The sequence below is a fragment of the Burkholderia sp. BCC1977 genome (assembly GCF_905339595.1).
Taxonomy (GTDB): Bacteria; Pseudomonadota; Gammaproteobacteria; order Burkholderiales; family Burkholderiaceae; genus Burkholderia.
The window spans coordinates 1-55,023 of sequence record NZ_CAJPGQ010000024.1 but is presented as its reverse complement, the minus strand read 5'-3'; the positions used below and the strand labels follow the sequence as shown (position 1 = coordinate 55,023).

Genomic DNA, 55,023 nt, shown 5'->3' with positions numbered 1-55,023 from the left:
ACCGCGAGCTTGAACACGGCCTGCCCGTCCATGTACAGGAACGCGCTGCCGTCGATCACGCCGCGATTGACGTTACCCGGCGTGCAGAGGATGTGCGAATAGCTGCCGTCCGCGTGCAGCGCGCTGCCGAGCACGCCCGGCTCTTCCGATGCGGACAGGATCACCGCGCCCGCGCCGTCGCCGAACAGCACGCAGGTCGTGCGATCCTTGAAGTCGAGAATGCGCGAGAACGTCTCCGCGCCGACGATGAGCGCCGTGCGGTGCTGGCCGCTGCGGATGAAGCTGTCGGCCGTCGCCATCGCATAGGCGAAGCCCGAGCACACGGCCTGCACGTCGAATGCCGCGCCGCCGTTCTTGATGCCGAGCTTGTTCTGCAGCAGGCAAGCCGTGCTGGGGAACACGAAATCGGGGGTCGAAGTCGCGACGATGATCAGGTCGATCGACTGCGGATCGATGTCGGCCGCCTCGATCGCACGGCGCGCCGCTTCGAGCGCGAGGTCGCTCGTCGTGACGTCCGGTGCGGCGAAATGGCGCGCATGGATGCCCGTGCGCGCAACGATCCACTCATCGCTCGTCTCGATGCCTTCCTTCGCGAGACGATCGGCGAGCTGCTGGTTCGTGACGCGGTCGGGCGGCAGGTAGCTGCCCGTGCCGAGCACGCGGGAATAGAGAGTCGATTGGGCCATTTATGCTTTAGAGGATTGCGCAGCGGAAGGTTCGGCGTGATGGCCTGCGGCCGGGCTCGTCGGGCCCGCGCCGCCCGCGTCGTGTTCGCCGTCGCCGAGCGACACCGAATTATCCGCCATCGCGCGCGTGAGGCGCTCCAGCACGCCGTTTTTGACGGCATCATAACCCCGTTTGATCGCCCACTCAAACGCGTAGGCATCGGCCGAACCGTGGCTTTTGATCACGAGGCTCTTCAGCCCGAGCAGCGCCGCGCCGTTGTACTGGCGGTGGTCGACGCGCTTCTTGAAGCGCATCAGCACCGGCAGCGCGAGCAGCGCCATCAGCTTCGACATCAGCGAACGGCCGAACTCCTCGCGGATGATGTCGGACAGCATCTGCGCAAGCCCTTCGGACGTCTTCAGCGCGACGTTGCCGACGAAGCCGTCGCAGACGATCACGTCGACCGTGCCCTTGTAGATGTCGTTGCCTTCGACGTTGCCGCGGAAATTCAGCGTGCTGGCGCGCAGCAGTTCGCCGGCGCGCTTGATCGTCTCGTTGCCCTTGATCACCTCTTCGCCGATGTTCAGCAGGCCGATCGTCGGACGCTCCTTGCCTTCGAGCGCGGCGACGAGCGCGTGCCCCATTTCCGCGAACTGCAGCAGGTGCTGCGGCTCGCAGTCGACGTTCGCGCCGAGGTCCAGCATCATCGTGTAGCCGGTCGGGTTCGGCAGCGCGAACGCGATCGCGGGCCGCTCGATGCCGGGCAGCGTCTTGAGCACATAACGGGAAACGGCCATCAGCGCGCCGGTGTTGCCGGCGGAGATACAGGCCTGGGCCGCGCCTTCCTTGACGTGGTTGAGCGCGACACGCATCGAAGAATCCTTCTTCTTGCGCAGCGCCACTTCGACAGGGTCGTCCATCGCCACGACTTCGGTGGCGGGCACGATGGTCAGCGCGGGATCGTCGAGGGCTTTCAGCTTTTTCAGCTGAGCGCGGATCGCGCTTTCGATGCCGACGAGCATCAGGTGCGCATCGGGATGCGCGCGGACGAACTTGACTGCCGCGGGAACGGTCACGGACGGGCCGTGGTCGCCTCCCATGCAATCGATTGTGAGCTTTACGGTCATGGAATGCGACGAATTTCAGGCACAAAAAAGCGGCAGTTGAATGCCGCCTTTTTGTTGCGCCAGGAAAGTGTCAAGCGAACCAGTTGTCACGCGAACGGCGAACGTAGCGCGCAACGCGTGACTTGACGCTTAGTCGTTCTTCGTCTTGACGACTTTCTTGCCGCGATAGTAGCCGTTCGGGCTGACGTGGTGACGCAGATGCACTTCACCCGTGCTCGGCTCGACTGCCAGCGGCGCTGCCGTCAGGAAATCGTGCGAACGATGCATGCCGCGCTTCGACGGCGACTTCTTGTTTTGCTGGACTGCCATGACTAACTCCTAAATAATTTTCCGGATTCTAACACAGCCCGATCCGGCGCTTAACTACCCTGGCCCAAAGCCCTTACGCCTTCCCGCGCCACAACTGCTTAGTGTTTGTTGCTGCCGTCCCCGTCCTTCTTCAGCGCTTCCAGCGCCGCGAACGGATTCGGCCGTTTGCCTTCGTCCTCGTCTTCGACGGACTCGTCGTCCGCCTCTTCCGAAGGACCGCTCGCACCCGACACGAGGCTTTCGTGAACTGCCGGGCAAACCTCGTGCTTGGGCACGAGCGGCAACGAAAGCAGCAATTCCTCTTCGATCAAGTCGACGAGATCGAACTGGCGTGAGCCCACGATCACATCGGCTTCATCGTCGTCGAGCGGAAATTCTTCAGCTTCTTCTTCGGTCGCAACGACCCGGTACGTCATGTCGACGTCGAACGTCTGGTCGTACAGGGTCATGCAGCGCTGGCACGTGAGCCACGCATGGCCGTGCACCGCGAGGCGCAGATACGGCTGCTGCCCATCGGCGCCGTCGTCCTGCAACTCCTTCTGGGTGAACCCTTCGGCCTGCCACGTGAAGACCGTGTCGCGATCGGGCGCGTCCGCCGGCACTTCGTTCAACATGCGCGGCAGTTGCGACAGGCGCAGGGCACCCGCTGCCTGCCGCCCGCTGCGGGCGAATTCGAACAGGTCGACCGCGTGCGGATCAAGCGCTGCCGCAGGTTTGCCAGAAGAAGTGTTCATGTTGCGCTCCTGCCTACAGGCTGACTTGCGGGATCCGGCTTGCTGGCGCCGCCCACGTACGCGAGCTACGCCACGTACGCCACACGCAGATTACTTAACTTTACGTCCGAAGACCCGGCAGGCGCCACCACAGCGAAAGCCTGCCGACGAAAAGCGGGAAAGCATACCTGTTTTACCTTTTTCGGTCAATCACTTATGCTTGCGCCCTTGCAACACCGCGCCACACCTGACGACTCACCGACCCACTCGACCATGCCGGATACCGTTTGCCGCCCGCCGCGGCTGATTCTCGCCTCCAGTTCCCGCTACCGCCGCGCGCTCCTCGAGCGCCTCGGCATGCCGTTCGACGTCGCGTCGCCCGACCTCGACGAAACCCCGCTCGCGGACGAAACGCCGGCCGCGACCGCGCTGCGCCTCGCCGGCGCGAAGGCGCGCGCGGTCGCCGCGACGATCGACGCGCCGGACGGCGTGCTCGTGATCGGGTCGGACCAGGTCGCGACGTTCGACGGCCACCAGATCGGCAAGCCGGGCACGCACGAGCGTGCACTGGCGCAGCTCCTGTCGATGCAGGGCCGCGACGTCGAATTCCACAGTGCGCTCAGCCTGTACGACAGCCGCACCGGCGAAACGCAGAGCGAGGATGTCGTCACGCACGTGCGCTTCCGTTCGCTGCCCGAAGCCGAACTCGATGCTTACCTGCGCGCGGAAACGCCGTACGACGTCGCCGGCAGCGCGAAGTCCGAAGGGCTCGGCATCGCGCTGCTCGATGCCATCGACTCCGACGACCCGACGGCGCTCGTCGGCCTGCCGCTGATCGCGCTCACGCGAATGCTGCGCGCCGCCGGCTATCCGCTGTTCGTTACCCAGGGAGACCGCGCATGACGGCCGGCACGCTTTATCTCGTCCCGAACACCCTCGGCGAAGGCGATGCATCGATGCTCGCCGCCGTGCTCCCCGCGGCCGTGCAGGCACGCGCCGGCGCGCTCGGCTATTACATCGGCGAAAACGCGAAAACGACCCGCGCGTTCCTGAAGAAGATCGGCACGACGCGGCCGATCCAGGAAATCGAGATTCGGGAACTGAACGTCAATACGCCGGCCGGCGAGATCGACCGGCTGCTCGCCCCGGTACTCGCGGGCGCGGACGCCGGGCTCGTGTCCGAGGCCGGCTGCCCCGCCGTTGCCGATCCCGGCGCGCTGCTGGTCCGCCGTGCGCACGAGCGCGGCGTGAAGGTCGTGCCGCTCGTCGGGCCGAGTTCGATCCTGCTCGCGCTGATGGCATCGGGCCTGAACGGCCAGAGTTTCGCGTTCAACGGCTACCTGCCGGTCGATGCGGCAGCGCGCGCGAAACGTCTGCGCGAACTCGAGCAGTTGTCGCGCAAGGCGCGCCAGACGCAGATCTTCATCGAGACGCCGTACCGGAACCAGGCGATGCTCGACACGCTCGTCGCGACCTGCGCGCCGTCGACGCAGATCTGCGTCGCGGCCGACCTGACCCTCGAGACCGAGACGATCGCCAGCCGCTCGGTGGCGGACTGGAAAAAGGCGCCGGCGCCGAATCTGCAGAAGCGCCCCGCCATCTTCCTGCTGCTCGCGAACTGAGGCCGGCACCCGCAACCGCCGCGCGGCACGGGGCGCCCGGCCCCGTTCGCCGCGGCGCCGGCCAGCCGCCGCTCAGCGCAGGCTGAACGACGTGCCGCCCGCGGTGAGCGCCTTCATCGCGGCACCGCCGACCGCCGCGCCGAACTTGCGCGCGACGCGATTCGTCAGGCTTTCCTTCACCGTGTAGTCGACGAGATCCGGCGCCTTCAGCACGTCGCGCGCGACCGTGTCGGTCGTGCCGTAGCCGTCGGCGAGCCCGAGTTCGACGCTCTTCTCGCCCGTCCAGAACAGGCCGGAGAACATGTCGGGCGTTTCGTGCAGCCGCTTGCCGCGGCCGTCCTTCACGGCCTTGATGAACTGCGCATGGACCTGGTCGAGCAGCGCCTGCGCATGGGCATCCATCTTCGGCGTCTCGGGCGAGAACGGGTCGTAGAAGCCCTTGTTTTCGCCCGACGTGTGCAGGCGGCGATCGACACCGAGCTTGCCCATCAGGCCCGTGAAGCCGAACCCGTCCATCAGCACGCCGATCGAGCCGACGATGCTCGCCTTGTCGACGAAGATCTTGTCGGCGGCGGATGCAATGTAATAACCGCCCGATGCGCACATGTCGGTCACGACGACGTACAACGGCTTGTTCGGATACTTCGCGCGCAGCCGACGGATCTCGTCGTAGACCATCCCGGCCTGCACCGGGCTGCCGCCCGGGCTGTTGATCCGCAGCACGACGCCGGCCGTGCCGTCGTCGTCGAAAGCGGTATCCAGCGCCGTGTTGATGTCGTCGGCGTTCGCGTTGGTGCCCGCCGCGATCTCGCCGTCGATCGTCACGAGCGCCGTGTGGCGCCCGCTCGACGAGAACTTCGAGTCGCTCGAGAAATCGATCAGCGCGAACGCGAGCAGCACGAATACGCCGAGGAACGCAAAGCGGAAGAAGATCTTCCAGCGCCGCGCCGCGCGCTGTTCCTTGACGGCCGCAAGCGCGATCCGCTCGAGCGCCGCGCGCTCCCAGTTCGGTTCACGGCTGTCGGGACGGGACGAGGAGTCCGGGAGATTCGGTTGGTCGGCCATGCAGTGGTGTCGTCAGTCGGTCGTGGCGGGAGGGGGCGGAGCCGCGGGCCCCAGGTCGGCATCCGGCACCCAGAATACCGCACGCCCGTCCGGCGTGTCGCGCTCGTCGACCTCGACCGGCCGCAAGCGGCCGCCGCGGCACGGGCCGCCGACACACTTGCCGGTATCCGGCGCGTAGATCGCGCCGTGCGTCGCGCACATCAGGTACAGGCCCGACGACTCGAAGAACTGCCCTTCCGCCCAGTCGAGCTCCATCGGTACGTGCGCGCAACGGTTCAGGTAACCATACGCACGGCCGTCGTAGCGCACGAAGAACACGACCGCCTGCTCGCCGCGCAGCGTCGCGTCGACGCGCACGCCGGCACCGCCGTCGGCCAGCGCGTCCGATGCACACACGCGCACGGCTTCCGGCGCCGTGCTCATGCGTGCTCCCGCAGCCACGCCGCCAGCGCGCCGACATCCGGCGCGACAAAGCGCGGCGTCAGCGCGGCCAGCGCATCGGCCGTGTGCGCGCCGTACGAGACGCCGATGCCGGCCGCCCCCGCACTCGCGGCCATCTGCAGGTCATGCGTGGTGTCGCCGATCATCACGGTACGCGCGAGATCCTGCCCCAATTCGCGGGACAGTTCGTGCAGCATCGCCGGGTGCGGCTTCGAGAAGGTTTCGTCCGCGCAGCGCGTCGCATCGAACAGGCTGGTCAGCTTCGACTGGTCGAGCACACGGTTCAGCCCGACCCGGCCCTTGCCGGTCGCGACCGCGAGCAGGTACCCCGTATCGCGCAATTCCGCGAGCAGTTCGCGCACGCCGGCGAACAGCTCGATGCGCTGATCGTCCAGCAGATAGTGATAGCGATAGCGCTCGGCCAGCCGCGGATAATCGGACGGATCGAGGGTCGGCGCCGTAATCTGCAACGCATCGCGCAGGCCGAGGCCGATCACGTAGCGGGACGCCTCGTCGGACGGGGTGGGTACGCCGAGATCGCGGCAAGCGGCCTGGATGCTGTGCGCGATGTGCGCAGTCGAATCCATCAGCGTGCCGTCCCAGTCGAAGACGATCAGGTCAAATTGCTGTCGGGCCATGCGAGTCAGGCGGTATCGCGCAGAGCGCTGAGTTGATCGAGGAAGCGCCGGCATTCGTCCGGCAGCGGCGCGTCGAACTGCAGCGCCTCGCCGGTCAGCGGATGCGCGAGCTTCAGCCGGTACGCATGCAGGAACATCCGTTTGAGCGACGGCTGCGCGTTCGCGCGCGCCAGCGCCTTGTTCAGTGCGAAATCGCCATACTTGGCGTCGCCGGCAATCGGCAGGCCGAGATGCGCGAGGTGCACACGGATCTGATGGGTCCGACCCGTTTTGAGTTCCGCTTCGACCAGCGCGTAATCCGGCCAGCGCTCGATCAGGTTGAACACCGTGTGCGACGGCAGGCCGTCGTCCTGCACGCGCACCCGCCGCTCCCCTTCCGGGGTCGAATACTTGAACAGCGGCGCCTTCACCGCGCGGCGGCGGCCCCAGTCGGGCTGCCATTCACCGTGCCCGCACGCGAAGTAGCGCTTGTCCATCCGGTTTTCGCGGATCTGCTCGTGCAGGCCGACGAGCGCGGTGCGCTTCTTCGCGAGCATCAGGATCCCGGAGGTCTCGCGGTCGAGCCGGTGCACGAGTTCGAGAAATTTTGCGCGCGGGCGCGCCTGGCGCATCTGCTCGATCACGCCGAACGCGACGCCGCTGCCGCCGTGCACGGCGACGCCGGCCGGCTTGTTGATGACGAGCATCGCGTCGTCTTCGTACAGCACCTCGAACTGCGCGGGCGGCACGATCGGCGTGTCGGCGCGCGCGAGGTCGGCCGCCGCCACCCGCACGGGCGGCACGCGGACGATGTCGCCGAACGCGAGACGGTACTGGGCGTCGACCCGACCCTTGTTCACGCGGACTTCGCCGCTGCGCAGGATCCGGTAAATATGGCTTTTGGGCACGCCTTTACAGACGCGCAACAGGAAGTTGTCGATCCGCTGACCGGCCGAGTTTTCGTCGATCTGGATCATCGATACCTGGCCGCTTGCGACTGAATTCTGGGATATTTTGCCTAACTCATTCATACTGAATATAATTTTGCCCAGCCGGACGTTGAGGGTGGCCTGACAGGCCGGCCCCGACCGAGTCGGGCAAGGCGCAAGCGCAAACCGTTATTTTACTTGCGCCGGGGGTTCGCTGCTCACCCCTAATCAAAGAGATGCAGCAAGTTGCACGCACGGCGCCGGCCGTCGGCAAGGATCGCGCCCACAGGCGGATTCGGTCGACCAGGCGCCGCGGTAACGGAAAGTTGGTTGAAAAGAATATGATCGGCAGCCCGACGGCGTGAAGTGCGTCCGCAGGCTGCCGGTTGCGAAAATTACGGCGTTGCGCCCGATTTGGCCCCGCGAAGCGTGCGGGGCTTGGCGACGTCAAACCAGGGAAGTACACCCCAAGCGGGAAAGTCGGGCTGGATTCGATACTCCCCGCTGCGGCCCAAGCCGCAGCATCTGCCGCCCGTCGGCGCGCGCGACGCATTGCGCGCGCCCGTGGCAATGCCCGGACTCAGGCTTAGCGCGCTTTTGCAGCGTGCGGTGTGTGAACGCCGTGCTTTGAAACCGTATTCGCAGGTGCCCTACGGCCGCCGGCCCCGTCTTTCGGGCCCAAGCGCCTCTTCAGGCAATTCTCCCCGCCATCGTTCCCGCTCCAGCGTGCTCGTGACAACACAACAAGGTGCGGCCTGCCGTCGTTCCCGCCCTCGCGACTGACAACCGCGAGGCGCCGGCAGCGGAGCCGCCTGGAGCCGTTCATGAAACGCATGCTGTTCAATGCGACGCAGCAGGAGGAGCTGCGCGTCGCCATCGTCGACGGGCAAAAGCTCATCGACATCGACATCGAGACCGCCGGGCGCGAACAGCGCAAAGGCAATATCTACAAAGGTGTCATCACCCGCATCGAGCCGTCGCTCGAAGCGTGCTTCGTCAACTACGGCGAAGACCGCCACGGCTTCCTGCCGTTCAAGGAAGTCGCCCGCCAGTACTTCAAGGAAGGCATCGACATGCGCTCCGCGCGCATCCAGGATGCCCTGCGCGAAGGCCAGGAGCTGATCGTCCAGGTCGAGAAGGAAGAGCGCGGCAACAAGGGCGCCGCCCTCACGACCTTCATCTCGCTCGCCGGCCGCTACCTCGTGCTGATGCCGAACAACCCGCGCGGCGGCGGCGTGTCGCGCCGGATCGAAGGCGACGAGCGCCAGGAACTGCGCGAGACCATGGCTCAGCTGCAGATTCCGGACGGCATGAGCATGATCGCCCGCACCGCGGGCATCGGCCGCAGCGCCGAGGAACTGCAGTGGGACCTGAACTACCTGCTGCAACTGTGGCGCGCGATCGAAGCGGCGTCGCAAAGCGGCAACGCCGGCCAGCCGATGCTGATCTATCTGGAATCGAGCCTCGTGATCCGCGCGATCCGGGACTATTTCCAGCCCGATATCGGCGAAATCCTGATCGACACGACCGAGATCCACGATCAGGCCCGTGCGTTCATGGACATCGTGATGCCGGACAACGTGTCGAAGGTGAAGCGCTACCACGACGACGTGCCGCTCTTCTCCCGCTTCCAGATCGAGCACCAGATCGAGACTGCGTACTCGCGCACGGTGCCGCTGCCGTCCGGCGGCGCGATCGTGATCGACCACACCGAAGCGCTCGTCGCGATCGACGTGAACTCGGCGCGTGCGACCAAGGGCGCGGACATCGAGGAAACGGCGACCCGCACGAACCTCGAAGCGGCCGACGAAGTGGCCCGCCAGTTGCGCCTGCGCGACCTCGGCGGCCTGATCGTGATCGACTTCATCGACATGGAGTCGGCCAAGAGCCAGCGCGAAGTCGAACAACGCCTGAAGGACGCGCTCAAGCACGACCGTGCGCGCGTGCAGATGGGCAAGATCTCCCGCTTCGGCCTGATGGAACTGTCGCGCCAGCGCCTGCGTCCGGCGCTGTCGGAAGGCAGCCACGTGACCTGCCCGCGCTGTAACGGCACCGGCCACATCCGCGATACCGAATCGTCCGCGCTGCAGGTCCTGCGGATCATTCAGGAAGAAGCGATGAAGGAAAACACCGCGGCGATCCACTGCCAGGTGCCGGTCGAGGTGACCGCCTTCCTGCTCAACGAAAAGCGTCAGGAAATCAACAAGATCGAGTCGCGTTTCAAGGTCGGCATCGTGCTGATCCCGAACAAGCACCTCGATACGCCGCACTACAAGCTCGAACGCCTGCGTCATGACGACGCACGCCTCGACGATCCGCGTGCGTCCTGGAAGATGGCCGAGGAAGCCGCCCGCGAACTGGAGTCGGAAACCGGTTACAGCAAGCGCGCAGCCGAAGTGAAGCCGAAGCAGGAAGCGGCGGTCAAGGGCATCACGCCCGAGCGCCCGGCGCCGAGCCCGGCACCGCAGCGCCAGGCCGAGCCGGTTCCGGCGCCCGCACCGGTCGCCGCGGCGAGCGGCGGCTTCATCGGCTGGCTGAAGGGTCTGTTCGGCATGTCGCCGGCTCCGGCGCCCGCGCCGGTTGCACCGGCACCGGCAAAGGAACAGGCTGCCCGTCCGGCCCGCGAGCGGACCGAAAAGACCGAGCAGCGCGGCGGCGATCGCAATCGCAACCGTCGTGGCGGCGCCCAGCAGGCTCAGGGTGGTCGCGACCAGGCAGCGGCAGGCCGCGGCCAGTCGCAACGCCAGGAACGCGAAGGCAAGGAAGCGCGCGAGCCGCGTGAACCGCGCGAGGGTCGCGAACCGCGTGAAGGCCGCGAGCCGCGCGAAGGTCGTGAGCCGCGCGAAGGTCGTGAGGGCCGCGAAGGTCGCGAGGGCCGTGGCCCGCGCGAAGGCCGCGAACCGCGCGAGCCGCGTGAAAGCCGTGAGCCGCGCGAACCGCGCGAGAACCGCGAACCGCGCGAGCGCACCGAGCAGCCGGAAGCCGTCGAGGCGGCCGGCCGCGGCGAGCGCCAGGAACGCGGCGAACGTCGCGAGCGCGGCGAGCGCCGCAAGCCGACGCAACACGCGGCGACGCTCGAGACCGTCACCCGTGGCGAGAACCATCCGGAAGCGGAAGCCGACCAGGCCGCAGCCGTCGCCCTGCCGGGCGCCGATGTCGCAGCCGACGCGGAAGCCGGCGTACGTGACGGCGAGGAACGTCGCCGCCGCCGCCGCGGCCGCCGTGGCGGTCGTCGCGAGCGCGAGGACGAAGGCGCAGTCGTCGACCACGCCGAGCAAGGCGCGGACGGTGAAGCCGACGTGCAGGCCGTGACGACGGAAGCCCCGAGCGCGGTCGAGCCGGCCCATACGGCCGCACCGGTCGCCGTGGCAGCCGTCGCCGCAGCAGGCGCCGTGGTCGCCGAGGCCGCAGTCGAACCGCGTGCCGAAGCAGTCGCACCGGCCGAGGTCGAGCCGCAACCGGCACCGGTTCGCGTCGAAGCGACGCCGGTCGCACCGCTCGAGCCCGCCCCGGTCGTAACGATCGCACCGGCAGCCGAATCGGCACCGGTCGCGCCGGCCGCCGCTCCGGAAGCCGGCCCGGCCCCGATCGCGGTTTCGCCGACCGATGCGTTCGAAGTGCCGGCCGCGCCTGCTGCCGTCGAGGCGCCGCAGTCCGCGCCCGTCGAGCAGGCCGCACCGGCACCGGTCGTCGCGGTCGAAGCTGCTCCGGCAGCCGTCGAACCGGCTCATGTCGAACCGGCCCACGTCGAAGCCGCACCGGTCGAAGCCGTTGCCGCACCGGCTCCGGCGCCCGTCCAACCGGCCGCTGCGCCCGCTTCGGCGAGCCTCGATGTCGTGCTGGAGCAGGCCGGTCTCGTGTGGGTGAACACCGACGCCGACAAGTTCCGCGCTGCCCAGGAAGCCGCGTCGCGCCTGCCGCGCGCGGTCCGCGAGCCGCGCGAGCGCAAGGCGCTGCCGCCGGTCGACACGACCCCGATGCAGCAGGTCGAAACGTCGCACCATTAAGCGGTGCATCGCCCGACCAGGAAAAGCCCGCCTCCGGCGGGCTTTTTCATTTCCGCGCTGCGGGTTTCCGCCCACCGGACCGGCCGGCCGCTTGCGGCTAAAATAGAGGTCTGGCTCGCACTTCTTTCAACATGTCCCGACGCATCATTCCTCTCGCCGACGTCAGCGGGATGCCGGATATCTCCGGCGTCGCGCACACCCCTGACGGCGCCCTGGCCGACACGTTCGCCAGGCCGCTGCGCGACCTGCGCATCTCGGTAACGGACCGCTGCAATTTCCGTTGCGTGTACTGCATGCCGCGAGACGTGTTCGACAAGGACTACCCGTTCCTGCCGCACAGCGCACTGCTCACGCACGAAGAGATCGAGCGCGTGGCGCGGCTGTTCGTCGCGCACGGCGTCGAAAAGATCCGGATCACCGGCGGCGAGCCGCTGCTGCGCAAGAACCTCGAATTCCTGATCGAGCGCCTCGCGCGCCTGACGACCCACGACGGCCGCCCGCTCGACCTGACGCTGACCACCAACGGCTCGCTGCTCGCGCGCAAGGCGCGCGCGCTGAAGGACGCCGGCCTCACGCGCGTGACGGTCAGCCTCGATGCGCTCGACGACACGCTGTTCAAGCGCATGAACGACGCCGACTTCGCGAGCGCCGACGTGCTCGAAGGCATCTTCGCCGCGCAGGCCGCGGGCCTCGCGCCGGTCAAGGTCAACATGGTCGTGAAGCGTGGCACCAACGACGGCGAGATCCTGCCGATGGCCGCGCGCTTCCGCGGCACCGGCGTGATCCTGCGCTTCATCGAATACATGGACGTCGGCACGTCGAACGGCTGGAACATGACCGAAGTGCTGCCGTCCGCGGACGTCGTCGCGCGGATCGCCGAGCAGTTCCCGCTCGTGCCGCTCGAGCCGCACACGGCGGCGGAAACCGCGCAGCGCTGGGGCTATGCGGACGGCAGCGGCGAGATCGGCGTGATCTCGAGCGTCACGCAGGCATTCTGCGGCGACTGCACGCGCGCGCGGCTGTCGACCGAGGGCAAGCTGTACCTGTGTCTGTTCGCGTCGACCGGCCATGACCTGCGCGCCCTGGTGCGCGGCGGCGCAAGCGACGCCGAGATCGCGACCGCGATCGCCCGGATCTGGCAGGCCCGCACCGACCGCTATTCGCAGCTGCGCGGCAGCGCGGCCGCCGACGCGGCGCCCGACGGCGCCGGCAAGCGCGTCGAAATGTCGTACATCGGCGGCTGACGCGCGCCGCCCGCCCCGATTTCCCGCGATGTCTGCTTCCGCCTCACCTTCCATCACCGGCCTGCTGCTCGCGGGCGGGCGCGCGACGCGCATGGACGGCGCCGACAAGGGCCTGCAGCTGCTGGACGGTACGCCGCTCGCGCTGCACGTGCTGCGCCGGCTCGCGCCGCAGGTCGACGAGACGCTGATCAGCGCGAATCGCAACGCCGATCGCTACGCCGAGCTCGGTGCGCCGTTCGACGCGCGCATCGTGCCGGACGACACACCCGATTTCCCCGGCCCGCTCGCGGGCCTGCTCGCCGGCATGCGGGCGGCGCGCGCACCGCTCGTCGCGTGCTCGCCGTGCGATACGCCCTATTTGCCGGCCGACCTCGTCGCGCGGCTGCACGCGGCCCTCGACGCGCGGCAGGCCGACATCGCGATGGCGGTGACCGTCGACGCGCAACAGGCGCGTTCGCCGCAGCCGACCTTCGCGCTGCTGCGCACGTCGCTCGCCGACGATCTCGCGGCCGGGCTCGCGGCCGGCGAGCGCAAGGTGCGTGCGTGGTACGCACGCCACAAGACGGTCGAAGTCGAGTTTCGCGACGAGCGTGCGTTTTACAATGCCAACTCCTGGCAGGAACTTGCCGCGCTTGCCCGCCGCTGACGGCACCGGCATCCGTTCCCGCCCGCCGCATGCGCCTGCGCGCTCAGGCGCCCTCCGCGCGCCACCGGCCACGAACCCGATACGCCTTGCGGCGCAGCCCGACTGATGATCACGCACTCCTCGCCCGCCTCCCGAACCGCACCCGATTCCGCTGCCCCGCTGTCGCTCGCGGACGCGCAGGCGCTCGCGTGCCGGTTCGCGGTGCCGGTCGACGCGTGTGACACGGTGCCGCTGCATGACGCGCTCGACCGCGTGCTCGCGGCCGACGTGAATGCGCCGTTCGACATTCCCGCGTACGACAACTCGGCGATGGACGGCTATGCATTCGACGGCGGCGCTGGCGCGCTTGCATCGGCCGCCGAAGTCGCGCTGACGGTGGCCGGCACGGCGCTCGCCGGCCATCCGTTCGACGAGGCCGTCGCGCCCGGCGCGTGCATCCGCATCATGACCGGCGCGCCGATGCCGGCCGGATGCGACACGGTCATTCCGCAGGAACGCGTGCGCGTCGACGGCGACGTCATCCGCTTCGCCGCGCACGACGTCGCGCGCGGCGCAAACTGCCGCCGGGCCGGCGAGGATCTCGCGCGCGGCGCCTGCGCGCTTGCCGCCGGCCGCATCCTGCGCCCGTCCGATCTCGGCCTGCTCGCATCGTTCGGGTTGCGCGAAGTCACGGTGCGCCGCCGCGTGCGCGTCGCCGTGTTCTCGACCGGCGACGAACTGCGCGAACCCGGTGAGCCGCTCGGCCGCGGCACGCTGTACGACAGCAATCGCGGGATGCTGGTCGCGATGCTCGAAAGGCTGCACATCGACGCGCTCGATCTCGGGATCGTCCGCGACGATCCGGCGGCGCTCGAACGCGCACTGCGCGATGCCGCGGCCGCACGGGCCGACGCGGTGATCACGTCGGGCGGCGTGTCGGTCGGCGAAGCCGATTTCACGCGCGACGTGATGGCCCGGCTCGGCGACGTGACCTTCGCGAGCCTCGCGCTGCGGCCCGGCCGGCCGCTCGCATGCGGCACGCTCGCGGGCGACGGTGCCGGCCACGTGCTGTTCTTCGGGCTGCCCGGCAATCCGGTCGCATCCGCCGTAACGTTCTACGCGATCGTGCGCCCCGCGCTGCTGACGCTGGCCGGCGCGCATGCGCCGGCACCGGCGATGTACACGGCACGCAGCACGCAGGCACTGAACAAGCGTCCGGGCCGTACCGAATACCTGCGCGCGATCGCGACGCGCGACGCCGACGGCCAGTGGCACGTCGCGCCGGCCGGTTCGCAGAGTTCCGCATCGTTGAGCGGCCTCGCGGCCGCCAACTGTTTCATCGTCCTGGGCCACGATACCGCGGCAGTCGACGCGGGCACCCCGGTCGACATCCTGCCGCTCGACGGCCTGATCTGAATTCCAATCGGTATATCTCTACGGGGGCAATCCGCACATGAAGAAACAAATCTCGTCGATCGCCGCGGGGCAGACCGCGAAGGCACTGATCCTCGTCTACCTGACGTTCAGCGTACCGATCGTGCTGCTCGGCATCCTGGTCGCGTACATCCGCTACGGGATGGTCGAACTGAGCACGATCCTGAGCGCGCTGCTGCTGAACGCGATCCTCGGTTTCGTGCTGCTGTGGATCGCCTGTCACGCGTACAACTGGGTCGCGTCGCGCTTCGGCGGCATCGAGATCGTGCTGTCCGATCCGCCGGAGGAAGCGTGAGCGGCACGCCGCTGATCCGCGCAGCCGAAGCGCGCGACGTCGGCGCGATCCTCGCGCTGATGCGCGAGCTGGCCGAGTTCGAGAAGCTCACGCACCTGTTCGTCGCGAGCGACGCCGACCTGGCCGATGCGCTGTTCGGCGAGCATCCTGCCGCCGAAGCGCTGGTGGCCGAGCGCGATGGCGCGATCGTCGCGTATGCGCTGTTCTTCCACAACTATTCGACGTTCCTCGGCCGTCGCGGCCTGTATCTCGAGGATCTGTACGTGCAGCCGTCGCAGCGCGGCACGGGCCTCGGCACCGCGATGCTGCAGCACCTCGCGGCACTCGCCGTCGAGCGCCGCTGCGCTCGCTTCGAATGGTCGGTGCTCGACTGGAACCAGCCGGCGATCGACTTCTACGAGAAGATGGGCGCGACCGTGCTGCCGGACTGGCGCATCGTGCGCGTCACCGGCGACGCGCTGAACGCGCTCGCCGCGCACTGAACGCGCGCCGGCCACGCCGGTCGCCGTGTCAAAAGAAAACGGGCGCCGCGGCGCCCGTTTTTCGTTCCAGCCTGTTTCTGCCGCACACGTCATGCGTCATGCATCGTCGGCATCGGCGCCGTCCGCGGCTTCCGCACCGAGCAGCCCGGCCGCTGTCTCGCCCGGCAGCGCCTCGACCTGCTTCAGCTTGCGGTTCATCACGCGGGTGCGCTGCTCGGCGGCCTCGATCGAGCGCGTGACCGTTTCGAGCTGCGCCTTCGTGCGCGCCAGCACATCGCCGAACTTGCCGAATTCGGTCTTCACCGCGCCGAGCACCTGCCACACTTCGCTCGAGCGCTGCTCGATCGCGAGCGTGCGGAAGCCCATCTGCAGGCTGTTCAGCAGCGCGGTCAGCGTCGTCGGCCCGGCCACCGTCACGCGATAGTCGCGCTGCAGCAGGTCGGTCAGCCCCGGGCGGCGCAGGATCTCCGCATAGAGCCCTTCGGTCGGCAGAAACAACAGCGCGAAATCGGTCGTATGCGGCGGTGCGACGTACTTCTCGGCGATCGTGCGCGCCTCCATCCGCACGCGCGCCTCGAGCGCACGGGCCGCCTCCTCGACCGCCGCCGAATCGGCACGCTCCTGCGCGTCGATCAACCGCTCGTAGTCTTCGCGCGGAAACTTCGCGTCGATCGGCAACCACACCGGCGGCGCGTCGCGCGTGCCGGCGTCGCGCCCGGGCAGCCGGATCGCGAATTCGACGCGTTCGCTGCTCTTCGGCACCGTCGCGACGTTCTTCGCGTACTGGTCGGGCGTGAGCATCTGCTCGAGCAATGCCTCGAGCTGCACCTCGCCCCAGGTGCCGCGCGTCTTCACGTTGGTCAGAACCTTCTTCAGGTCGCCGACGCCGGCCGCGAGCGTCTGCATCTCGCCGAGCCCGCGGTGCACCTGCTCGAGCCGGTCCGACACGAGCTTGAACGATTCGCCGAGCCGCTGTTCGAGCGTCGCATGCAGCTTCTCGTCGACGGTGCGGCGCATCTCCTCGAGCTTCGCCGCGTTGTTCGTCTCGATTTCCTTCAGCCGCTGCTCGAGCGTCGCTCGCACTTCGCCGATCCGGCGATCGTTGGCCTCGGTCAGTTGCGTGAGCTGCCGGTTCAGCGTGTCGCCGAACAGCCGCAGCGCGACCGTCTGCTCTTCGCGCGCCTGCTGCGCCTGGCGCTGCACGCTCTCGCGCATCGCGTCGAACTGCTGCGCGTTGCCCGCGACGAGCTTGCCGAGCTGTTGCGCGAAACCTTCGATCTGGTTGTTCTGCACGGTGGCGATGCTCGTCAGCTGCGTCGCGAGCGTCTGCTGCAGCTGCGAGAAATTGCCGGCCAGCTCGGTACGCGAGCCGCGCGCGTTCTCGACGATCTCGCCGCGCAGCTCGCGTTCGAGCCGCTCGACCGCGAGCGCCTGCGCGTGCGCGGCGTCCTCGATCTGGTCGCCGAGCACGGCCGCATCGTCATGGCGGCCGCCGCCGCGCACGATCGCGACGATCGCCACCGCCAGCGCGACGGCCAGCACGACGACCGCCGCCAGCAACAACATCGTGGTCATGCGCGCGGCTTCCCGATCACGTCAGGGTTGATCGGATTCGGCGGCTGCCCCGCGCGCGGCCCTTCGCCCAGCGCGGCGATCAGGTTGTCGGCCGCGAGGTTCGCCATCGCGCGGCGCGTCTTTTCGGTCGCGCTCGCGATATGCGGCGTCAGCACGACGTTCGGCACCTCGAGCAGCGCCGGATGGACGCTCGGTTCGCCTTCATACACGTCAAGGCCGGCCGCGGCGATCGTCCCGTCGCGCAGCGCGACGGCCAGCGCCGCGTCGTCGACGATGCCGCCGCGCGCGATGTTGGTCAGCGTCGCGGTGGGCTTCATCTTCGCGAGCTCGGCCGCGCCGATCGTGTGATGGTTCTCCTGCGTGTACGGCAGCACGAGCACGACGTGATCGGCACGTGCCAGCAGCGCGTCCTTCGACACGTATTCGGCGTTCAGCTCGGCCTCGATCTCGGGCGCGACCCGCGACCGGTTGTGATAGATCACCTGCATTCCGAAGCCGCGCGCGCGCCGTGCGAGTGCCTGGCCGATACGCCCCATGCCGACGACGCCGAGCGTCGAGCCGTAAATGTCGCTGCCGAGGAAACCGTCGTACGCCCACTTCTGCCAGTGCCCGGCGCGCAGCCAGTGCTCGGATTCGGCGATCCGCCGCGCGGCGGCCATCATCAGCGCCCAGCCGAAATCCGCAGTCGATTCGTTCAGCACGTCGGGCGTATTGGTGCCGAGCACGTTCGCCGCGTTGAACGCGGCCATGTCGAAGTTGTTGTAGCCGACCGCCATGTTCGACACGACGCGCAGGCGCGGCGCCGCCGCGAGCGCAGCCGCGCCGACCGGGTCGCCCGCCGTCAGCGCACCGTCCTTGTCCGCGAGACGCGCGGCGAGCGCATCGGGGGCGAGCGCGTCGCCGTTGTTCCAGTCCACTTCGAAATACTGCTCGAGCCGTTCGATCACGTCCGGAAAGATCGGACGTGCGACCAGGATCTTCTGCATCGCCATCTCCGCATGCCGCGGCCGGAACGCGGCGCATCGTGCGCCGCCGGAACCGTCCGCGCTTGGTTGAAAATCGTCAGCCTACGCCGTGAAGAAAATCCACGACGTCAGCAGGAATACGGGTACCAGTATGACGAACGCCCAGCCGAGATACGCGAAGAAGCTCGGCATCTTGACGCCGCGCGATTCCGCGATCGCCTTCACCATGAAGTTCGGCGCATTGCCGATGTAGCTGTTCGCGCCCATGAACACCGCCCCCGCGGAGATCGCGGCGAGCGTCGTCGCGCCCGTCGTCATCAGCGCTTGCGCATCGCCGCCCGCGAGGTTGAAGAACACGAGGTAGGTCGGCGCGTTGTCGAGGAACGACGACAGCAGGCCGGTCGCCCAGAAGTACATCGCATCGATCGGCTTGCCGTCGGACCCCGTGACGAGATGGACGATCTGCGCGAACGCACCGTCCGCCCCGGCGCGCAGGATCACGATCACCGGCGCGATCGTCACGAAGATTCCCGCGAACAGCTTCGCGACCTCCTCGATCGGCGCCCAGTTGAACGCGTTGCCTTCGCGCGCCGAGCGCGGCGTCAGCGCGAGCGACGCGAGCGCCACGACGACCAGCGCGACGTCGCGCACGAGATTCTGCAGCGCGACGTGCGTGCCCCATACGTCGAACGTGATGCCCGGCTTCCAGATGCCGCTCATCAGCACGAGGCCGATCACGGCCGCGAGCAGCACGAAGTTGACCTTGCCGTCGATCGACAGCGCGCCACTGTCGGGTGTCGGGTCGAGCGCGGCCGGCCGCTCCTCGCCGCCCTTCCGGTAGAAGTACGTATCGAGCACGAAGAACAGCGTCAGCAGCACCACGCAGATGAACAGCATCGGCAGCGCGAGATGCGTGGTCGTCCAGAAGAAGCTCACGCCGTTCAGGAAGCCGAGGAACAGCGGCGGATCGCCGAGCGGCGACAGCGAGCCACCCGCGTTCGCGACGAGGAAGATGAAGAAGATCACGACGTGCACGACGTGCTTGCGGTTGTCGTTCGCGCGCAGCAGCGGCCGGATCAGCAGCATCGCGGCGCCCGTCGTGCCCATCACACTCGCGAGCAGCGTGCCGAGCGCGAGGATCGCGGTGTTCAGCTTCGGCGTGCCGTGCAGGTTGCCGTTGACGCAAATGCCGCCGGCGACCGTATAGAGCGCGGTCAGCAGCACGATGAACGGGATGTACTCCTCGAGCAGCGCGTGCACCAGCGTACCGAACGCCGTGCCCGCGCCGAACGCGACCGCGAACGGGACCAGGAACGCGATCGCCCACGCCGCGGCGATCTTGCCGAAGTGGTGATGCCAGAACACCGGGGCGACGAGCGGGAACACCGCGATGGACAGCAGGATCCCGGCGAACGGGATGCCCCAGAGTGCGGACAGCGTGGCACCGTCGAGCGTGGCGGCCGATGCGAGCGCGGGAACGGCGCCAAGCGCGGCTCCCGACGCCATGCCCGCCCAGGCGGCATGTCGTTTCATGCAGAACTTCCTTGTGCGAATGAGTGGAGTGAGGATGGATCGGGCGCGCGCGTCATGCGCCGCGCACGACGATCGCATGAACGCGGTACGGGCCGTGCGCGCCCAGCACGATGGTCTGCTCGATATCGCCCGTGCGCGACGGGCCCGATACGAAATTGACCGCGCGCGGCAATTCGCCGCGCTCCGCGCGAATCAGCGCGAAGGCGTCTTCATGGCCCGCGACGATCCGCGACGCCGGCACGATCGCGATGTGGGTTTCCGGCAGCAGCCCGGCCGATGCATAGGTGTCGGGGCCGGACAGCAGCACCAGCGAACCCGTTTCGGCGGTTGCGCAGAAGCAGCCGGTGAGGCCGACGAGATCGCCGTCGCGCGGCTTGCGGCATTCGACCGACAGGCCGGCGCCGGCCCAGTCGAGCTCGGCCAGCGTGCGCCAGGCGACGGCCTGCATCGGCAGGCCGTGAGCGGAAAGATAGCGGGCAGCGGCGGCGGGCGCGTCGGCCAGCGTCGCGACTTCGTCGACCGTCGTCGACAGGCGCGCCGCTTCATCGACGAATGCGGCGACGAGGTCGGCCGGCATCGGCGGGCGCGGCCCTTCGGGATGGCGGACGAGATAGTCGGCGACGCCGTCGCGCTCCGCCGCATCGGGTTCGGGTGCGCGCCCTTGCGCCGCCCGAATGCGTGCGAGGATCTGGCGACGGGCAGCGGAAGTGTCCATGAACGGTCCTCGTGACGTTGGCGTGCGATACCGTCGGATTATACCGGCCGCCCTCGCCGCGACGCACCTGGCCGCATGGCCGACGCTTACTGCGATGCGTCGTCGGCCGGCTGCGCGATGCCGAACACCTGGCGCAGGTACGCGAGATACGCCTTGTCGTCGCACATGCTCTTGCCCGGCGTATCCGACAGCTTCGCGACCGGCTGCCCGTTGCAGCGGACCATCTTGATCACGATCTGCAGCGGCACGTAGCCGAGATCGTTCGTGAGGTTGGTGCCGACGCCGAATGCAAGCTTGCAGCGGCCGCGGAACCGTTCGAACAGTTGCATGACCTTCGGGATGTCGAGCGCGTCCGAAAACACGAGCACCTTGGTACCCGGATCGCAGCGGTTCGCCTCGTAGTGCCGCAGCATGCGCTCGCCCCACTCGAACGGATCGCCCGAATCGTGGCGCGCGCCGTCGAACAGCTTGCAGAAGTACATGTCGAAGTCGTTCAGGAACGCATCCATCCCGTAGACGTCCGACAGCGCGATCCCGAGGTCGCCGCGATACTCCTTCGCCCACATCTCGAAACCGTAGGTCTGCGAATCGCGCAGCCGCGGGCCGAGCGCCTGGCAGGCCTGCAGGTATTCGTGCGCCATCGTGCCGAGCGGCGTCAGGCCGTGCTTCATCGCGTAGAACACGTTGCTCGTGCCCGCGAACTGCGGCCCGAGCCCGTCGCGCAGCGTCAGCGCGACCTCCTCGTGCCACACCTTCGAGAAGCGCCGGCGCGTGCCGTAGTCGGCGATCTTGCAGTCGGCGAATTCGGGCTTCGCGCCGAGCAGCTTGATCTTCTCGCACAACCGCTCGCGGCCTTCGCGATAGTCGGGCTCGCGCTGCGTGTTGCGGAAATAGACCTCGTTGACGATCGCGAGCACCGGGATCTCGAACAGGATCGTGTGCAGCCACGGCCCCTCGATCACGATGTCGATCTCGCCGTTGCCCTTCGGCGAAGGCGTGATCGAGATGTACTTCTCGTTCAGGTGGAACAGCGCGAGGAAGTCGACGAAATCGCTCTTGATGAAGCGCATGCGCCGCAGGTAGTCGAGTTCGTCGTCGGTGAAGCGCAGCGCGCACAGGCCGCGCACCTCGTCGCGGATCTCGTCGATGTACGGGACGAGATCGACGCCGGGCGTGCGACACCGGAACCGGTACTCGACGTTTGCGGCAGGAAAGTGATGCAGGACGACCTGCATCATCGTGAACTTGTAGAGATCCGTGTCGAGCAGCGAAGTGATGATCATGATTGCGGCACCGCCAATATCGTGACAGGGCCCGGCGCACCGCGCGCCGCCCGGTCTGTCGGTCATGTTACCCGAATGCGGGCCCGACCATCGGGAAACCGCCTCCCCCTGCCCGCCGCGCCGTACGGACAGCCGCACGCGCCGCGCCCGCTGTCGGCCCCATAAACTAATCACGAAACGATATAAGCCGGAAAGCCGACCACGTCATGCGGGTTTTGCGCTTCAGTTACAATGCCGCTTTTGGCGCACACGCCACCCCATATATACCGCCAAGCAGGAGCGCTTTAATGACTCACGTTGTGACCGAAGGCTGCATCAAGTGCAAATACACGGATTGCGTGGATGTGTGCCCGGTGGATTGCTTCCGTGAAGGTCCCAACTTTCTCGCCATCGATCCGGACGAGTGCATCGACTGCGCCGTGTGCGTCGCCGAGTGCCCGACCAATGCGATCTATGCCGAAGAAGACGTTCCGGGCGACCAGCAGCAGTTCACCGAGCTGAACGCCGAGCTGGCGAAGAACTGGCCGTCGATCACGAAGACCAAGCCGGCACCGGCCGACGCGGACGAGTGGAAGGACGTGCAGGAAAAGCTGCACCTGCTCGAGCGCTGATCGCGCAGCGGCACCGCAAGAAATTTTTATGCGCCGCCGCTCAAAAGTGTTGACAGGTTAGCGAACACTCCATAAAATCTCGTTTCTCTGCTGTTGTTGTTTGTTCCCCGATAGCTCAGTCGGTAGAGCGCCGGACTGTTAATCCGTAGGTCCCTGGTTCGAGCCCAGGTCGGGGAGCCAAAAACACAAAGGCCCGTTGAAAGTGGACGGGTTTTTGTTGGCCACCAGACACACACGCAGATGTACCGATTTATTCCCCGATAGCTCAGTCGGTAGAGCGCCGGACTGTTAATCCGTAGGTCCCTGGTTCGAGCCCAGGTCGGGGAGCCAGACAGCGAAAGGCCCGTCATTCGACGGGCCTTTTGTTTTTCCGGCGCCCGTCGGTCACCGCCGCGCATGCTAGAGTCTCTGTCCCGCATTCGCATCCGGTTCCGTCGATGAAGCACCGTCTCCTTTCCGCCGCGCCGCTCGCCTTTCTGCTCTCCGCCCTTGCCGCCGCGCCGCTCGCGCACGCGGAGGAAGTCGGCAGCGTCAACACCCATTTCCGCGTGACGGGCTCCGACCGCGTGGTCGTCGAAGCGTACGACGATCCGCTCGTGACGGGCGTCACCTGCTACGTGTCGCGGGCGCGCACCGGCGGGATCAAGGGCACGCTCGGCGTCGCCGAGGATCCGAGCGAAGCGTCGATCGCGTGCCGGCAAGTCGGCCCGCTCAGCTTCAAGGAGCCGCTCAAGCAGCAGACCGACGTGTTCAGCGAACGGATGTCGTTCATCTTCAAGACGCTGCACGTCGTGCGCGTGGTCGACAAGAAGCGCAACACGCTCGTCTACCTGACCTACAGCGACCGCATCGTCAGCGGCAGCCCGAAGAACGCCGTGACCGCGGTGCCGATGCCGGCCGGCACGACGATTCCGGTCAAGTAAGCCCGCGCCGGCCGGGCGCGCGAGCGCTACACTGTCGATTCGACCGCCCTCGCGCCCGACCATGTCCGCCCCACGCCTTCTTCCGGACTCCGCACGCTACTGGCGCACGCCGCTGCTGCCGGACGCGGATCTGCTCACGGCTACCTATCGCGACCATACCTTCGCGCCGCACTGGCACGACGCGTACACGATCCCCGTGATCCTCGAGGGTGCGGAGCGCTACACCTGCCGCGGCAGCGGCCATGTCGCCGAAACGGGCACCGTGCCCGTGATCAATCCCGGCGAAGTGCACACGGGCTCGCGCGCGACCGACGAAGGCTGGTGCTATCGCGTGAGCTACGTGCCGGTCGACTACATTCGCGCGCTCGCGAGCGCGATCGCGGAGCGCCCGCAGGATGCGCCATGGTTCCCGTCCGACGTGATCCGCGACACCGATCTCGCGGCACGGCTCGCGCTGGCCCACCGGATGATGGAGGCCGGCAGCGAACGCGTGCCGCCGTTCTACCCGCACGAGCAGCCGGCCGCCGATGATCCGGCCGCCGCGGCACAACGCGCTTACGATCCGCTCGCCGCCGAAACCGCAATGCTCGATGCGCTGTCGACACTGATCGCGCGCCATGCCGACGCGCGGCTGCAACCGGCGGTGCTCGCGGCCGACGAACCGCGCGTCGACGCGATGCGCGAACGGCTCGCCGCCGATCTCACCTGCACGGTCACGCTCGACGACGTCGCGCAGGCCGCCGGCCTGTCGCCGTTTCACGCAGCGCGCCTGTTCACGCGCACGACCGGAATGCCGCCGCATGCGTGGCGCAATCAGCTGCGGCTGCAGCGCGCGCTTGCACCGTTGCGCGCGGGCGCGTCGATCGCCGATGTCGCCGCGGCCAGCGGTTTCGTCGACCAGAGTCACTTCACGCGGCATTTCAAACGGATGTTCGGCGTGCCGCCCGGACGCTGGCAGGCGCGCTGACGCCCTTACCTGCATTCGACAACAGACGGCAACCGGCACGCTCGCAGCGCCATCGGCATCCGCGCGGGCGCAAGAACATACAAGCCGCCGCCGCATCGCCCCGCTATCCTCCATTTCATGGAGACGCGCCCCGTGAACCCCACACCCACCCCCTCGGCCCCGCCTCGCCGGCCGCTCAACGAATGGCTCGACGGCGCACGCGACACGATCCCGATGATGATCGGCGCGGCGCCGTTCGGCGTGATCTTCGGCACGCTCGTCGGTGGCGGACCGCTCGCCGCATGGCACGGCGCGCTGATGTCGCTCGCGGTGTTCGCGGGCTCCGCGCAATTCATCGCGCTCGGCCTGATCGCGGGCAGCGCGAGCTTCGTCGTCGTGCTCGCGACGACGCTGATCGTGAACCTGCGTCACCTGCTGTACAGCGCGACGCTCGCGCCGTACGTCGCGCACCTGCCGCTGCGCTGGCGCGCGACTCTCGGCGCGCTGATGACCGACGAGGTGTTCGCAGTCGCCTACGCGCACTACCGGCACTTTCCGCCCGGCGCGATCGGCCCCCACTATTTCTTCGGCTCGGGCCTCGCGATGTATCTGAACTGGCAGATCTGGACGCTGGCGGGCATCGGCTTCGGCGCGGCCTTCCCGGGCCTCCAGTCGCTCGGCCTCGATTTCGCGATGGCGGCGACCTTCATCGCGATCGTCGTCCCGCAGCTCGGCACACTGCGCTATCTGGCGGCCGCCGCGACGGCCGGCACGCTCGCGTACTTCTGGCAGGGCTGGCCGTACAAGCTCGGACTGCTGGGCGCGGTCGCCGCCGGCGTCGCGGTCGGCGTCGCGCTCACGCTGCTGCACGCGCGTTCGCGCACCGCTTCACGCACGGAGGCCGCATCGTGAACTACGCGCTGCTGATCCTCGGGATGGCCGCGATCACCTATGCGATCCGGACGACGCTGTTCCTGTTCGGCGAGCGGCTGACCTTCCCGCCGCTCGTGCGGACCGCGCTCGGCTTCGTGCCCGTCACCGTGCTGACTGCGATCATCGTGCCGATGACCGTCTCGCCGCACGGCGGCGCGGCCGAGCTGACCTGGCGCAATCCGCAGCTCGTCGGTGCGCTCGCCGCCGTGCTCGTGTCGGCGACGACTCGCCGGCCGCTCGTGACGATCGCGGTCGGTCTCGCGGTGTTCTTCTTCTGGCAAGGGATCGTGATGCCGCACTGGCTGCCGGCCTGAGCGGACGTCGCCGGCCGCGCTCAAGTTTCCGTCCGGCGCGCCGATATAAGAAGTGAAGACCCGCCATCGGCCTCGGCGCGAACCGGTCCGTCGACGCTGCGCCCGCACCGGTGCGCGGTGTCGGCCGCCGGCCCGCGCGGGCCGCCATCGAGACGATTCATGGGCCAGATCACCCTTTCCCTCAAGGACGACACGCTTGCGTCCCTGCGCAAGGACTACGACGCGTTCGTGCGCGTGTCGCTGAAACTCGACCCGCAGTTCGCGACACCGTCGTTCGAGGATTTCCTGCGCGCCAAGCTGCTCGACAACATGGTGCCGCTGACCGAGCATGCTGTGCAGCGGATGCTCGAGGGCGGCCAGTACGCGTGGGCGAAGCGCACGCTCGACAAGGAATTCCCGGACGTCGTCGCGATCCTGATGCGGCAGGCCGGCGAATTCGGCTTCGGCTTCGCGTCGCGCTCCGAATGGACGCCCGACGAACTCGCGAAGGCCTGCCGCGACTGGGCCAAGGCGATCGTCGCCGAAGCGCAGGGCGACGCGTCGCTCGTCGATCCGCTCGCCGCGCAGATCAAGAGCGCGGTGCACGACATCCAGGCGCTCGAGGAAATGATGCAGACGCCCGCATGGCGGCTCGCGGAGTCGCTGCGCCAGCGCATCTACGAGGCGAAGCTCGCGTGCGAGATGAGCGTCGGCAGCGCCGCGCGCGACAAGCTCGGCGAACTGCGCGGCCTGCTGCGGCTCGGGCTCGCGCACGGTTCGTTCCAGAAACAGGAAGCGCAGCAGATCATGGAATACCTGCGGCTCCTGAAGCCCGAGATCTTCGTCGACGAGCCGTACGACGTATTCGCACGGCTCGCCGTGTGGCTGCGCAGCGTGTTTACGCCGTCCGCCGCACGGCCGGCGCAAGGACCGGGGCCGGAACAGCGCCGGCCGTGACGGCCCGGCGCCACGCATGAAGAACGGCCCGGTTCGCGCGAAGCGAACCGGGCCGCCGGTCGATCGCCGTCACGACGCGCCGTCCGGGGCGCGTGTCGTGCGGCGTCGGGGTGCCGCTTACTGCGCGGCGCCCGAGGCCGATGCACCGCCCTGCACGCCGGCCGACGCGCCGCCATCGGCCGCCTCGTCGCCCACCTTCGACTTCGCCGAGCCGGCGTGATGCTTGGCCGACTTCGCCGCATGCTTCGCGTGCTTCTTGGCCGAGTGGACCGACGATGCCGCCGTATCCTTCGCGCCGTCGGCTGCCGCACCGACCGCGTCGGTCGCGCCGCCGACCGCATTGCCCGACGCATTCGCGCCGGCACCCCCCTCCATACCCGCGCCAGCGCCTGCCCCTGTCCCTGCGGCCGGAGCCTGCGCCTGCACGCCGGCGCCTGCGGCGCCCTGTGCCGCGACGCCTGTCTGCGCGAATGCGGCCGAAGTGGCAAACGCCGTCAGCGCGGCACCGATCAGCATCGTACGAATCTTGGACATGACCATCCTCCTCAAGAAGTTGTGGGCGCGGACCGCCTCGATGCGATCCGTCGCGTCCCCTGCCGCAACACGCAGCAGGTACGACGAAAGACCCGCGGGCGGCACGGCCGGTTCTCGAATCTCTCAGACTGTTACCCACCGTTTCATTTGCTGACGAATCGCTCACAGTCGCTAACAACTGCGCCGCGCGAACCTGCCCGAGCGACCGCGCTCGCGTGCGAGCCCGCGGTGCCGTATGATGCGGGGCGATTCCTCCCGCGCATCGCGCGCTTCCTTCGTCATGCCCAACCTGGATTTCACGCTGACCGGCGAATACGTCGAGTTGCACAACCTTCTCAAGATCACCGGCCTCGCGGACAGCGGCGGCACCGCGAAGATGTTCGTCGCGTCCGGCGCGGTGAAAGTCGACGGCGTGGTCGAGCTGCGCAAGACCTGCAAGATCCGCGCGGGCCAGGTCGTGCTGTTCGGCGATACGCGGATCGCGGTGCACGACGCGTAGCGGTTCCCCTGACCACGACATGGCCATCGGCGCGCGCGTTCGACAGCGTTCGAATAAAGCCGTAAGCTAGCCGTCTCTCAAAATAAATACAGACAGCGCGGGCCCGCACCCGCGCGAGCGCCCATTCCATGTCGCATTCCGGTCTCACGCGGACGGCCGCCGCGCCGCCGTCCCTTTCCAGTCATGCCGCCGATACCGCGCGCCTCGCCGCGCCGCTCGCGATCGCGCAACTCTCGCAGATGGCGATGAGCGTCACCGACACGGTGCTGCTCGGCTCGCTCGGCCCCGATTCGCTCGCGGCGGGCGGCCTCGGCGCCAACTTCTTCTTCGTCATCGTGACCGTGCTGCAGGGCGTGCTGTCGTCGGTCAGCGTGAGCGTCGCGCATGCGCGCGGCGCGCAGGCGGAACACCGCGTGCCGCACATCTACTGGACCGGCTTCGTGCTGTCCGTGCTGCTCGCGATTCCGGCGATCGTCGCGCTGTCGCTGTCCGAACCGATCCTGCTGATGTTCCACGAGCCGCCGGCACTCGCGCATCACGTCGGCGAGTACACCGGCATCCTGCGGTTCGCGGCGCTCGGCAGCCTGATCGGCGTCGGGCTGATGCGCGCGTTCCTGCCGGCGATCGGCGCCGCGCGGCGGCTGCTGTGGGTGTCGATCGGCGGCGTCGGCGTCAACGGCGTGCTGAACTACGGGCTGATCCACGGCGCATTCGGCTTGCCGCGGCTCGGCTTCCTCGGCTCGGCGGTCGCGACGACCATCACCATCTGGCTCACCGCGCTCGCGCTGATCTGGCTGCTGCACGGCCGCCAGCGGTTCCGCCATTTCGTGACCGCCGCCCGCCCGAAACTGCCGGTGATGGGGGAGCTGATCGGCATCGGCTGGCCGGTGGCGATCACGTACGGGGTCGAATCGACGCTGTTTCTCGCCACGGGCCTGACCATCGGCGTGCTCGGCGCGACGTCGCTTGCCGCGCACCAGATCGCGCTGAACGTCGCGTCGGTGGCGTTCATGGTGCCGCTCGCGATCGGCCAGGCCGCCAACGTGCGGGTCGGCTACTGGGTCGGCGCCGGCCAGCCGGTCGCCGCGCGGCACGCAGGCTTCGTCGCGCTCGGCCTCGGCGTCGCGTTCATGTCGCTGTCGGGGCTCGTGCTGATCGTCGCGCCGCATGCGATCGTCGGCCTGTACCTGCACCTCGACGATCCGGCCAACGCGGCGACCGTGTCGCTTGCCGCGTCGCTCCTCGGCATCGCCGCAGTGTTCCAGATCGTCGACGGCATGCAGACTGTCGGGTCGGGCGCGCTGCGCGGGCTGCGGGATACACGCATCCCGATGCTCGCGGCGACCCTCGGCTACTGGGGCATCGGCTTCCCGACCGGCTACTGGCTGGCGTTCCATGCTGGCCTCGGCGCACGCGGCCTGTGGTGGGGGCTCGCGGCCGGCCTCGCCAGCGTCGCCGCGCTGATGGCCTGGCGCTTCCATCTGAAGAGCGCGTCGCTCGTCGCATCGACGCGCTGAGCGCGACACGACGCAAAATCGCGGCCGGCGCTATGCTTGTCGGTTGAAGACCCGAGACGCCGCGCCAGCGGCGCGACTGCCTCACGATACGCCAGACGCCGCGCGACGCGCGGCCTTTCCCCTTCCCAAGAGGAGTGCATCATGAACGAAGCAGTTCGGATGGAACGCGACACGTTCGGCGAGATCGCCGTGCCGGCCAACCGGCTCTGGGGCGCGCAGACCGAGCGCTCGCTGCAGAATTTCCGGATCTCGACGGAGAAGCAGTCGCCCGAGCTGATCCACGCGCTCGCGATCGTCAAGCGCGCCGCGGCCGCCGTGAACCAGTCGCTCGGCGTGCTGGCCGACGACAAGGCGCGCGCGATCATCGACGCGGCCGACGAGATCATCGCGGGCAAGCATCCGCGCGAATTTCCGCTCGCCGTGTGGCAGACGGGCTCCGGCACGCAGACCAACATGAACCTCAACGAGGTGATCGCGAACCGGGCGAGCGAGCTGCTCGGCGGCGAGCGCGGCGAAGCACGCAAGGTCCACCCGAACGACGACGTGAACCGCGGGCAGTCGTCGAACGACGTGTTCCCGACCGCGATGCACGTCGCGGCCGCCTACGCGATCGTCAACCACCTGCTGCCCGCGCTGCGCACGCTGCGCGCGACGCTCGACGCGAAGTCGAAGGCCTTCGCCGACATCGTGAAGATCGGCCGCACGCACCTGCAGGACGCGACGCCGCTCACGCTCGGGCAGGAATTTTCCGGCTACGTCGCGCAGCTCGACCAGGGCGTCCGGCACGTCGAGTCGGCGCTGCCGCACCTGTACGAACTCGCGCTCGGCGGCACCGCCGTCGGCACCGGGCTGAATGCACATCCGGAGTTCGCGGTGCGCGTGGCCGACGAGATCGGCCGGCTGACGACGCTGCCGTTCGTGACCGCCCCGAGCAAGTTCGAGGTGATGGCGGCCGCCGACGCGCTGGTGTTCGCGCACGGCGCGCTGAAGACGGTCGCGGCCGGCCTGATGAAGATCGCCAACGACGTCCGCTGGCTCGCGAGCGGGCCGCGCTGCGGGCTCGGCGAACTGTCGATTCCGGAAAACGAGCCGGGCAGCTCGATCATGCCGGGCAAGGTGAACCCGACGCAGTCGGAAGCCGTGACGATGCTGTGCTGCCAGGTGTTCGGCAACGACGTCGCGGTGAACGTCGGCGGCGCCAGCGGCAATTTCGAGCTGAACGTGTTCCGGCCGATGATCGCGCACAACGTGCTGCAGTCGGTGCGGCTGCTCGCCGACGGCGCGCAGAGCTTCAACGACCACTGCGCGGCGGGCATCGAGCCGAACCGCGCGCGCATCGACCTGCTGCTGAACGAATCGCTGATGCTCGTGACGGCGCTCAATCCGCACATCGGCTACGACAAGGCCGCGCAGATCGCGAAGAAGGCGCACAAGGAAGGCACGACGCTGAAGGCCGCCGCGCTCGCGCTCGGCTACCTGACCGAGGCGGAATTCGACGCGTGGGTACGCCCCGAAGAGATGATCGGATCGCGCTGATCGTGGGGGGCGACGCGATGACGGGCGCGGCGCGCGTGCGCGGCGCCCGTTGTCGTCAGACGGTGCCCTTCGCCACTTCCTCGGGCTTCATCTCGACGATCTTGTCGAGCGCGGCGCGCACGTCGGCCGCATACTTCGCGAGCACCTTCTGCTCGTCGGTCTCCGGGACGAACGGCGGTACCGGCACCGGGTTGCCGTTCTCGTCGACCGCGACGAACACGACGAGGCAGTCGGTCGTCTGGCGCAGCACGCCGCCCTTCGGATCGCCGGCGTGCACGGACACATGGATGTGCATGCTGGTGCGGCCCGTCGCGACGACGCGCGCCTTCAGTTCGACCAGGTTGCCGACGAGGATCGGACGCTGGAAGCGGATGTTGCCGACGCTGACCGTCACGCAATAGCGGCTCGACCAGACCGCCGCGCACGCATACGCGACCTCGTCGATCCACTTCATCAGCGCGCCGCCGTGCACCTTGCCGCCGAAGTTCACGGACGACGGCTCGGCGAGGAAGCGGAATACGGTTTCGGTGCGGTCGAGGGCGGCCGGTACGGGGGACGGTTGGGACATCGTGGTAGCTCCAGGCGGCGGGGGTACGGCAATCGGCGCATTATACGTTGCACTGCGGCAACTCGCCGCGGTGCCCGCCGCGCGGCCGCGGCCGCGCGCCCACCCGCGCGTTGAACCGGAATCGACCGGAAATTGGCGCCGCTCAGCGGCGCACCGTGATTCCCTGATCGATCGTCCCGTACATCTCGAGGCTGCCGCCCCGCTCGCCGGCGGCGCCTGAACCGCCCTGCGCACAGGCCGCGCAGAGGAGCGCGGCCGCCAACAGGCAGAAAATCGTCTTCATCGTTGCATCGTGTCGCATCCGGCGGCCCACTGCCGCCGCGTCCGGCCATTCTACGCGTGCGTGGCCGGCGACCGCGGATCGTGCACCGCCCCGCCGCATCCGATATTTCATCCGAACGCGAAACATCGAATGCGAGCAGCGCCTACACTGCAGTCATTCCGCCTGACGAGACACGACGATGACCGATCAAGACGACCACCACTTTCCGGGCCTGAGCCGGATCGGCGCACTGATCGCCGATCCGGGGCGCGCCGCGATGCTATGGGTGCTGATGGACGGCAGCGCGCGGCCGGCCGGCGAACTGACGATGATCGCGGGGCTGTCGCCGTCCGCGGCGAGCGCGCACCTCGCACGCCTGACCGAAGGCGGCCTGCTCGCGCTCGACGTGCGCGGCCGGCACCGCTACTACCGGCTCGCGTCGGCCGACATCGCGGCGTCGCTCGAGGCGCTCGCGAACGTGGCCCGCGCGGCCGCGCCGAACCGTCCGGTGCCGCCGCCGTCGCGCACCGTGCCGGCCGAACTGCGCTACGCCCGCACCTGCTACGACCACATGGCCGGCGAACTCGCGGTCCGCATCTTCGACGGGCTCACCGCACGCGGCTGGCTGCAGGCGGACGGCGACGCGATCGAGACCACCGAGCTCGGCACGCAGGCGCTCGCGCGCTGGGGCATCGACGTCGCGCAGCAACGCACGCGCCGGCGCCGCTTCGCATGCGGCTGCCTCGACTGGAGCGAGCGCCGCGCGCATCTCGGCGGCGCGCTCGGCGCGGCACTGCTCGACAGCTTCTGCGCACATGGCTGGATCGAGCGCACCGCGCGGCCGCGCGTGCTGCGCGTCACCGTGCCCGGACAGCAGGTTCTCGACGACTGGCTTACGTCCGCTTGACGCGGACATTGCGACCGGACGACAACGGCGCGCGATGGACAGGTTTTGTTACATCGCGTGCCATCCGACTTACAAAACACCGAGCACTGAAACAGGCCGAGCGGATATTGTGAATTCAACGGCACGAATCGACGCGCCGCGATAACGACGAAGACGCTCATCATGGCCTCCCTGTTCACGCTCAAGCGAACCACCCGCTGCACGCTGCTCGCGTTCGCCGCGCTGGCGACCCTGCCCTCCGCATTCGCGCAAGCGACACAGGCCGCGGCGTATGCGGCGGCCGCCCGACAGCCGGGCGGCGATCCGCCGAGCCGCGTCGCCCGGCTCAACTACATGTCGGGTGCGGTGACGACGGAGCCCGCCGGCACCGATACGTGGTCCTACGCCGCCGTGAATCGGCCGCTGACGACCGGCGACCAGCTGTGGAACGATGCCGGCGCACGCTCGGAGCTGCACATCGGCTCGACCGCGGTGCGACTCGGCGAATCGACGAGCCTGTCGGTGCTGAACCTCGACGACACCGCGACGCAGCTGAAGGTCGGGCTCGGCACCGTATCGACGCACGTGCGCGATCTGCCGCGCGGCGGGTCGTACGAAATCGATACGCCCAATCTCGCGCTCGGCATCACGGGCCCCGGCGACTATCGCGTCGATGTCGCGCCGAACGGCGCGAGCACGACGGTCACCTTGCGCGACGGCAGCGCGACCGTCTATGGCAGCAACGGGCAGTATCCGCTGTCGCCCGGGCAGCAGGTCGTGTTCACCGGCACCGACCTGCAGGTCGCGCAGCAAGCGGCCGCACCGGCCCCCGATGCGCTCGACCAGTGGGCCGCCGGCCGCGATGCGGCCGAGCAGCGCTCGGTGTCGGCCCGCTATGTGTCGCGCGACGTGCCCGGCTATCAGGATCTCGACGTGAACGGCACGTGGCGCGAAACCCCGAATTACGGCGAGGTCTGGGTGCCGAACGACACGCCGGCCGACTGGGCGCCGTATCACGACGGTCACTGGATCTGGCAGGCGCCGTGGGGCTGGACGTGGGTCGACGATGCGCCGTGGGGCTTCGCACCGTATCACTACGGCCGCTGGGCCTATGTCGACGACAGCTGGGCGTGGGTGCCCGGCCCGATGGTCGTCAGCCAGCCGCCCGTCTACGCGCCGGCGCTCGTCGCGTTCGTGGGCGGCGGCGGCGGTCCCGACTGGAGCGTCGCGCTGACGGTCGGCGGCGTCGCCGCGGCCGGCTGCGCATGGTTCGCACTCGGCCCGGGCGAACCCTGGCATCCCGGCTGGGGCGGCTGGAGCCCGCATTACTACGATCGCGTGAACCGGAACATCGTGGTCAACAACGTGACGGTCAACAAGACCGTGAACGTGACGAACATCAACAACATCACGAACATCAACAAGACGTACGTGAACTTCCGCGCGCCGCACGCGATCACGGCCGTGCCGGCGTCCGCGTTCGTGCACGGCCAGCCGGTCGCGCACTTCGCGCAGCGCGTCGACCCACAGAAATGGCGCAACGCGCACGTGACGCCGGGCACGCCCGGCATCGCGCCGGTGCGCCAGAGCTTTACCGGCGGACTGCGCACGACCAGCTACCGTCCGCCGGCGGCGATCGGACAGCACGCGTTCGTCGCGACGCGCAATCCGGCGGTGCCGGCCGCGTATCGCGACCAGGCGGCCGCGCACCTCGCACGGCAGGGCCAGCACGTGCCGGGCGCGGGCGCGCCGGTCGTGAGGACAAACGTGCCGGCCGCCTATCAGGCGCGCCCGGTTCGCGTTCCGGGCGACCCGAAAGCCGGTGCATGGGCGATGCGCAACGTGCAGCTCGTGAATCCGCACGGTCCCGTCGTGCGACCGGCGCAGGTGCCACGCGAAGGCCAGCCGGCCCCGGTACAGGCACAGGCCGCGCGGCCGGGTGTGCCGGGTGTGCCGGGTGCGCCGATGCCGGTCGTGCCGAATGGCGTGCGGCCGATGAACGGCGAAGCCCCCAATGCGCAGCGCTTCGCCAACGGCGCCACGCCGCAGGCGCCGGGCAATCCGGTTCCGCATCAGGCAGCGGGCCCCGGAAATGGCGTCCCTCACCCGCCGACGGCGGCCAACGAGCCGACCGGGCGCGACAACACGCATGCAGCCGCGGCGCCCGCGCCCGCGTGGATGCAGCCGCACACGCCGATGGAGCGTCAGCGCCAGACGCCGCCGACGGCACTCCACGCAGCGGGACAGAACGCACTGCCGCCCGTGCGCGGCGCAGCGCCCGCCCCGCATCCGGAAGCCGCGCCCGGTACGCAGCCCGGCGGACGGCAGGAAACGCCGCGCGCGTTGCCGCAACCGCGACTCGACACGACCGCGCAGATTCCGCAGCCGCGTCCGCGCCCCGATTTCGCGGCGCCGGCCCAGCATGCGCAGCCGCGGCCCGAGCGGGCCGCTCCGGCGCCGCAACCGCGACCTGAATTCGCGCAACCGGCACCGCGCCGCGAAGTCGCGCCGCCGCGCGTGAACGAGTACCGCCCGCCTGCGCCCGCGCCCGCCGTGCATGAAATGCCGCGACCGCAGCCGCAGCCTCAGGCCCCGCGCATGGAGCCGCGGCCATCGATGCCCGCGCCGCACATGGAGCCGCGGCCGTCGATGCCCGCGCCGCGCATGGAACCGCGGCCGCAACCGGCACCGCACGTCGAGGCGCCGCACCCGAGCAATCCGCCGCCCGGCGGCCACGACGAGCGGCGCCACCAGTAACCGCGCCCGATGAAACGGAAAGGGCTGAGTCCTGTGCAGTACAGAACTCAGCCCTTCTTGGCCTGGCATTCTTGAACCGTCCAACTTCCGGGGTTCAGTTCAGGTCTGGCCTTCTTCATTCGACCTGGCGCTGGTCACGTCAACCGCGCCGCCATCGAACGCAGGAGCTCAGACCGCCATCGGCGCGGTCAGCGGCTCATGGTGCCGGTAGCCGACGAGCGAGAAATCGGACGGCTCGATCTGCTCGAGCCATTCGGGGGCATACACGCCCGTCTTCGCGTAGTCCGGCACGCGCTCGGCAATCTCGAGCCGCGGGCTGTCGTACGGCTCGCGCGTGAGCTGCTGCTGCAGCATGTCGAGCTGGTTCTCGTAGATGTGCGCGTCACCGATGAAATACGTGAACCAGCGCGGCGTGTAACCCGTCAACCGGCCGACGAGCGACAGCAGCGCGGCGCCTTCCGTCAGGTTGAACGGCGTGCCGAGCCCGACGTCGTTGCTGCGGATGTACAGGCACAGCGAAATCTCGCGCTTCGTGACGTTCGGCAGGAACTGGTACAGCAGGTGGCACGCGGGCAGCGCGATCTGGTCGAGTACGGCCGGGTTCCATGCGTGAAACAGGATGCGGCGGTCGGCCGGGTTCTCCATGATCGTGTCGAGACACTGGCGCAGCTGATCGATCGCCTTGTACAGCAGCACCTTCGGCACCCCGTCCTCGTCGAAGCGCGTGACGATCCGGAAGCCGCGGCGCGTCGCGTCGGCGATCTGCGCATCCGCACCGGCGTCCAGCACCTTGTAACCGGGCCACTGGCGCCATTGGACGCCGTACACGTCACCCAGGTCGTCGACGCCCTGCCGGTACGGGTTCGCGAGCCACTGCGCGTTGTCGTTCGCGTTCGCGTCCCACACCTTGCAGCCGAGCGCGCGGAAATCGGCCGCGCTGCGCGATGCGCGCAGGAAACCGACCAGTTCGCCGATCGCGGACTTGAACGCGAGCTTCTTGGTCGTGACGGCCGGGAAACCTTGCTGCAGGTCGAACCGCAGCATCGCACCGGGCATGCTGATGGTGCGGATGCCCGTGCGGTTCTCCTGCCAGGTGCCGGTGTCGAGGATGGTGCGAACGAGGTCGAGGTACTGTTTCATGCGGGTTCCTTCGGCCGCGAGGGCGGCCGTTACCCGCCAATTTTAGCAAGCGTGATGCTGAACCCCCGGCAACGGTGCCGAAAACCCTGTCAGCGGGTCGCCGCGATCGCGCATGCCATGCGCGCACATCAGCCTGTACAGCGTGACGCGCGACACGCCGAGTTCGCGCGCCGCATCGGCAAAACGGCCGCGGTGACGCAGCAGCGCCTGCTCGATCGCCTGCCGTTCGGCCGCTTCCCGCGCCTCGGTGAGCGAGACGGGTGCCAGTATCGCGAATTCGTTGAGTTCGAGATCGGCCGCGGTGATCATCCGGCCCTCGGACATCACGATCGCCCGGCGCACGCGATTGATCAGCTCGCGCACGTTGCCCGGCCACGAATAGCCGTACAGCGCGGCGATCGCATCCGGCGAGAAGCCGCGCAGGCGTCGATGCGCGTCGCCCTTGAAACGCTCGAGCATGTGGCGCGCCAGCAGCTCGATATCCTTGCCGCGCGCGCGCAGCGGCGGCTCCTCTATCTTCAGCACGCACAGCCGATGAAACAGGTCCTCGCGGAACCGCCCTTCGCGCAGCGCCGCTTCCATGTCCACGTGCGTCGCGCAGATCACGCGCACGTCGACCGGCACCGATACATGCGCGCCGAGCCGCTCGATCTTGCCTTCCTGCAGGAACCGCAGCAGGCTCGCCTGGCTCTCGAGCGGCAGGTCGCCGATCTCGTCGAGAAACAGCGTGCCGCCGTTCGCGGCCTCGACACGGCCGATCTTGCGCTGGTTCGCGCCCGTAAACGCGCCGCGCTCATAGCCGAACAGTTCGGCTTGCAGCAGCGTCGACGGAATCGCACCGCAATTGATCGCGACGAACGGCGCGTGCGCGCGCGCCGAGCGCTCGTGGATCGCGACGGCCGTGAGTTCCTTGCCGGTACCCGATTCGCCGGAGATGAACACCGGTGCATCGGTCGTCGCAACGCGCCGGATCGTCCTGAAGAGTCCAAGGATCGCGTCGCAGGTGCCGACCATCTCGCCTTCGGCGCGCCCGGCGCCGACGGGCGGCGCCACCGGGTCGGTCAGCGCGACCATGCCGTGCGCATGGCCGATGGTCTCGACGATGCGCGACGCCTCGTACGGCATCGTGACGTAGTCGAAGCAATAGTCACGAATGAGATGCCGCAGCGTGGCGTCCTGCAACTGGCCACGCCGGGTCGCCGCGATCCAGCCGATGTGCTGGATGCTCAGACACGCTTCGAGTTCGCGCAGATCCGCGGGCCGAAAACCCGGCGAGAAATCGAGCAGGCCGGCGGTTGCCGCGCCGTGCTGCACGACACGCCGCACGTCGCGTGCGCTTTCCGCAAGATCGACACGCCACCCGCATTCGTCGAAATGCCCGCGCAACGCGTCGTTCGGTTCGCGCGAGAAATAAATCACATGCCGCTGCTCGGCTCCCATATGCTCACCCCGTTCATCAACCGTCTAACGATTGCCACGCACGCCAAGTCGCGTGCAAAAGGATCGAACCGGGTCAGCCGAAGCGGCTCGATTCGCCATGCCGATGCGCGGCGACGACAAGCCTCGCATGATGGCGCTTATCTCGCGTCCAGTTATTTTTTGGTCAAGACAGCTTAGTTATAGGCGCCGAATACGACAAACCGATTTCAGCGCAAATGGGCGAGCGGTCGATTCGCTCAATGGTCGACGTTTATCAATCGTCTGCACATAGCACATGCGCAACGACGCGTACCTGCATCGACACACGCGCAAATTTTCATCCTTGAAGCGCATCGATTGAATCCGCAGTATTCCCGAGCCCCTTCGTTTCACGCCTGAAACATTTCCACTCGTTTTCAATCGCGATTCACGGCGCTCCCCCGCGAATCGCAGACGCGACAACGCTGTTCGCCCGATGGCATGTATTTCGCTGAATGCGTAACGGATCGGAGCAGGTGGCCATGCGAACACTTTTTCACTGTCTTGCGTGCAGATGGCGATTGCGTTGGCGTTCGCGTGCCCGTTCATACCGGCACGCTCGGAAGCAAGCGCGAGCCCCGAACGCAGCGATGCTGCTTGCCGATAACGTGCCGCGCATGCATCGGGACAACCGCATCGGCACCGTGCCCGTCGCCACGCCGCAACCGCGTTCGTCGGACAAGACATCGGTGACGCTGTGGGACGAACTCGTCCCATCGGCGCCGCTGCCGATACCGATTCCTGTGCCGCTTTCCGTCAAGATGCAGCCTGCGATGGCAGGAAACGCAGGGAACCGCATGCATCCAAAATCGGCACATGACGCCGCATGCCGCTGGATCGCTAAGGATTCCGATTGAATTGAACGACGCAGGTCGTTTCCCGCAGCGTCGATATCGCGACGCGAACCGTTTTTTGTGTCCGTCCCCCGGCGGGCACTCTTTTTATTCAGGACATGACGGCGCACCGGCCGCACAGCACCGCGCCGCCATCGCCACCGCCGACGCGGTGCGGCAGACCGGAAACCGCAAGTACGCGTGCGCATCCGCACCGAAGCAGTCGCGCGCCGCCATTCCGGTAGAATCGGCGCCATTCCGGTTCTCCTCTTCCCCGACCTTCATGACGACGTTGACCCTGATCGTCGCGCGCGCCCGCAACGGCATCATCGGCCGCGACAACCAGTTGCCCTGGAAACTTCCCGAGGACCTCGCGTTCTTCAAGCGCACGACGATGGGTGCGCCGATCGTGATGGGCCGCAAGACCCACGAGTCGATCGGCCGGCCGCTGCCGGGCCGCCGCAATATCGTCGTCACGCGCGACGCAGCGCGCCGCTTCGACGGCTGCGACACCGTCACGTCGCTCGCCGACGCGCTCGCGCTCGCCGCGCGCGACGGGGTGGCCGAAGCATTCCTGATCGGCGGCGCACAGCTCTATGCGGAAGGCCTCGAACTCGCCGACAAGCTGGTCGTCACCGAGATCGACGCGGATTTCGACGGCGATGCGTCGTTCCCGGCACCCGATCCCGCACACTGGCACGAGGTGTCACGCGACTCGCATCAGGCTGCCGCGCCGAACACGTTCGGCTATGCGTTCGTCGTCTACGCGCGCAAGCGGGGCTGACGCACGGCACACGACGGCACACCCCGGCACACGACAAAAAAAGCCCGACCGGCTCACACCGGTCGGGCTTGTTCGTTTCCTGGCGGCCGCGGCCGCGCCGCTTACTGCCCGGCGATCGTCATCTGCTCGATCAGCACCGAGCCCGTTTCCTTCGTACCGCGCACGATCGAATCCGCGCCGATCGCGACGATATGCCGGAACATCTCCTGCAGCGTGCTCGCGACGGTAATTTCCTCGACCGGATACTGGATCACGCCGTTCTCGACCCAGAAGCCGGCCGCGCCGCGCGAATAGTCGCCGGTCACGTAGTTCACGCCCTGCCCCATCAGCTCGGTCAGCAACAGGCCCGTGCCGAGCTTCTTCAGCATCGCGTCGAAATCGTCGCCCGGCTGCGTGTTCGTGCTGCGCAGCGCGAGGTTGTGCGAGCCGCCCGCGTTGCCGGTCGTCTGCGTGCCGAGCTTGCGCGCCGAATAGGTCGACAGGAAGTAGCCTTCGACGACACCGTCGTTGACGACGCTGCGCGCACGCGTGCGCACGCCTTCCTCATCGAACGGCGCGCTGCCCATCGCGCGCGGCACGTGCGGATCCTCGACAACCTGGACGTGCGGTGCGAACACCGGCTTGCCGAGGCTGTCGACGAGGAACGACGTCTTGCGGTACAACGCGCCGCCGCTGACGGCCTGCACGAACGCGCCGAGCAGGCCGGCCGCGAGCGGCGCCTCGAACAGCACGGGCACCTTGCGGGTGTCGAGACGGCGCGCGCCCATCCGCGCCAGCGCACGCTCGGCCGCATAGCGCCCGACGGCTTCGGGCGCCGCGAGATCGACCGCGCTGCGCTTCGACGAATACCAGTCGTCGCGCTGCATGTGGCGGCCGGTGCCCGCGATCGGCGCGCACGCGATGTAGTGGCGCGAGTACGGGTAGCCGGCGAGGAAACCGCGCGACGTCGCGAGCACGAACTGCGAATGCTGCGCAGACACGCTCGCGCCTTCCGAGTTACGGATCTGCGGACTGACCGCGAACGCGGCGTCTTCCGCGCGGCGGGCGAGCTCGACGGCCTCGTCGGCGGTCAGCGCCCACGGGTGATAGAGGTCGAGGTCGCGCGGGTCGGTTTCGAGCAGCTCGGCCTCGGCGAGGCCGGCCGCGTCGTCCTCGGCCGTGAAGCGCGCGATGTTGTACGCGGCGGCGACGGTATCCTTGATCGCGGCCGGCGAGAAGTCCGACGTGCTCGCGTTGCCGCGCTTCTTGCCGATGAACACCGTCACGCCGACCATCTTGTCGCGGTTGTGTTCGATCGTCTCGACCTCGCCGCGGCGCACCGACACCGACAGGCCGTCGCCTTCGGAGATTTCGGTCGCGGCGTCCGTCGCGCCGAGCGCCTTCGCATGGCGAAGGATGTCCGAGGCAATTTCTTTGAGCTGGTCCTGCGTGTGCGGGAAATAGCGCGCTTGTACGTCGAGATTGGCTGCCATCGTCTTGGTATCCGGTGGCGGGCGGGCGCCCGCATGTTCAAAATGTTGCGTATCCCGCGATCATAGCAAGGTCCGGGGCCACATACCGACAAGCTTGGGGTGTCCGGGCCGCGATACAATGCCGCCCATGACACGCAAAACCCGAATCCAGCCGATCGAGCATGCCGTCGACGAAGACGACAACGGCTACGATCGCCCCAGCAAATCCCAGTTGAAACGCGAGATGCACGCGCTGCAGGAGCTCGGCCAGGCCCTGGTCGACCTGCCGAAGGACGCGCTCAAGCGCATGCCGATGCCCGAGGACCTCGCGGACGCCGTGCGCGAGGCGCGCCGGATCACCGATCACGAAGGCAAGCGCCGCCAGCTCCAGTACGTCGGCCGCGTGATGCGCTCGCTGACCGACGAGGAAACGGCCGCGCTGCGCACCGCGCTCGACGCCCAGCGAGGCGTGAACAAGGCTGCAACGGCCCGCCTGCACTGGATCGAGCGCACGCGCGAACAGCTGCTCGCGAACGACGACGCACTGACCGAATTCCTCCGCCAGCACCCCGAAGCCGACATCCAGGAAGGCCGCACGCTGATCCGCAACGCACGCAAGGAAGCGCAGCAAGGCAAGCCGCCGCGCTATTTCCGCGAGCTGTTCCAATGGATCAAGACCGCGGGCGGCATGAGCGAGGCGGACGGAGACGAAGCGCCGGACGACGCCGGAGACGACCATGACGACGAAGCGTAACCACCCGGACGAGCTCGTGGTCGGCCTCGTGTCGATCAGCGACCGCGCCAGCACGGGCGTCTATGAGGACAAGGGCATTCCGGCGCTGCAGGAATGGCTCGCCGGTGCGCTGCGCTCGCCGTGGCGCGCCGAAACCCGGTTGATCCAGGACGACGCACCGACGATCTCCGCCACGCTGGCCGAGCTCGTCGACGTCGCCGGCTGCGATCTGGTACTGACGACGGGCGGTACCGGCCCCGCGCGCCGCGACGTGACGCCGGAGGCCACGCTGGCCGTGGCGACGAAGGAAATGCCGGGATTCGGCGAACAGATGCGGCAGATCAGCCTGAATTTCGTGCCGACCGCGATCCTGTCGCGGCAGGTCGCGGTGATCCGCGAGACGGTCGACCACGCGGCGCTGATCATCAACCTGCCCGGCCAGCCGAAGTCGATCCGGGAAACGCTCGAAGGGCTGCGCGACGCCGCCGGCAAGTCGACCGTTCCCGGCATCTTCGCGGCAGTGCCCTACTGCATCGACCTGATCGGCGGCCCGTACATCGAGACCGACGCCGCGGTGGTCGCGGCGTTCCGGCCGAAGAGCGCGCAGCGCTGAGCGTATCCCGAGCGCCGAGCGCGTGCCGGCCCGCTCAGGCGGCCGGCGCGGACTCGCCTGCCGGCGTCGACGCGGCCGGAATCAGGAAATGCTCGCGGTAGTACTTCAGCTCGTCGATCGACTCGTGGATGTCCGCGAGCGCCGTGTGCATCGCGCGCTTCTGGAAGCCCTTGTAGATCGCGGGCTGCCAGCGGCGGCACAGCTCCTTGAGCGTGCTGACGTCCAGGTTGCGGTAGTGGAAGAACCGCTCGAATTCCGGCATCCAGCGTGCCATGAAGCGGCGATCCTGGCAGATCGAGTTGCCGCACATCGGCGACTTGCCGGGCGACACGTACTGCGCGAGGAACGCCTGCAGCTGCGCGGCGGCGTCCGCCTCGGTCACGGTCGACGCGCGCACGCGGTCGATCAGGCCCGAGCGGCCGTGCGTCGACTTGTTCCAGTCGTCCATCTTCGCGAGCGTTTCGTCGCTCTGGTGGATCGCGAACACGGGGCCTTCCACCGCGATGTCGAGCGTGGAATTGGTCACGACGACCGCGATTTCGATGATGCGGTCGTTATCCGGGTCGAGGCCCGTCATCTCCATGTCGAGCCAGACGAGGTTCAACTCGTTGCGCACGAGCGCGGGCTGGCTGGCGGAAGCGGCGGTATCGGTCATGAGTCATCCTGGAAAATGGCGGACCGGGCCCGCCGATGCGGCGCCGCCCGGGCGGCCGGCATCGCGTGAGCGGGCCCGGTCCGCAAGAACATATAATTCTCGCATAGAACCCTTTGGCGCCTTCGATGTCACCCTTTTCGTTCACCCTGCTGTTCGCGATCGCCGTGCTCGCGATGGTCGTCACCAAGCTGTGGCTCGCGTCGCGGCAGATCCGTTTCGTCGCCGCGCACCGCAACGGCGTGCCCGCGCAGTTCAGCGCCACCATTCCGCTGTCCGCCCACCAGCGCGCGGCCGACTACACGGTCGACCGCACCCGGCTGGCGATGTTCGAGATCGTCGTCAGCGCGGCCGTGCTGGTCGGCCTTACGCTGCTTGGCGGCGTCGGCGCCCTCGACACGCTGCTGACGGGCTGGTTCGGTCGCGGCTACGGGCAGCAGGTCGCGCTCGTCGCCGCCGTGCTCGTGATCACGAGCGTGATCGACGTGCCGTTCGAGTATTACCGTCAGTTCGGGATCGAACAGCGGTTCGGCTTCAACCGGATGACCAAGCGCCTGTTCTTTACCGACATGCTGAAAAACACGCTGCTCGGCGCCGTGCTCGGCCTGCCGCTGCTGTTCGTCGTGCTGTGGCTGATGAACCAGGCCGGCAGCCTGTGGTGGCTGTGGACCTGGATCGTCTGGGTCGGGTTCCAGATGCTCGTGCTGCTGATCTATCCGACCTTCATCGCGCCGATCTTCAACAAGTTCGAACCGCTGAAGGACGAGGCGCTGCGCACGCGTATCGAGTCGCTGATGAAACGGTGCGGCTTCGCGGCGAAGGGCCTGTTCGTGATGGACGGCAGCCGCCGTTCCGCGCACGGCAACGCGTACTTCACGGGCTTCGGCGCATCGAAGCGGATCGTGTTCTTCGACACGCTGCTCGCGCGGCTGACCGGCCAGGAAATCGAGGCCGTGCTCGCGCACGAACTCGGCCACTTCAAGCGCCGCCACGTGATGAAACGGATGCTCGTGTCGTTCGTGCTGAGCCTCGTGCTGCTCGCACTGCTCGGCTGGCTCGCTCAGCGCACGTGGTTCTACACCGGGCTCGGCGTCACGCCGTCGCTCGACACGAGCAACGCGGGCGCCGCGCTCGTGCTGTTCTTCCTCGCGATCCCCGTATTCCTGTTCTTCGCGACGCCGTTCAGCAGCCTCACGTCGCGCAAGCATGAATTCGAGGCCGACGCGTTCGCGGCCAGCCAGACCGATGCGCAGGATCTCGTCAGCGCGCTCGTGAAGCTTTACGAGGACAACGCGTCGACGCTCACGCCGGACCCCGTCTACACGGCCTTCTACTACTCGCATCCGCCCGCGTCGCAGCGGATCGACCGCCTGATGCAGCACGCATGAGCCGGCCGACCTCCCGCAAGCCGGCCCCGCGCGCGTCGGGCGCGCCGCGTGTCGAAGGCCGCGTGATCGCGGCGCACGGCCGCCACTACATCGTCGCGCCCGACGACGGCGGCCCGATGCTGCAGTGCTTCCCGCGCGGCAAGAAAAGCGAGATCGCGGTCGGCGACCGCGTCGTGTACGAACAGGCGTCGGCCGACCAGGGCGTGATCGTCGAGATCGGCGAGCGGCGCAACCTGCTGTACCGTTCCGACCAGTTCAAGTCGAAGCTGTTCGCGGCCAACCTCGACCAGTTGCTGATCGTGCTCGCGACCGAGCCCTATTTCAGCGAGGACCTGCTCGGCCGCGCACTGATCGCGGCCGAAGCGAACGAACTGAAGCCGCTCGTCGTGCTGAACAAGATCGACGTCGAGGCGGCGCTGCCGGTCGCCCGCGAGCGCCTCGCGCCCTACCGCGCGCTCGGCTACGACGTGCTCGAACTGTCGGTGAAGGGCGCGCCCGACGATGCGCGCGAGCAGCTGATGCCGCATCTGGCCGGGCATTCGACGATCCTGCTCGGCCAGTCCGGGATGGGCAAATCGACGCTCGTGAACCTGCTCGTGCCCGATGCCGAGGCCGCGACCCGCGAAATCTCGGCCGCGCTCAACAGCGGCCGCCACACGACGACCTTCACGCGCCTCTACCCGCTCGAAGGCGGCGGCGCGCTGATCGATTCGCCGGGTTTCCAGGAGTTCGGCCTCTATCATCTGACGGAAGGCCGCCTCGAACGCGCGTTTCCGGAATTCCGCCCACTGCTCGCGGACTGCCGTTTCTATAATTGCCATCATCTGCAGGAGCCGGGCTGCGCGATTCTCGAAGCCATCGCCGACGGCCGCATTGCGCCGTCGCGGCACGCGCTTTACGCGCAGCTCGTACACGAGGCAAGCCAGATCGTCCGCTGACCGCACGGCGGGCAGAAGGCGGCCGGGCCCCGGCCCGGCCTTCACCGACAGGAGCCGCGATGCGTTTCAAGGCCCCCGATCTTGCCACCGCGCAGCATTGGGCGAACGTGCTGCAGGTGGCCGGCATCGGCTGCGAGCTGCACAACTGCTACGCGACCGGTGCGCTCGGCGGCCTGCCCGCCGACGCGTGCACCCCCGAGCTGTGGCTCGACGACGAGCGCGACGATGCGCTCGCGCGGCGGCTCCTCGACGCCGCGTCGCACGGCCCGTCGGCCGGTGCCGCGCCGTGGCGCTGCCGCCAGTGCGGCGAGGCGCTCGAAGCCCAGTTCACGGCCTGCTGGCAATGCGGCGCCGTGCGCGATCCGCTCGACGACTGAGCGGGTCGACCTGACGCACAGCAAAAAGGCCGGCATGACGCCGGCCTTCTCATTTCATCGCGCACTGCGCTGCCGCATCACGATACCCAGACGGCCAGCGTCAGCATCAACAGCAGGATCATCCACAGGATCACGGCGCGCCACACCAGGCCGACCGCCGACTGCAGCGTGCGCGGCGTGCAATCATCACCGACCGTCAACGGACCGCTGTCGCCGACCGCCAGCGCGTCGAGGCTCGACGGCTCCGCGAGCGGCCCCGCGAGGCGCGCGCCGAGCGCGCCGCTGCCGGCCGCGAGCAGCACGCCGTCGTTCGGGTCGGGCCACTGGCGCGTGTGATTGCGCCACGCGTAGATCGCATCCTCGAAGTTGCCGACGATCGCGAAGCCGAGCGCGGTCAGCCGCGACGGAATCCAGTCGATCACGAAGAACGCGCGCTGCGCGAACGTCGAGAACGCAGCCGTGCGATCGTCGCCCGGTGTCGACCAGCTGCGCGCGAGATATTCGGAGATGCGGTACAGCACGGCGCCGGCCGGACCGATCGGCAGCACGTACCAGAAGAACACGCCGAACACGTGGCGATGCGACGCAACGACCGCATGAATCAGCGTATGACGGACGATTTCGCCGACCGGCATGTCGACCGTATCGAGGCCCGTCCACTCGTGCAGGATTTCACGCGCGCGCGGTACGTCGTCGTTGTTGAGCGCGAGATGGATATCGGTGAAGTAGTGGCTGAACTGGCGGAAGCCGAGCGTGAAATACACGACGGCGACGTTCCAGATGAACGCGAGCACGAAGCTCACCTTGTACAGCAGGAAGTAGATCAGCGCGACGATCAGCACCCATGGCAGCACGACCGCGAGCCATGCGAGCACGCCATGCTTTTGCTTGCCGGCGTCGAGGCCATGCGCGACGGTTTCCGCATGAAACTGGAACAGCGCGAACACCGGATTGCTCGGCGACAACGCGCGGACCTGTTCAATGATGAGAGCGAGGAGAACCGAAAAGAAAGTCATGCGTGCGCCGTCTTCGGAGTTATGTCATTTTTTGCATAACGATAGCACAGCGTAAGCGGCGCATGGCTGACGATGCGGCCGCCCGGCGGCCGGCCGCGTGCGCCGGACGGCGCGGCAGGTCATCCGGCTGCCAAGAAGCGGTACAGATTGCGCAACATGCCGGCAGTTGCGCCCCAGATGAAGTAATGCCCGGCCGATTCGCCATTCGGATAGGGCATCGCAAAAAAACGACGCTCGCCGCCTTCCCAGCGAAACACGCGCACCTGGTGGTTCGCGGGACTCATCAGGAACGCGAGCGGCACCTCGAAAATCTCGGCGACTTCGAACGTGTCGGCCTGCACGGTGAACGGCGGATGCACGAGCGCCACGACGGGCGTCACGCAGAAGCCGGTCCCTGTCAGGTAGTCGGGCAGCGCACCGAGAATCTCCACCGGTTCGGCGGCCAGTCCGATTTCTTCCTTCGCCTCGCGCAACGCGGTCGCCGTCGCGTCGCGATCGAACGGCTCGCGCCGGCCGCCGGGGAAGCTGATCTGCCCGGCATGGTCGTTCAGGTGATCGGCGCGCTGGGTCAGCAGCACGGTGAGGCCGCTCTCGCGAACGACGAGCGGGATCAGAACGGCGGCGCTACGCGGATCGACGCCCTCCTGCAGCCGCACCTCGTCGGGCTCGACGCTCCATTCGAGCGTGCGCGCGAAACGCTCGCGCAACCCGGGCGGCGTCATCAGGCAGGAATCGATGAACGGCAGGCCGGCGCCGGTGCCTTCGACCGGCAGCACTTCGGGATCAATGATGGGGCGGCGATTCAATGGGGCTCTCGGGTTCGTGACGTATCGAGCATATTGTCGCGCCAGAATGAAAAAAGCACCCGGGTGGGTGCTTTTTCCTTACAGCTCTTACTCTTGGGAAGCTGCTGCGGCGCGATCCTTCGACACCAGCTTTTCCTTGATACGAGCCGACTTGCCCGAACGCTCGCGCAGGTAGTACAGCTTCGCACGACGCACATCACCGCGGCGCTTCACGACGATGCTCGCCAGCAGCGGCGAGTACGTCTGGAACGTACGCTCGACGCCTTCGCCCGACGAGATCTTGCGGACGATGAAGTTCGAGTTCAGGCCACGGTTGCGAATCGCGATCACGACGCCTTCGTAAGCCTGAACGCGCTTGCGGGTACCTTCAACCACGTTCACGTTCACGATCACCGTGTCGCCCGGGGCGAATTCGGGGATCGTCTTGCCGGCGAGCGCGCGCTCGATCTCTTCCTGCTCAAGTTTTGCGATCAGATTCATTACTGACTCCTTATGCCATCGTATCGGCGTTGGCACCCGCCTGCTTCCAGGCCTGGCCCCGATAGAGGATGGATTCACATCAGGCACCGCACACGCATGCACGGCACCGCCATTTCCCGCCCGCGACGCCGCCTCAGGAGGCGTTCTTCGCTTCGCGTGCGAGGTTCGCAAGCCACGCCTCGTCGGCACGACTCAACAACTTCTCGCGGCGCGCCCGGACGATCAGGTCCGGCCGCTTCTGCAACGTATTCTTCAATGCTTCCTGGCGCCGCCACTTCTCGATCTCGGCATGATGCCCGCCGAGCAGCACGTCCGGCACACGCATCCCCTCGTATTCCTCGGGGCGCGTGTAATGCGGACAATCGAGCAACCCGTCGGCGAAGCTGTCCTGCACGGCCGACTGCGCATCGTTCAGCACGCCGGGCAGCAGGCGCACGACGGCATCCATCATCGCCATCGCCGGCAGTTCGCCACCGGACAGAACGAAATCGCCGAGGCTGATTTCCTCGTCGACGCAACGGTCGAGCAGACGCTGATCGATCGCCTCGTAGCGGCCGCACAGCACGATGACACCGGGCTCCTGCGCCATCCGCACCGCACGCTCGTGCGTGAACGGCGCACCTTGCGGCGACATCATCACCACACGCGTGCTCGCGACGCCCTGCTCCGCCTGCGCCGCCTTCGCGGCACCGATCGCGGCCTCGAGCGGCCTGGCCAGCATCACCATGCCCGGACCGCCGCCGTACGGACGATCGTCGACCGTGCGGTAGTTGTCCGTCGTGAAATCACGCGGGTTCCAGGTGCGCAGCCCGAAGCGCTCCTGCTTCACGGCCCGGCTGGTGATTCCCCAGTCGGTCAGCGCGCGGAACATTTCGGGAAAGAGCGTGACGACGTCGAACTGCACCGCGCTCTCCGTAACCTGGTTCATTAGTAATCGGCTTCCCAGTCGACAACGATGCGACGTGCCGCCTGATCCACCGTTTTGACGTAGACGCCGACGAACGGAATCAGCCGTTCGTCGGTGGTCGGCTGACCATCCTTGCCGACTGCCGGATACTCGACGCGCAGGATCGAATGCACGCCGTTGTCGATCATCCCGCTCACGGTCCCGAGCGCCACCGATTGCTCGTTGACGACCTCGAGGCCGATCAGGTCGACCCAATAGAATTCGTCCGCGGCCAATGCCGGAAAATCTTCCCGGCGCACGAACACGCGAAAGCCGCGCAAAGCCAGTGCGGCATCGCGGTCGCTGACATCCGCGGTATGCGCGACGACTGTGTCGCCGTGCGTCTTCGACTGCAGGATGCGGGCGGACAACCGCTCCCCACCCCGTTCCAGCCACCAGCGGCGCGCGTTGAGCAGCGCATCGCCGCCGCGACCGGCGTCGGCATGCGTCGCCACCTTGACCCAGCCCTTCAGGCCGTAGGCGTCGACCACTGCCCCGACCTCGACAGCATCGTCGGGCCAGGCTTGCACCGCTTCGAGACTGCCCTGCTCGGCAGCCGTACCGGCGCTCGCGACAGTGTCGCGCTCGACCGGCTTGCGGACGAATGCGCCAAACGACGCTCGCCCGCGCTTTGCGTTACCGGAATCGTGACCGGACATCAATGCTCCTTGCAGCCGGCACGACCGGCACACCGCGCCATGTTAGGCAGCCGGTTGCGCCTTTTGCGCTTCCTTCACGAGACGCTGGACGGTCGGCGACAGTTGCGCGCCAACGCCTTGCCAGTACGTCAGGCGGTCCTGAGCGATACGCAGCGATTCGCCCTTCGTGGCAACCGGGTTGTAGAAGCCGACGCGCTCGATGAAGCGGCCGTCACGACGGTTGCGCGAATCGGTAGCGACGATGTTGTAGAACGGGCGCTTCTTCGAGCCGCCGCGAGCCAGACGGATGATAACCATATGAAATCCTTCGGGAAAACCGGGTTCGAAACTACTGAAACGTGCGATTATAGCCGGAAACCAAAGCCACAACAAACACTTACGCGCAAAAATTCCGCAGACGCCCTGTTCGCCGGGCATACAATCGTCGAGTCCACGACGCTCCCCGCCGCCATGCCGCTATTTCGCGTCACCCCGGCGCGCCGCGCGCAGCACCGCCTCGCGGGCTTGCTGACCGGCCTCGTTACCTGTCTCGCATCCGCCGCGGCTTGCGCCGCACCGCCGGTGGACGAACTTGTCGTGCCTCCGGGCTTCCACGTCGACGTGCTGACCGACACCGTGCCGACTGCCCGCGAAATGGCGTGGTCGCCGCGCGGGATCCTGTATGTCGGCTCGCGGGAAGGCCGCGTGCATGCATTCGTGATGCAGGAGGGCCGGATCACCGCCCGCCACGTGATCGCATCGGGGCTCGACATGCCGGTCGGCGTCGCGTATCGCAACGGCGCGCTCTATATCTCCGCCGTGTCGCGCATCCTGCGCCTCGACCACATCGACGACCGGCTCGCCGCGCCGCCCGCGCCGGCGGTCGTGACGGACGCGCTGCCGACCGATCATCACCACGGCTGGAAATTCATCGCGTTCGGCCCCGACGGCAAGCTCTACGTGCCGACCGGCGCACCGTGCAACGCGTGCCTCGCCGATCGCAGCCGATACGCGATCATCGCACGCATGAACGCCGACGGCAGCGGTCGCGAAGTCTTTGCCCGCGGCGTGCGCAATACCGTCGGCTTCGCGTGGCACCCCGATTCGGGCGAGCTGTGGTTCACCGACAACGGGCGCGACATGATGGGCGACGACGTGCCCGACGACAAGCTGAACCGCGCACCGCGCGCGGGCCTCGACTTCGGTTTTCCGTATTGCCATGGCGGCGACACGCCCGACCCCGAATTCGGGAGCCCCGACGTGTGCCGACGCTATGTACCGCCCGTGCTGAAACTCGGCGCGCACGTCGCCGCACTCGGCATGCGCTTCTATACGGGGCCGATGTTTCCGGCGTCGTATCGCAACAACATCTTCATAGCCGAGCACGGTTCGTGGAATCGCAGCACGAAGATCGGCTACCGCGTGATGCGCGCGATCGTGTCGGCCGACGGCAGTCATACGCGCCAGACGCCATTCATCACGGGCTGGCTCCGCGCGGACGGCACCGCCTGGGGACGCCCGGCCGACGTACTGCCGCTACCGGACGGCTCGCTGCTCGTCAGCGACGACTACGCGGGCGCCATCTATCGTGTCACCTATGCGGCACCTTGACGCAGGCGAGGGGTGACCGGGCCCGACCGGGCATCGTAGAATGCGTGCCGGGCCGAGCGCCCCGCGCCGGCCTGCCGGCCACCCATGCCAACGATAATCCACCGCCACCCATGTCCAGCAGCACCGCACCGTCCCGCCGCTTCCGCTCCAAGACGCTCACCGCAGCCCTCGCGTTCCTGTTCGGTTCGCTCGGCGCGCACCGCTTCTACCTGTACGGCTTTCGCGACGTGTACGGCTGGGCACACCTGCTCGCGACGATCGTCGGAATCCCGGGTTTCCTGCTGCTCGCCGCGACCCAGCGCAGTGCCGGCCTCGGCTGGTGGCTCGCCGTGCCGGGCGCGATCTCGTTGCTGGCCGCGTTCCTCGCCGCGCTCGTCTATGGCCTGCGCCCCGACGAGAAATGGGACGCGCAATTCAATGCCGACACGGGCAAGCACAGCCGGTCCGGCTGGACGGTGATCTTCGTGGTGATCTTCTCGCTGCTGATCGGCGCGTTCCTGCTGATGACCGCGCTCGCGCTGTCGTTCCAGACGTATTTCGAGTCGCAAGTCGAAGCGGCGAAGCAAATCTCGCAGTAAGCGCCGGCGCGCATCGGTCAGAACAGGCTCAACTGCATGTCGTCGCGCGATTTCGCGCCGGTTGCGCCCGCCACCGCGCGCTGCGCCGCTCCCCCGGCCGCCGCCGCACCGCGAAACTGCGACAGATCCAGAATGCCGTTCGTGCGCTCGTTCAACCCGAGCCGCTTGACGGCCTGACGGAAACGCTGCCGCAACAGGTCGGCCCAGATCCCCTCGCCCTTCATCCGTTTCGAGAAATCCGAGTCGTAATCCTTCCCGCCGCGCATGTCGCGCACGCGGTTCATCACGCGCTCCGCACGATCGGGGAAATGCGCGGAGAGCCAGCTCTTGAACAGCGGCGCGACTTCCCACGGCAACCGCAGGATGATGTAGCTCGCGTGCGTCGCGCCGGCTTCCGCACAGGCTTCCAGCACGCGCTCCATGTCCGGCTCGGTGACGAACGGGATCATCGGTGCAATGCTGACGCCCACCGGCACGCCCGCGTCGCGCAGTGCGCGGATCGTGCGCAGCCGGCGCGCCGGCGTCGCCGCACGCGGCTCGAGCGTGCGCGCGAGATCGGCGTCGAGCGTCGTGATCGTGACCGCGGCCATCACCTGCCCGCGCTCGGCCATCGGGGCCAGCAGGTCGAGATCGCGCTCGATCAGCGACGATTTCGTGATCGCGGCGAACGGCAGCCCGTGATCGTGCATCACCTGAATCACGCTGCGCGTGATGCGCAGATCGCGCTCGACCGGCTGGTATGCGTCGGTGTTGACACCGAGCGCGATCGGCTCCGGCACGTAGCGCTTGCGCGCAATCTCGCGCTCGAGCAGTTCGGCCGCGTTGACCTTCGCATAGATGCGGCTCTCGAAATCGAGCCCCGGCGACAGGCCGAGATAGCTGTGCGTCGGCCGCGCAAAGCAGTAGATGCAACCATGCTCGCAGCCGCGATACGGATTGAGCGACACGCTGAACGGAATATCCGGCGACTGGTTGTGCGTCAGGATGCTCTTCGCGCGCTCCTCGAACACCTGCGTGCGCAGCGGAGCAGGCAGATCGACGTCGTCCGACTCGTGTGTCCAGCCGTCGTCGACCGCTTCGCGCAGCGCCGTTTCGTACCGGCCCTGAAGGTTGTCGACCGCACCGCGCCCCTTGCGGGGCGCCGGCGGCGCTATCGGAAATTCGTTGTCGGACAGACCGTCCATGCGCTCACCCATTCGCCTGCACCCAATACTGTATATTTATACAGTATTGGGTGCAGCATGCCAAGGGCGAGAAAGAGGGACCGTCAGCGGGCCACGGTCGCGGTCATTCGCCGACCGAAATCGTCAGCGTCTCCTTGATCTCCTCCATCACGACATAGCTCTTCGACTGCACCGCGCCGGGCAGTTGCAGCAGGATGTCGCCGAGCAGCTTGCGATAGTCGGCCATTTCACCGATCCGCGCCTTGATCAGGTAGTCGAAGTCGCCGGACACGAGGTGGCATTCGAGCACCTCGTCGATCTTCATCACTTCGCGGCGGAACTGCTCGAACATGTTGCCGCCCTTGTGGCCGAGCGTGATCTCGACGAACACCAGCAACGCGGCACCGAGCTGGCCCGGATCGACGCGTGCGTGATAGCCGGTGATGACGCCGTCGCGCTCCATGCGCCGCACGCGTTCGATGCACGGCGTGACGGTCAGCCCGACCTGTTCCGCGAGGTCTTTCATCGCCATCCGGCCGTCGTCCTGGAGCAGTTTGAGGATGCGCCGGTCGAGCTTGTCGAGCGAGCGTACTGGCTGGCGTTGCGTTCTCATTTGTTTATTCTGAAAACCTGAAAAATACGATAACAAAACCTACACATTCGACAATACCATAGCGCAAAAAACTAGATCAGCTAGAGGTTACACGGAGACGCAGGTGCGCCCGGCCTCGACCTGATCCCTTCCATCTGGAGCAGCTATGCGAGTCGTCATTCTGGGCAGCGGTGTGGTGGGCGTGGCAAGCGCGTATTACCTCGCGCGCGCAGGTCATGAAGTCACGGTGATCGACCGGGAAGCCGGCCCGGCGCTCGAGACGAGCTTCGCGAACGCCGGCCAGATCTCGCCCGGCTATGCGGCGCCGTGGGCCGCACCCGGCGTGCCGCTGAAGGCCGTCAAGTGGATGTTCGAGAAGCACGCGCCGCTCGCGATCCGCCTCGACGGCACGCGCTTCCAGCTCCAGTGGATGTGGCAGATGCTGCGCAACTGCACGGCCGACCGCTATGCGGTCAACAAGGGCCGCATGGTCCGCCTCGCCGAATACAGCCGCGATTGCCTGCAGGCGCTGCGCGCCGACACGGGCATCCAGTACGAAGGCCGCACCGGCGGCACGCTGCAGCTGTTCCGCACGCAACAGCAACTCGACGGCGCGGCGAAGGACATCGCGGTGCTGCAGGAAGCGAACGTGCCGTTCGAACTGCTGTCGCCGGCCGAACTGCAGAATGCCGAACCGGCGCTCGCCGCCGTATCGCACAAGCTGACGGGCGGCCTGCGCCTGCCGGGCGACGAAACGGGCGACTGTCAGTTGTTCACGACGCGCCTCGCGGCGCTCGCGGAATCGCTCGGCGTGAAGTTCCGCTACAACACGCCGATCGATGCGCTCGCGATCGCGGGCGGCAAGATCGCCGGCGTGCAGTGCGGCAGCGAGACGGTGCGCGCGGATGCGTACGTCGTCGCGCTCGGCTCGTACTCGACCCGCTTCATCTCGAACCTGATGAAGATCCCGGTCTATCCGCTGAAGGGCTATTCGATCACCGCGCCGATCGTCAACGAGGCGGCCGCCCCGGTGTCGACGGTGCTCGACGAAACCTACAAGATCGCGATCACGCGTTTCGACCAGCGCATCCGCGTCGGCGGCATGGCGGAGATCGTCGGCTTCGACAAGAACCTGCGCGACGCGCGCCGCGAGACGCTCGAAATGTGCATGAACGACCTGTTCCCGGGCGGCGGCGACACGTCGAAGGCAACCTTCTGGACGGGCCTGCGCCCGATGACGCCGGATGGCACGCCGATCGTCGGCCGTACGCCGGTCTCGAACCTGTTCCTGAACACCGGCCACGGCACGCTCGGCTGGACGATGTCGTGCGGGTCGGGCCAGCTGCTCGCCGACCTGATCTCGGGCAAGAAGCCGGCGATCCAGGCCGACGACCTGTCGGTGCATCGCTACCTGAAGGACGTGGCCGGCCAGACACGCCCGGCGTACGCATAAGCCAGGACGGCCCACGGCGACGCAGGCCGGTCGGCATAGACGAAAAAGGCGCCGTGAGGCGCCTTTTTCGTTACAGCGAATGCGATGTCGGCGAGGAACAGGGCTTGCGCCAACGCGCGCACGCTCGTCGCCCTTCGCGCCGACGATCGACGCTTCGGGCCCACCTGCCCGCACGAAAACCTGTTCCGTGCGGCATTGTGCGATCGCGGCCCCCTGCATCGAAGAACGTCCCCGCCCTCTTCTGCCATCGCATAAAAAAGGGGCGCTCATCGCGCCCCTCGTCTTGCGTACTTGCCGCCGAAGCGTCAAGTCACGCCGCGTCAGCCCAGCTCGTTCACGAGTTCCGGCACGAGCGCGAACAGATCGCCGACGAGGCCGTAGTCGGCCACGCTGAAGATCGGTGCTTCGGGATCCTTGTTGATCGCGACGATCACCTTCGAATCCTTCATGCCGGCCAGATGCTGGATCGCACCCGAGATGCCGACCGCGATGTACAGCTGCGGT

The 55,023-nt window shown here is 67.8% G+C and carries 59 protein-coding genes and 2 tRNA genes (1 of these 61 only partly in view); 32 read left to right on the top strand and 29 right to left on the bottom strand.

The genetic code is table 11. The features are described from left to right. The 4 genes from U5771_RS20405 to U5771_RS20390 all read right to left on the bottom strand — a co-directional run. On the bottom strand, window positions 1–686 hold the 5' portion of the coding sequence (locus U5771_RS20405; RefSeq protein ID WP_322025651.1) for a beta-ketoacyl-ACP synthase III. It extends 304 nt beyond the left edge of the window; 686 of the gene's 990 nt are visible here — the first part of the coding sequence; its start codon is at window positions 684–686; its stop codon lies beyond the left edge, outside the window. Next, complete coding sequence (gene plsX, locus U5771_RS20400; RefSeq protein WP_044844776.1) at window positions 687–1,793, bottom strand: phosphate acyltransferase PlsX; 1,107 nt, start codon at window positions 1,791–1,793, stop codon at window positions 687–689. A gap of 129 nt (window positions 1,794–1,922) precedes the next feature. Continuing rightward, on the bottom strand, window positions 1,923–2,102 hold the full coding sequence (gene rpmF / locus U5771_RS20395) for a 50S ribosomal protein L32 (RefSeq protein WP_006051932.1): 180 nt from the start codon (window positions 2,100–2,102) through the stop codon (window positions 1,923–1,925). A 98-nt stretch (window positions 2,103–2,200) separates the two neighbouring features. After that, on the bottom strand, window positions 2,201–2,836 hold the full coding sequence (locus U5771_RS20390; protein WP_322025650.1) for a DUF177 domain-containing protein: 636 nt from the start codon (window positions 2,834–2,836) through the stop codon (window positions 2,201–2,203). Window positions 2,837–3,088: 252 nt separating this feature from the next. On the opposite strand from U5771_RS20390, the gene U5771_RS20385 reads away from it, so the two are divergent. Both U5771_RS20385 and U5771_RS20380 read left to right on the top strand, forming a co-directional pair. Continuing rightward, window positions 3,089–3,718, top strand: a complete 630-nt coding sequence (locus U5771_RS20385; RefSeq protein ID WP_322025649.1) for a Maf-like protein — start codon at window positions 3,089–3,091, stop codon at window positions 3,716–3,718. After that, complete coding sequence (locus tag U5771_RS20380) at window positions 3,715–4,437, top strand: SAM-dependent methyltransferase (RefSeq protein WP_322025648.1); 723 nt, start codon at window positions 3,715–3,717, stop codon at window positions 4,435–4,437. The genes U5771_RS20385 and U5771_RS20380 overlap by 4 nt, the downstream gene beginning before the upstream one ends. A 72-nt stretch (window positions 4,438–4,509) precedes the next feature. Here U5771_RS20380 and U5771_RS20375 read toward each other — a convergent pair whose 3' ends face one another. Genes U5771_RS20375 through U5771_RS20360 form a run of 4 tightly spaced genes read right to left on the bottom strand, consistent with a single transcriptional unit; the run spans window position 4,510 to window position 7,591 of the window. Beyond that, window positions 4,510–5,502, bottom strand: coding sequence for a S49 family peptidase (locus U5771_RS20375; protein WP_322025647.1), 993 nt, complete (start codon window positions 5,500–5,502; stop codon window positions 4,510–4,512). 12 nt (window positions 5,503–5,514) lie between these two features. Then, a complete protein-coding gene (locus U5771_RS20370) occupies window positions 5,515–5,925 on the bottom strand; it encodes a Rieske (2Fe-2S) protein (RefSeq protein ID WP_322025646.1) in 411 nt (136 codons plus the stop codon). After that, the gene (locus U5771_RS20365) at window positions 5,922–6,581 is read right to left on the bottom strand and encodes an HAD-IA family hydrolase (RefSeq protein WP_322025645.1); all 660 of its coding nucleotides are present in this window, start codon (window positions 6,579–6,581) and stop codon (window positions 5,922–5,924) included. Before U5771_RS20365 ends, U5771_RS20370 begins: the two co-directional genes overlap by 4 nt. 5 nt (window positions 6,582–6,586) lie before the next feature. Next, the gene (locus U5771_RS20360; protein ID WP_322025644.1) at window positions 6,587–7,591 is read right to left on the bottom strand and encodes an RluA family pseudouridine synthase; all 1,005 of its coding nucleotides are present in this window, start codon (window positions 7,589–7,591) and stop codon (window positions 6,587–6,589) included. 722 nt (window positions 7,592–8,313) lie between these two features. On the opposite strand from U5771_RS20360, the gene U5771_RS20355 reads away from it, so the two are divergent. The 6 genes from U5771_RS20355 to U5771_RS20330 all read left to right on the top strand — a co-directional run bounded on the left by U5771_RS20355 (window position 8,314) and on the right by U5771_RS20330 (window position 15,576). Continuing rightward, entirely contained in the window at window positions 8,314–11,496 is a 3,183-nt protein-coding gene (locus U5771_RS20355) for an Rne/Rng family ribonuclease (protein ID WP_322025643.1), read from the top strand. 131 nt (window positions 11,497–11,627) lie between these two features. Beyond that, complete coding sequence (moaA, locus tag U5771_RS20350; protein ID WP_322025642.1) at window positions 11,628–12,740, top strand: GTP 3',8-cyclase MoaA; 1,113 nt, start codon at window positions 11,628–11,630, stop codon at window positions 12,738–12,740. Between the two features lie 28 nt (window positions 12,741–12,768). Continuing rightward, window positions 12,769–13,386, top strand: coding sequence for a molybdenum cofactor guanylyltransferase MobA (mobA, locus tag U5771_RS20345; protein WP_322025641.1), 618 nt, complete (start codon window positions 12,769–12,771; stop codon window positions 13,384–13,386). Between the two features lie 105 nt (window positions 13,387–13,491). Further along, window positions 13,492–14,781, top strand: coding sequence for a gephyrin-like molybdotransferase Glp (gene glp, locus U5771_RS20340; RefSeq protein ID WP_322025640.1), 1,290 nt, complete (start codon window positions 13,492–13,494; stop codon window positions 14,779–14,781). Between the two features lie 37 nt (window positions 14,782–14,818). After that, window positions 14,819–15,094, top strand: coding sequence for a hypothetical protein (locus tag U5771_RS20335; RefSeq protein ID WP_006476519.1), 276 nt, complete (start codon window positions 14,819–14,821; stop codon window positions 15,092–15,094). Then, window positions 15,091–15,576 (top strand): GNAT family N-acetyltransferase, encoded by a 486-nt coding sequence (locus U5771_RS20330; protein ID WP_322025639.1) that lies wholly within the window; start codon window positions 15,091–15,093, stop codon window positions 15,574–15,576. Before U5771_RS20335 ends, U5771_RS20330 begins: the two co-directional genes overlap by 4 nt. A 96-nt stretch (window positions 15,577–15,672) precedes the next feature. Here U5771_RS20330 and U5771_RS20325 read toward each other — a convergent pair whose 3' ends face one another. From U5771_RS20325 to pncB, 5 genes are all read right to left on the bottom strand, one after another. Beyond that, window positions 15,673–17,151, bottom strand: coding sequence for a DNA recombination protein RmuC (locus U5771_RS20325; RefSeq protein WP_322025638.1), 1,479 nt, complete (start codon window positions 17,149–17,151; stop codon window positions 15,673–15,675). Next, window positions 17,148–18,137 (bottom strand): D-glycerate dehydrogenase, encoded by a 990-nt coding sequence (locus tag U5771_RS20320; RefSeq protein WP_322025637.1) that lies wholly within the window; start codon window positions 18,135–18,137, stop codon window positions 17,148–17,150. The genes U5771_RS20325 and U5771_RS20320 overlap by 4 nt, the downstream gene beginning before the upstream one ends. A gap of 81 nt (window positions 18,138–18,218) precedes the next feature. Continuing rightward, window positions 18,219–19,649 carry a sodium:proton antiporter gene (locus tag U5771_RS20315; protein WP_322025636.1) on the bottom strand — a complete coding sequence of 477 codons (1,431 nt, stop codon included), beginning with the start codon at window positions 19,647–19,649 and terminating at the stop codon, window positions 18,219–18,221. Between the two features lie 52 nt (window positions 19,650–19,701). Beyond that, window positions 19,702–20,364, bottom strand: a complete 663-nt coding sequence (locus U5771_RS20310; RefSeq protein ID WP_322025635.1) for a lactate utilization protein C — start codon at window positions 20,362–20,364, stop codon at window positions 19,702–19,704. An 86-nt stretch (window positions 20,365–20,450) separates the two neighbouring features. Next, on the bottom strand, window positions 20,451–21,647 hold the full coding sequence (gene pncB, locus U5771_RS20305; protein ID WP_322025634.1) for a nicotinate phosphoribosyltransferase: 1,197 nt from the start codon (window positions 21,645–21,647) through the stop codon (window positions 20,451–20,453). 287 nt (window positions 21,648–21,934) lie between these two features. Here pncB and fdxA point away from each other — a divergent pair, with 287 nt between their 5' ends. From fdxA to U5771_RS20265, 8 genes are all read left to right on the top strand, one after another. Further along, window positions 21,935–22,258 (top strand): ferredoxin FdxA, encoded by a 324-nt coding sequence (gene fdxA / locus U5771_RS20300; RefSeq protein ID WP_006753067.1) that lies wholly within the window; start codon window positions 21,935–21,937, stop codon window positions 22,256–22,258. Window positions 22,259–22,362: 104 nt separating this feature from the next. Then, window positions 22,363–22,438: transfer RNA gene (locus tag U5771_RS20295), tRNA-Asn, on the top strand. 74 nt (window positions 22,439–22,512) lie between these two features. Beyond that, window positions 22,513–22,588: transfer RNA gene (locus U5771_RS20290), tRNA-Asn, on the top strand. 107 nt (window positions 22,589–22,695) lie between these two features. Beyond that, window positions 22,696–23,181, top strand: coding sequence for a CreA family protein (locus U5771_RS20285; RefSeq protein ID WP_322025633.1), 486 nt, complete (start codon window positions 22,696–22,698; stop codon window positions 23,179–23,181). Between the two features lie 61 nt (window positions 23,182–23,242). Further along, on the top strand, window positions 23,243–24,148 hold the full coding sequence (locus U5771_RS20280) for an AraC family transcriptional regulator (RefSeq protein WP_322025632.1): 906 nt from the start codon (window positions 23,243–23,245) through the stop codon (window positions 24,146–24,148). A 117-nt stretch (window positions 24,149–24,265) separates the two neighbouring features. Further along, entirely contained in the window at window positions 24,266–25,039 is a 774-nt protein-coding gene (locus U5771_RS20275; protein WP_322025631.1) for an AzlC family ABC transporter permease, read from the top strand. Continuing rightward, window positions 25,036–25,374 carry an AzlD domain-containing protein gene (locus tag U5771_RS20270; protein ID WP_322025630.1) on the top strand — a complete coding sequence of 113 codons (339 nt, stop codon included), beginning with the start codon at window positions 25,036–25,038 and terminating at the stop codon, window positions 25,372–25,374. Before U5771_RS20275 ends, U5771_RS20270 begins: the two co-directional genes overlap by 4 nt. 159 nt (window positions 25,375–25,533) lie before the next feature. Further along, window positions 25,534–26,310 (top strand): DUF4088 family protein, encoded by a 777-nt coding sequence (locus U5771_RS20265; RefSeq protein ID WP_322025629.1) that lies wholly within the window; start codon window positions 25,534–25,536, stop codon window positions 26,308–26,310. Window positions 26,311–26,427: 117 nt separating this feature from the next. Here U5771_RS20265 and U5771_RS20260 read toward each other — a convergent pair whose 3' ends face one another. Further along, entirely contained in the window at window positions 26,428–26,844 is a 417-nt protein-coding gene (locus U5771_RS20260; protein ID WP_322025628.1) for a hypothetical protein, read from the bottom strand. A 280-nt stretch (window positions 26,845–27,124) separates the two neighbouring features. Here U5771_RS20260 and U5771_RS20255 point away from each other — a divergent pair, with 280 nt between their 5' ends. The 3 genes from U5771_RS20255 to fumC all read left to right on the top strand — a co-directional run bounded on the left by U5771_RS20255 (window position 27,125) and on the right by fumC (window position 30,396). Then, window positions 27,125–27,343: an RNA-binding S4 domain-containing protein gene (locus tag U5771_RS20255; RefSeq protein WP_006753074.1), complete on the top strand. Its 219-nt coding sequence runs from the start codon at window positions 27,125–27,127 to the stop codon at window positions 27,341–27,343. Between the two features lie 128 nt (window positions 27,344–27,471). Then, window positions 27,472–28,860, top strand: a complete 1,389-nt coding sequence (norM, locus tag U5771_RS20250) for a multidrug efflux MATE transporter NorM (protein WP_322025627.1) — start codon at window positions 27,472–27,474, stop codon at window positions 28,858–28,860. 141 nt (window positions 28,861–29,001) lie between these two features. Further along, complete coding sequence (fumC, locus tag U5771_RS20245; protein WP_322025626.1) at window positions 29,002–30,396, top strand: class II fumarate hydratase; 1,395 nt, start codon at window positions 29,002–29,004, stop codon at window positions 30,394–30,396. 55 nt (window positions 30,397–30,451) lie between these two features. Here the strand turns inward: fumC and U5771_RS20240 are convergent, their stop codons facing one another. After that, window positions 30,452–30,964: an acyl-CoA thioesterase gene (locus U5771_RS20240; RefSeq protein ID WP_014897688.1), complete on the bottom strand. Its 513-nt coding sequence runs from the start codon at window positions 30,962–30,964 to the stop codon at window positions 30,452–30,454. Window positions 30,965–31,106: 142 nt separating this feature from the next. Beyond that, window positions 31,107–31,247, bottom strand: a complete 141-nt coding sequence (locus U5771_RS20235; RefSeq protein WP_322025625.1) for a hypothetical protein — start codon at window positions 31,245–31,247, stop codon at window positions 31,107–31,109. A gap of 178 nt (window positions 31,248–31,425) precedes the next feature. On the opposite strand from U5771_RS20235, the gene U5771_RS20230 reads away from it, so the two are divergent. Then, window positions 31,426–32,133 (top strand): helix-turn-helix transcriptional regulator, encoded by a 708-nt coding sequence (locus U5771_RS20230; RefSeq protein ID WP_322025624.1) that lies wholly within the window; start codon window positions 31,426–31,428, stop codon window positions 32,131–32,133. Window positions 32,134–32,295: 162 nt separating this feature from the next. Next, a complete protein-coding gene (locus U5771_RS20225) occupies window positions 32,296–34,869 on the top strand; it encodes a DUF6600 domain-containing protein (RefSeq protein ID WP_322025623.1) in 2,574 nt (857 codons plus the stop codon). A gap of 168 nt (window positions 34,870–35,037) precedes the next feature. On the opposite strand, the gene U5771_RS20220 is transcribed toward U5771_RS20225, so the two are convergent. Both U5771_RS20220 and U5771_RS20215 read right to left on the bottom strand, forming a co-directional pair. Beyond that, on the bottom strand, window positions 35,038–36,009 hold the full coding sequence (locus U5771_RS20220; RefSeq protein WP_322025622.1) for a thymidylate synthase: 972 nt from the start codon (window positions 36,007–36,009) through the stop codon (window positions 35,038–35,040). Window positions 36,010–36,051: 42 nt separating this feature from the next. Beyond that, complete coding sequence (locus tag U5771_RS20215) at window positions 36,052–37,449, bottom strand: sigma-54 dependent transcriptional regulator (protein WP_322025621.1); 1,398 nt, start codon at window positions 37,447–37,449, stop codon at window positions 36,052–36,054. Here U5771_RS20215 and U5771_RS20210 point away from each other — a divergent pair. The 3 genes from U5771_RS20210 (at window position 37,429) to U5771_RS20200 (ending at window position 39,084) form a co-directional block, all read left to right on the top strand. Further along, the gene (locus U5771_RS20210; protein WP_322025698.1) at window positions 37,429–37,626 is read left to right on the top strand and encodes a hypothetical protein; all 198 of its coding nucleotides are present in this window, start codon (window positions 37,429–37,431) and stop codon (window positions 37,624–37,626) included. The two genes, U5771_RS20215 and U5771_RS20210, sit on opposite strands and share 21 nt — an antisense overlap. 431 nt (window positions 37,627–38,057) lie before the next feature. Then, window positions 38,058–38,324 (top strand): hypothetical protein, encoded by a 267-nt coding sequence (locus U5771_RS20205; protein ID WP_322025620.1) that lies wholly within the window; start codon window positions 38,058–38,060, stop codon window positions 38,322–38,324. A 259-nt stretch (window positions 38,325–38,583) separates the two neighbouring features. After that, window positions 38,584–39,084 (top strand): dihydrofolate reductase, encoded by a 501-nt coding sequence (locus U5771_RS20200; protein ID WP_322025619.1) that lies wholly within the window; start codon window positions 38,584–38,586, stop codon window positions 39,082–39,084. A gap of 101 nt (window positions 39,085–39,185) precedes the next feature. Here U5771_RS20200 and pmbA read toward each other — a convergent pair whose 3' ends face one another. Further along, complete coding sequence (gene pmbA / locus U5771_RS20195; protein WP_322025618.1) at window positions 39,186–40,556, bottom strand: metalloprotease PmbA; 1,371 nt, start codon at window positions 40,554–40,556, stop codon at window positions 39,186–39,188. 127 nt (window positions 40,557–40,683) lie between these two features. Between pmbA and yjgA the strand changes: the two genes are divergently transcribed. After that, a complete protein-coding gene (gene yjgA, locus U5771_RS20190; RefSeq protein ID WP_322025617.1) occupies window positions 40,684–41,289 on the top strand; it encodes a ribosome biogenesis factor YjgA in 606 nt (201 codons plus the stop codon). After that, window positions 41,273–41,881 (top strand): molybdopterin adenylyltransferase, encoded by a 609-nt coding sequence (gene mog / locus U5771_RS20185; RefSeq protein WP_322025616.1) that lies wholly within the window; start codon window positions 41,273–41,275, stop codon window positions 41,879–41,881. Before yjgA ends, mog begins: the two co-directional genes overlap by 17 nt. 34 nt (window positions 41,882–41,915) lie before the next feature. Here mog and orn read toward each other — a convergent pair whose 3' ends face one another. Further along, window positions 41,916–42,536 carry an oligoribonuclease gene (orn, locus tag U5771_RS20180; RefSeq protein WP_322025615.1) on the bottom strand — a complete coding sequence of 207 codons (621 nt, stop codon included), beginning with the start codon at window positions 42,534–42,536 and terminating at the stop codon, window positions 41,916–41,918. 125 nt (window positions 42,537–42,661) lie between these two features. On the opposite strand from orn, the gene U5771_RS20175 reads away from it, so the two are divergent. From U5771_RS20175 to U5771_RS20165, 3 genes are read left to right on the top strand one after another with little or no spacing between them, the layout of a single operon-like run. Then, entirely contained in the window at window positions 42,662–43,921 is a 1,260-nt protein-coding gene (locus U5771_RS20175) for a M48 family metallopeptidase (protein WP_322025614.1), read from the top strand. Further along, the gene (gene rsgA, locus U5771_RS20170) at window positions 43,918–44,859 is read left to right on the top strand and encodes a ribosome small subunit-dependent GTPase A (protein ID WP_322025613.1); all 942 of its coding nucleotides are present in this window, start codon (window positions 43,918–43,920) and stop codon (window positions 44,857–44,859) included. The genes U5771_RS20175 and rsgA overlap by 4 nt, the downstream gene beginning before the upstream one ends. 59 nt (window positions 44,860–44,918) lie before the next feature. Then, the gene (locus tag U5771_RS20165) at window positions 44,919–45,236 is read left to right on the top strand and encodes a putative signal transducing protein (RefSeq protein ID WP_011351362.1); all 318 of its coding nucleotides are present in this window, start codon (window positions 44,919–44,921) and stop codon (window positions 45,234–45,236) included. Window positions 45,237–45,313: 77 nt separating this feature from the next. On the opposite strand, the gene U5771_RS20160 is transcribed toward U5771_RS20165, so the two are convergent. The 6 genes from U5771_RS20160 to rpsP form a co-directional block, all read right to left on the bottom strand. Continuing rightward, window positions 45,314–46,252: a CobD/CbiB family protein gene (locus U5771_RS20160; protein ID WP_044844813.1), complete on the bottom strand. Its 939-nt coding sequence runs from the start codon at window positions 46,250–46,252 to the stop codon at window positions 45,314–45,316. Between the two features lie 119 nt (window positions 46,253–46,371). After that, window positions 46,372–47,058: a CoA pyrophosphatase gene (locus U5771_RS20155; protein WP_322025612.1), complete on the bottom strand. Its 687-nt coding sequence runs from the start codon at window positions 47,056–47,058 to the stop codon at window positions 46,372–46,374. Between the two features lie 87 nt (window positions 47,059–47,145). Continuing rightward, window positions 47,146–47,538 (bottom strand): 50S ribosomal protein L19, encoded by a 393-nt coding sequence (gene rplS, locus U5771_RS20150; protein ID WP_085039768.1) that lies wholly within the window; start codon window positions 47,536–47,538, stop codon window positions 47,146–47,148. Window positions 47,539–47,671: 133 nt separating this feature from the next. Next, window positions 47,672–48,466 carry a tRNA (guanosine(37)-N1)-methyltransferase TrmD gene (trmD, locus tag U5771_RS20145; protein ID WP_322025611.1) on the bottom strand — a complete coding sequence of 265 codons (795 nt, stop codon included), beginning with the start codon at window positions 48,464–48,466 and terminating at the stop codon, window positions 47,672–47,674. Beyond that, window positions 48,466–49,143, bottom strand: coding sequence for a ribosome maturation factor RimM (gene rimM / locus U5771_RS20140; protein ID WP_322025610.1), 678 nt, complete (start codon window positions 49,141–49,143; stop codon window positions 48,466–48,468). Before rimM ends, trmD begins: the two co-directional genes overlap by 1 nt. Before the next feature lie 42 nt (window positions 49,144–49,185). Continuing rightward, window positions 49,186–49,440: a 30S ribosomal protein S16 gene (rpsP, locus tag U5771_RS20135; protein WP_006476550.1), complete on the bottom strand. Its 255-nt coding sequence runs from the start codon at window positions 49,438–49,440 to the stop codon at window positions 49,186–49,188. A 153-nt stretch (window positions 49,441–49,593) separates the two neighbouring features. On the opposite strand from rpsP, the gene U5771_RS20130 reads away from it, so the two are divergent. Both U5771_RS20130 and U5771_RS20125 read left to right on the top strand, forming a co-directional pair. Further along, window positions 49,594–50,733 (top strand): PQQ-dependent sugar dehydrogenase, encoded by a 1,140-nt coding sequence (locus tag U5771_RS20130; protein ID WP_322025609.1) that lies wholly within the window; start codon window positions 49,594–49,596, stop codon window positions 50,731–50,733. A 110-nt stretch (window positions 50,734–50,843) separates the two neighbouring features. After that, window positions 50,844–51,311, top strand: coding sequence for a TM2 domain-containing protein (locus U5771_RS20125; protein WP_269504249.1), 468 nt, complete (start codon window positions 50,844–50,846; stop codon window positions 51,309–51,311). 17 nt (window positions 51,312–51,328) lie between these two features. On the opposite strand, the gene U5771_RS20120 is transcribed toward U5771_RS20125, so the two are convergent. Further along, window positions 51,329–52,507, bottom strand: a complete 1,179-nt coding sequence (locus U5771_RS20120; RefSeq protein ID WP_322025608.1) for a PA0069 family radical SAM protein — start codon at window positions 52,505–52,507, stop codon at window positions 51,329–51,331. 91 nt (window positions 52,508–52,598) lie between these two features. Then, window positions 52,599–53,087: an Lrp/AsnC ligand binding domain-containing protein gene (locus tag U5771_RS20115; RefSeq protein WP_006762687.1), complete on the bottom strand. Its 489-nt coding sequence runs from the start codon at window positions 53,085–53,087 to the stop codon at window positions 52,599–52,601. A 145-nt stretch (window positions 53,088–53,232) separates the two neighbouring features. Here U5771_RS20115 and U5771_RS20110 point away from each other — a divergent pair, with 145 nt between their 5' ends. Beyond that, window positions 53,233–54,519 (top strand): D-amino acid dehydrogenase, encoded by a 1,287-nt coding sequence (locus tag U5771_RS20110; protein ID WP_322025607.1) that lies wholly within the window; start codon window positions 53,233–53,235, stop codon window positions 54,517–54,519. A gap of 320 nt (window positions 54,520–54,839) precedes the next feature. Here U5771_RS20110 and U5771_RS20105 read toward each other — a convergent pair. Then, window positions 54,840–55,023: electron transfer flavoprotein subunit alpha/FixB family protein (locus U5771_RS20105; protein ID WP_321968445.1), on the bottom strand; the 184-nt coding region annotated here is incomplete at its 5' end.

Coding starts and splice junctions, on each gene's coding strand:
- plsX (WP_044844776.1), bottom strand. CDS start 1,793: ATGACCGTAAAGCTCACAATCGATTGCATGGGAGGCGACCACGGCCCG.
- rpmF (WP_006051932.1), bottom strand. CDS start 2,102: ATGGCAGTCCAGCAAAACAAGAAGTCGCCGTCGAAGCGCGGCATGCAT.
- U5771_RS20390 (WP_322025650.1), bottom strand. CDS start 2,836: ATGAACACTTCTTCTGGCAAACCTGCGGCAGCGCTTGATCCGCACGCG.
- U5771_RS20385 (WP_322025649.1), top strand. CDS start 3,089: ATGCCGGATACCGTTTGCCGCCCGCCGCGGCTGATTCTCGCCTCCAGT.
- U5771_RS20380 (WP_322025648.1), top strand. CDS start 3,715: ATGACGGCCGGCACGCTTTATCTCGTCCCGAACACCCTCGGCGAAGGC.
- U5771_RS20375 (WP_322025647.1), bottom strand. CDS start 5,502: ATGGCCGACCAACCGAATCTCCCGGACTCCTCGTCCCGTCCCGACAGC.
- U5771_RS20370 (WP_322025646.1), bottom strand. CDS start 5,925: ATGAGCACGGCGCCGGAAGCCGTGCGCGTGTGTGCATCGGACGCGCTG.
- U5771_RS20365 (WP_322025645.1), bottom strand. CDS start 6,581: ATGGCCCGACAGCAATTTGACCTGATCGTCTTCGACTGGGACGGCACG.
- U5771_RS20360 (WP_322025644.1), bottom strand. CDS start 7,591: ATGAATGAGTTAGGCAAAATATCCCAGAATTCAGTCGCAAGCGGCCAG.
- U5771_RS20355 (WP_322025643.1), top strand. CDS start 8,314: ATGAAACGCATGCTGTTCAATGCGACGCAGCAGGAGGAGCTGCGCGTC.
- moaA (WP_322025642.1), top strand. CDS start 11,628: ATGTCCCGACGCATCATTCCTCTCGCCGACGTCAGCGGGATGCCGGAT.
- mobA (WP_322025641.1), top strand. CDS start 12,769: ATGTCTGCTTCCGCCTCACCTTCCATCACCGGCCTGCTGCTCGCGGGC.
- glp (WP_322025640.1), top strand. CDS start 13,492: ATGATCACGCACTCCTCGCCCGCCTCCCGAACCGCACCCGATTCCGCT.
- U5771_RS20335 (WP_006476519.1), top strand. CDS start 14,819: ATGAAGAAACAAATCTCGTCGATCGCCGCGGGGCAGACCGCGAAGGCA.
- U5771_RS20325 (WP_322025638.1), bottom strand. CDS start 17,151: ATGACCACGATGTTGTTGCTGGCGGCGGTCGTCGTGCTGGCCGTCGCG.
- U5771_RS20320 (WP_322025637.1), bottom strand. CDS start 18,137: ATGCAGAAGATCCTGGTCGCACGTCCGATCTTTCCGGACGTGATCGAA.
- U5771_RS20315 (WP_322025636.1), bottom strand. CDS start 19,649: ATGAAACGACATGCCGCCTGGGCGGGCATGGCGTCGGGAGCCGCGCTT.
- U5771_RS20310 (WP_322025635.1), bottom strand. CDS start 20,364: ATGGACACTTCCGCTGCCCGTCGCCAGATCCTCGCACGCATTCGGGCG.
- pncB (WP_322025634.1), bottom strand. CDS start 21,647: ATGATCATCACTTCGCTGCTCGACACGGATCTCTACAAGTTCACGATG.
- fdxA (WP_006753067.1), top strand. CDS start 21,935: ATGACTCACGTTGTGACCGAAGGCTGCATCAAGTGCAAATACACGGAT.
- U5771_RS20285 (WP_322025633.1), top strand. CDS start 22,696: ATGAAGCACCGTCTCCTTTCCGCCGCGCCGCTCGCCTTTCTGCTCTCC.
- U5771_RS20280 (WP_322025632.1), top strand. CDS start 23,243: ATGTCCGCCCCACGCCTTCTTCCGGACTCCGCACGCTACTGGCGCACG.
- U5771_RS20275 (WP_322025631.1), top strand. CDS start 24,266: ATGGAGACGCGCCCCGTGAACCCCACACCCACCCCCTCGGCCCCGCCT.
- U5771_RS20265 (WP_322025629.1), top strand. CDS start 25,534: ATGGGCCAGATCACCCTTTCCCTCAAGGACGACACGCTTGCGTCCCTG.
- U5771_RS20260 (WP_322025628.1), bottom strand. CDS start 26,844: ATGTCCAAGATTCGTACGATGCTGATCGGTGCCGCGCTGACGGCGTTT.
- U5771_RS20255 (WP_006753074.1), top strand. CDS start 27,125: ATGCCCAACCTGGATTTCACGCTGACCGGCGAATACGTCGAGTTGCAC.
- norM (WP_322025627.1), top strand. CDS start 27,472: ATGTCGCATTCCGGTCTCACGCGGACGGCCGCCGCGCCGCCGTCCCTT.
- fumC (WP_322025626.1), top strand. CDS start 29,002: ATGAACGAAGCAGTTCGGATGGAACGCGACACGTTCGGCGAGATCGCC.
- U5771_RS20240 (WP_014897688.1), bottom strand. CDS start 30,964: ATGTCCCAACCGTCCCCCGTACCGGCCGCCCTCGACCGCACCGAAACC.
- U5771_RS20235 (WP_322025625.1), bottom strand. CDS start 31,247: ATGAAGACGATTTTCTGCCTGTTGGCGGCCGCGCTCCTCTGCGCGGCC.
- U5771_RS20230 (WP_322025624.1), top strand. CDS start 31,426: ATGACCGATCAAGACGACCACCACTTTCCGGGCCTGAGCCGGATCGGC.
- U5771_RS20225 (WP_322025623.1), top strand. CDS start 32,296: ATGGCCTCCCTGTTCACGCTCAAGCGAACCACCCGCTGCACGCTGCTC.
- U5771_RS20220 (WP_322025622.1), bottom strand. CDS start 36,009: ATGAAACAGTACCTCGACCTCGTTCGCACCATCCTCGACACCGGCACC.
- U5771_RS20210 (WP_322025698.1), top strand. CDS start 37,429: ATGCCGCTGCTCGGCTCCCATATGCTCACCCCGTTCATCAACCGTCTA.
- U5771_RS20215 (WP_322025621.1), bottom strand. CDS start 37,449: ATGGGAGCCGAGCAGCGGCATGTGATTTATTTCTCGCGCGAACCGAAC.
- U5771_RS20205 (WP_322025620.1), top strand. CDS start 38,058: ATGCTGCTTGCCGATAACGTGCCGCGCATGCATCGGGACAACCGCATC.
- U5771_RS20200 (WP_322025619.1), top strand. CDS start 38,584: ATGACGACGTTGACCCTGATCGTCGCGCGCGCCCGCAACGGCATCATC.
- pmbA (WP_322025618.1), bottom strand. CDS start 40,556: ATGGCAGCCAATCTCGACGTACAAGCGCGCTATTTCCCGCACACGCAG.
- yjgA (WP_322025617.1), top strand. CDS start 40,684: ATGACACGCAAAACCCGAATCCAGCCGATCGAGCATGCCGTCGACGAA.
- mog (WP_322025616.1), top strand. CDS start 41,273: ATGACGACGAAGCGTAACCACCCGGACGAGCTCGTGGTCGGCCTCGTG.
- orn (WP_322025615.1), bottom strand. CDS start 42,536: ATGACCGATACCGCCGCTTCCGCCAGCCAGCCCGCGCTCGTGCGCAAC.
- U5771_RS20175 (WP_322025614.1), top strand. CDS start 42,662: ATGTCACCCTTTTCGTTCACCCTGCTGTTCGCGATCGCCGTGCTCGCG.
- rsgA (WP_322025613.1), top strand. CDS start 43,918: ATGAGCCGGCCGACCTCCCGCAAGCCGGCCCCGCGCGCGTCGGGCGCG.
- U5771_RS20165 (WP_011351362.1), top strand. CDS start 44,919: ATGCGTTTCAAGGCCCCCGATCTTGCCACCGCGCAGCATTGGGCGAAC.
- U5771_RS20160 (WP_044844813.1), bottom strand. CDS start 46,252: ATGACTTTCTTTTCGGTTCTCCTCGCTCTCATCATTGAACAGGTCCGC.
- rplS (WP_085039768.1), bottom strand. CDS start 47,538: ATGAATCTGATCGCAAAACTTGAGCAGGAAGAGATCGAGCGCGCGCTC.
- trmD (WP_322025611.1), bottom strand. CDS start 48,466: ATGAACCAGGTTACGGAGAGCGCGGTGCAGTTCGACGTCGTCACGCTC.
- rimM (WP_322025610.1), bottom strand. CDS start 49,143: ATGTCCGGTCACGATTCCGGTAACGCAAAGCGCGGGCGAGCGTCGTTT.
- rpsP (WP_006476550.1), bottom strand. CDS start 49,440: ATGGTTATCATCCGTCTGGCTCGCGGCGGCTCGAAGAAGCGCCCGTTC.
- U5771_RS20130 (WP_322025609.1), top strand. CDS start 49,594: ATGCCGCTATTTCGCGTCACCCCGGCGCGCCGCGCGCAGCACCGCCTC.
- U5771_RS20125 (WP_269504249.1), top strand. CDS start 50,844: ATGTCCAGCAGCACCGCACCGTCCCGCCGCTTCCGCTCCAAGACGCTC.
- U5771_RS20120 (WP_322025608.1), bottom strand. CDS start 52,507: ATGGGTGAGCGCATGGACGGTCTGTCCGACAACGAATTTCCGATAGCG.
- U5771_RS20115 (WP_006762687.1), bottom strand. CDS start 53,087: ATGAGAACGCAACGCCAGCCAGTACGCTCGCTCGACAAGCTCGACCGG.
- U5771_RS20110 (WP_322025607.1), top strand. CDS start 53,233: ATGCGAGTCGTCATTCTGGGCAGCGGTGTGGTGGGCGTGGCAAGCGCG.